This window comes from Lactiplantibacillus sp. B652 (assembly GCF_023806745.1).
Classification (GTDB): domain Bacteria; phylum Bacillota; class Bacilli; order Lactobacillales; family Lactobacillaceae; genus Lactiplantibacillus; species Lactiplantibacillus pentosus.
The window spans coordinates 1-57,219 of sequence record NZ_JAMSKY010000010.1; the positions used below are offsets into that span (position 1 = coordinate 1).

General features: G+C 46.6%; 59 protein-coding genes, 1 tRNA gene, 1 other RNA gene, 1 pseudogene and 1 other annotated feature (1 of these 63 only partly in view). Of the genes and pseudogenes, 40 read left to right on the forward strand and 22 right to left on the reverse strand.

Translation table 11 applies throughout. The features are described 5' to 3' along the window. Window positions 1–224: 224 nt before the first annotated feature. Entirely contained in the window at window positions 225–1,259 is a 1,035-nt protein-coding gene (locus MZO40_RS12060) for a DMT family transporter (protein WP_105922675.1), read from the forward strand. Window positions 1,260–1,463: 204 nt separating this feature from the next. Then, window positions 1,464–2,141, forward strand: a complete 678-nt coding sequence (locus MZO40_RS12065) for a 2,3-diphosphoglycerate-dependent phosphoglycerate mutase (RefSeq protein WP_101874018.1) — start codon at window positions 1,464–1,466, stop codon at window positions 2,139–2,141. A 301-nt stretch (window positions 2,142–2,442) separates the two neighbouring features. Here MZO40_RS12065 and MZO40_RS12070 read toward each other — a convergent pair whose 3' ends face one another. Then, complete coding sequence (locus tag MZO40_RS12070) at window positions 2,443–2,799, reverse strand: type II toxin-antitoxin system HicB family antitoxin (protein WP_225367215.1); 357 nt, start codon at window positions 2,797–2,799, stop codon at window positions 2,443–2,445. A 696-nt stretch (window positions 2,800–3,495) separates the two neighbouring features. On the opposite strand from MZO40_RS12070, the gene MZO40_RS12075 reads away from it, so the two are divergent. Next, entirely contained in the window at window positions 3,496–4,188 is a 693-nt protein-coding gene (locus MZO40_RS12075) for a matrixin family metalloprotease (protein WP_050339198.1), read from the forward strand. 1,309 nt (window positions 4,189–5,497) lie between these two features. Here MZO40_RS12075 and MZO40_RS12080 read toward each other — a convergent pair. The 3 genes from MZO40_RS12080 to MZO40_RS12090 form a co-directional block, all read right to left on the reverse strand. Continuing rightward, a complete protein-coding gene (locus MZO40_RS12080) occupies window positions 5,498–6,829 on the reverse strand; it encodes an aminopeptidase C (RefSeq protein ID WP_065674502.1) in 1,332 nt (443 codons plus the stop codon). Window positions 6,830–6,904: 75 nt separating this feature from the next. Continuing rightward, entirely contained in the window at window positions 6,905–7,588 is a 684-nt protein-coding gene (rpiA, locus tag MZO40_RS12085) for a ribose-5-phosphate isomerase RpiA (protein WP_088770021.1), read from the reverse strand. 9 nt (window positions 7,589–7,597) lie between these two features. Beyond that, on the reverse strand, window positions 7,598–7,894 hold the full coding sequence (locus tag MZO40_RS12090) for a GNAT family N-acetyltransferase (RefSeq protein WP_003637758.1): 297 nt from the start codon (window positions 7,892–7,894) through the stop codon (window positions 7,598–7,600). A gap of 597 nt (window positions 7,895–8,491) precedes the next feature. Between MZO40_RS12090 and MZO40_RS12095 the strand changes: the two genes are divergently transcribed. The 17 genes from MZO40_RS12095 to rplL all read left to right on the forward strand — a co-directional run bounded on the left by MZO40_RS12095 (window position 8,492) and on the right by rplL (window position 23,417). Next, window positions 8,492–9,028 (forward strand): dUTP diphosphatase, encoded by a 537-nt coding sequence (locus MZO40_RS12095; RefSeq protein ID WP_050339195.1) that lies wholly within the window; start codon window positions 8,492–8,494, stop codon window positions 9,026–9,028. Window positions 9,029–9,164: 136 nt separating this feature from the next. Next, window positions 9,165–10,544, forward strand: coding sequence for a DNA repair protein RadA (radA, locus tag MZO40_RS12100; RefSeq protein WP_050339194.1), 1,380 nt, complete (start codon window positions 9,165–9,167; stop codon window positions 10,542–10,544). Window positions 10,545–10,562: 18 nt separating this feature from the next. Next, complete coding sequence (locus tag MZO40_RS12105) at window positions 10,563–11,768, forward strand: PIN/TRAM domain-containing protein (RefSeq protein WP_050339193.1); 1,206 nt, start codon at window positions 10,563–10,565, stop codon at window positions 11,766–11,768. Window positions 11,769–12,230: 462 nt separating this feature from the next. Further along, window positions 12,231–13,721, forward strand: coding sequence for a glutamate--tRNA ligase (gene gltX, locus MZO40_RS12110; protein ID WP_088771263.1), 1,491 nt, complete (start codon window positions 12,231–12,233; stop codon window positions 13,719–13,721). A gap of 1,182 nt (window positions 13,722–14,903) precedes the next feature. After that, window positions 14,904–16,319 (forward strand): cysteine--tRNA ligase, encoded by a 1,416-nt coding sequence (gene cysS / locus MZO40_RS12115; RefSeq protein WP_105961354.1) that lies wholly within the window; start codon window positions 14,904–14,906, stop codon window positions 16,317–16,319. 1 nt (window position 16,320) lies between these two features. After that, the gene (locus MZO40_RS12120) at window positions 16,321–16,731 is read left to right on the forward strand and encodes a Mini-ribonuclease 3 (protein ID WP_003637764.1); all 411 of its coding nucleotides are present in this window, start codon (window positions 16,321–16,323) and stop codon (window positions 16,729–16,731) included. Further along, window positions 16,703–17,488 carry a 23S rRNA (guanosine(2251)-2'-O)-methyltransferase RlmB gene (gene rlmB, locus MZO40_RS12125; RefSeq protein WP_252133306.1) on the forward strand — a complete coding sequence of 262 codons (786 nt, stop codon included), beginning with the start codon at window positions 16,703–16,705 and terminating at the stop codon, window positions 17,486–17,488. The genes MZO40_RS12120 and rlmB overlap by 29 nt, the downstream gene beginning before the upstream one ends. Window position 17,489: 1 nt before the next feature. After that, window positions 17,490–18,035, forward strand: a complete 546-nt coding sequence (locus MZO40_RS12130) for an NYN domain-containing protein (RefSeq protein WP_050339190.1) — start codon at window positions 17,490–17,492, stop codon at window positions 18,033–18,035. A gap of 387 nt (window positions 18,036–18,422) precedes the next feature. Further along, entirely contained in the window at window positions 18,423–18,986 is a 564-nt protein-coding gene (locus MZO40_RS12135) for a sigma-70 family RNA polymerase sigma factor (protein ID WP_050339189.1), read from the forward strand. 61 nt (window positions 18,987–19,047) lie between these two features. Next, window positions 19,048–19,197: a 50S ribosomal protein L33 gene (gene rpmG, locus MZO40_RS12140; protein ID WP_003637768.1), complete on the forward strand. Its 150-nt coding sequence runs from the start codon at window positions 19,048–19,050 to the stop codon at window positions 19,195–19,197. An 11-nt stretch (window positions 19,198–19,208) separates the two neighbouring features. Next, window positions 19,209–19,394, forward strand: a complete 186-nt coding sequence (gene secE, locus MZO40_RS12145; protein ID WP_003637769.1) for a preprotein translocase subunit SecE — start codon at window positions 19,209–19,211, stop codon at window positions 19,392–19,394. A 105-nt stretch (window positions 19,395–19,499) separates the two neighbouring features. After that, window positions 19,500–20,048: a transcription termination/antitermination protein NusG gene (gene nusG, locus MZO40_RS12150; protein ID WP_003637770.1), complete on the forward strand. Its 549-nt coding sequence runs from the start codon at window positions 19,500–19,502 to the stop codon at window positions 20,046–20,048. Between the two features lie 34 nt (window positions 20,049–20,082). After that, the gene (locus tag MZO40_RS12155) at window positions 20,083–20,970 is read left to right on the forward strand and encodes an alpha/beta hydrolase (protein WP_105919728.1); all 888 of its coding nucleotides are present in this window, start codon (window positions 20,083–20,085) and stop codon (window positions 20,968–20,970) included. A gap of 101 nt (window positions 20,971–21,071) precedes the next feature. Next, entirely contained in the window at window positions 21,072–21,497 is a 426-nt protein-coding gene (gene rplK, locus MZO40_RS12160) for a 50S ribosomal protein L11 (protein WP_003637772.1), read from the forward strand. A 100-nt stretch (window positions 21,498–21,597) separates the two neighbouring features. After that, window positions 21,598–22,287, forward strand: a complete 690-nt coding sequence (gene rplA / locus MZO40_RS12165) for a 50S ribosomal protein L1 (RefSeq protein ID WP_050339187.1) — start codon at window positions 21,598–21,600, stop codon at window positions 22,285–22,287. Between the two features lie 55 nt (window positions 22,288–22,342). Next, window positions 22,343–22,456, forward strand: a sequence feature (ribosomal protein L10 leader region). A 29-nt stretch (window positions 22,457–22,485) separates the two neighbouring features. Continuing rightward, window positions 22,486–22,989, forward strand: coding sequence for a 50S ribosomal protein L10 (rplJ, locus tag MZO40_RS12170; RefSeq protein WP_003637774.1), 504 nt, complete (start codon window positions 22,486–22,488; stop codon window positions 22,987–22,989). Window positions 22,990–23,048: 59 nt separating this feature from the next. Continuing rightward, complete coding sequence (gene rplL / locus MZO40_RS12175; protein ID WP_003637775.1) at window positions 23,049–23,417, forward strand: 50S ribosomal protein L7/L12; 369 nt, start codon at window positions 23,049–23,051, stop codon at window positions 23,415–23,417. 166 nt (window positions 23,418–23,583) lie between these two features. On the opposite strand, the gene MZO40_RS12180 is transcribed toward rplL, so the two are convergent. The 7 genes and pseudogenes from MZO40_RS12180 to MZO40_RS12210 all read right to left on the reverse strand — a co-directional run bounded on the left by MZO40_RS12180 (window position 23,584) and on the right by MZO40_RS12210 (window position 27,597). Continuing rightward, on the reverse strand, window positions 23,584–24,348 hold the full coding sequence (locus MZO40_RS12180; RefSeq protein WP_088770018.1) for a DUF1828 domain-containing protein: 765 nt from the start codon (window positions 24,346–24,348) through the stop codon (window positions 23,584–23,586). A gap of 172 nt (window positions 24,349–24,520) precedes the next feature. Beyond that, window positions 24,521–24,685, reverse strand: coding sequence for a hypothetical protein (locus tag MZO40_RS12185; protein WP_165860574.1), 165 nt, complete (start codon window positions 24,683–24,685; stop codon window positions 24,521–24,523). Between the two features lie 134 nt (window positions 24,686–24,819). Beyond that, window positions 24,820–24,890: transfer RNA gene (locus MZO40_RS12190), tRNA-Glu, on the reverse strand. A gap of 64 nt (window positions 24,891–24,954) precedes the next feature. Beyond that, on the reverse strand, window positions 24,955–25,101 hold the full coding sequence (locus MZO40_RS12195) for an ATP-binding protein (RefSeq protein ID WP_105922679.1): 147 nt from the start codon (window positions 25,099–25,101) through the stop codon (window positions 24,955–24,957). Between the two features lie 390 nt (window positions 25,102–25,491). Further along, window positions 25,492–25,653: pseudogene (locus MZO40_RS12200) on the reverse strand (hydroxyacid dehydrogenase); the annotation flags it as partial. A 346-nt stretch (window positions 25,654–25,999) separates the two neighbouring features. Then, the gene (locus tag MZO40_RS12205) at window positions 26,000–26,974 is read right to left on the reverse strand and encodes a DNA/RNA non-specific endonuclease (protein WP_105920664.1); all 975 of its coding nucleotides are present in this window, start codon (window positions 26,972–26,974) and stop codon (window positions 26,000–26,002) included. 11 nt (window positions 26,975–26,985) lie between these two features. Beyond that, window positions 26,986–27,597 (reverse strand): cell surface protein, encoded by a 612-nt coding sequence (locus MZO40_RS12210; RefSeq protein WP_105961357.1) that lies wholly within the window; start codon window positions 27,595–27,597, stop codon window positions 26,986–26,988. 297 nt (window positions 27,598–27,894) lie between these two features. Here MZO40_RS12210 and mprF point away from each other — a divergent pair, with 297 nt between their 5' ends. Next, entirely contained in the window at window positions 27,895–30,498 is a 2,604-nt protein-coding gene (gene mprF, locus MZO40_RS12215) for a bifunctional lysylphosphatidylglycerol flippase/synthetase MprF (RefSeq protein WP_101874013.1), read from the forward strand. A gap of 264 nt (window positions 30,499–30,762) precedes the next feature. Continuing rightward, the gene (locus MZO40_RS12220; protein WP_088770013.1) at window positions 30,763–31,428 is read left to right on the forward strand and encodes a helix-turn-helix domain-containing protein; all 666 of its coding nucleotides are present in this window, start codon (window positions 30,763–30,765) and stop codon (window positions 31,426–31,428) included. A gap of 175 nt (window positions 31,429–31,603) precedes the next feature. On the opposite strand, the gene MZO40_RS12225 is transcribed toward MZO40_RS12220, so the two are convergent. The 4 genes from MZO40_RS12225 to MZO40_RS12240 form a co-directional block, all read right to left on the reverse strand. Next, window positions 31,604–32,179: a TIGR00730 family Rossman fold protein gene (locus tag MZO40_RS12225; protein ID WP_050339179.1), complete on the reverse strand. Its 576-nt coding sequence runs from the start codon at window positions 32,177–32,179 to the stop codon at window positions 31,604–31,606. Between the two features lie 114 nt (window positions 32,180–32,293). Next, complete coding sequence (gene nrdF, locus MZO40_RS12230) at window positions 32,294–33,304, reverse strand: class 1b ribonucleoside-diphosphate reductase subunit beta (RefSeq protein WP_021336638.1); 1,011 nt, start codon at window positions 33,302–33,304, stop codon at window positions 32,294–32,296. A gap of 27 nt (window positions 33,305–33,331) precedes the next feature. Further along, a complete protein-coding gene (nrdE, locus tag MZO40_RS12235; RefSeq protein ID WP_050339178.1) occupies window positions 33,332–35,497 on the reverse strand; it encodes a class 1b ribonucleoside-diphosphate reductase subunit alpha in 2,166 nt (721 codons plus the stop codon). Window positions 35,498–35,637: 140 nt separating this feature from the next. Then, the gene (locus MZO40_RS12240) at window positions 35,638–35,868 is read right to left on the reverse strand and encodes a redoxin NrdH (RefSeq protein WP_003637785.1); all 231 of its coding nucleotides are present in this window, start codon (window positions 35,866–35,868) and stop codon (window positions 35,638–35,640) included. Between the two features lie 222 nt (window positions 35,869–36,090). Between MZO40_RS12240 and MZO40_RS12245 the strand changes: the two genes are divergently transcribed. The 14 genes from MZO40_RS12245 (at window position 36,091) to galE (ending at window position 46,427) form a co-directional block, all read left to right on the forward strand. After that, complete coding sequence (locus MZO40_RS12245; RefSeq protein WP_050339177.1) at window positions 36,091–36,699, forward strand: class I SAM-dependent methyltransferase; 609 nt, start codon at window positions 36,091–36,093, stop codon at window positions 36,697–36,699. Window positions 36,700–36,701: 2 nt separating this feature from the next. After that, window positions 36,702–37,208 carry a tRNA adenosine(34) deaminase TadA gene (tadA, locus tag MZO40_RS12250; protein ID WP_003637787.1) on the forward strand — a complete coding sequence of 169 codons (507 nt, stop codon included), beginning with the start codon at window positions 36,702–36,704 and terminating at the stop codon, window positions 37,206–37,208. Between the two features lie 47 nt (window positions 37,209–37,255). Then, an RNA gene (gene ffs / locus MZO40_RS12255) (signal recognition particle sRNA small type) lies at window positions 37,256–37,353 on the forward strand. A 323-nt stretch (window positions 37,354–37,676) separates the two neighbouring features. After that, a complete protein-coding gene (dnaX, locus tag MZO40_RS12260; RefSeq protein ID WP_105961342.1) occupies window positions 37,677–39,380 on the forward strand; it encodes a DNA polymerase III subunit gamma/tau in 1,704 nt (567 codons plus the stop codon). Between the two features lie 21 nt (window positions 39,381–39,401). Continuing rightward, window positions 39,402–39,710, forward strand: a complete 309-nt coding sequence (locus MZO40_RS12265; protein ID WP_003637789.1) for a YbaB/EbfC family nucleoid-associated protein — start codon at window positions 39,402–39,404, stop codon at window positions 39,708–39,710. Between the two features lie 15 nt (window positions 39,711–39,725). Beyond that, window positions 39,726–40,325 (forward strand): recombination mediator RecR, encoded by a 600-nt coding sequence (gene recR / locus MZO40_RS12270; RefSeq protein WP_003637790.1) that lies wholly within the window; start codon window positions 39,726–39,728, stop codon window positions 40,323–40,325. Between the two features lie 15 nt (window positions 40,326–40,340). Continuing rightward, on the forward strand, window positions 40,341–40,592 hold the full coding sequence (locus MZO40_RS12275) for a YaaL family protein (RefSeq protein ID WP_003637791.1): 252 nt from the start codon (window positions 40,341–40,343) through the stop codon (window positions 40,590–40,592). A gap of 498 nt (window positions 40,593–41,090) precedes the next feature. Continuing rightward, entirely contained in the window at window positions 41,091–41,756 is a 666-nt protein-coding gene (gene tmk, locus MZO40_RS12280) for a dTMP kinase (RefSeq protein ID WP_101874008.1), read from the forward strand. Beyond that, the gene (locus tag MZO40_RS12285) at window positions 41,753–42,082 is read left to right on the forward strand and encodes a cyclic-di-AMP receptor (protein WP_050339173.1); all 330 of its coding nucleotides are present in this window, start codon (window positions 41,753–41,755) and stop codon (window positions 42,080–42,082) included. The genes tmk and MZO40_RS12285 overlap by 4 nt, the downstream gene beginning before the upstream one ends. A gap of 43 nt (window positions 42,083–42,125) precedes the next feature. Beyond that, a complete protein-coding gene (gene holB, locus MZO40_RS12290) occupies window positions 42,126–43,145 on the forward strand; it encodes a DNA polymerase III subunit delta' (RefSeq protein ID WP_105961341.1) in 1,020 nt (339 codons plus the stop codon). Window positions 43,146–43,169: 24 nt separating this feature from the next. Beyond that, window positions 43,170–43,517, forward strand: a complete 348-nt coding sequence (locus MZO40_RS12295) for a DNA replication initiation control protein YabA (RefSeq protein ID WP_003637796.1) — start codon at window positions 43,170–43,172, stop codon at window positions 43,515–43,517. A 96-nt stretch (window positions 43,518–43,613) separates the two neighbouring features. After that, on the forward strand, window positions 43,614–44,510 hold the full coding sequence (rsmI, locus tag MZO40_RS12300; RefSeq protein WP_105922685.1) for a 16S rRNA (cytidine(1402)-2'-O)-methyltransferase: 897 nt from the start codon (window positions 43,614–43,616) through the stop codon (window positions 44,508–44,510). A 3-nt stretch (window positions 44,511–44,513) separates the two neighbouring features. After that, window positions 44,514–45,299 (forward strand): acyl-[acyl-carrier-protein] thioesterase, encoded by a 786-nt coding sequence (locus MZO40_RS12305; RefSeq protein ID WP_088770002.1) that lies wholly within the window; start codon window positions 44,514–44,516, stop codon window positions 45,297–45,299. A gap of 132 nt (window positions 45,300–45,431) precedes the next feature. Further along, a complete protein-coding gene (gene galE, locus MZO40_RS12310; RefSeq protein ID WP_105961340.1) occupies window positions 45,432–46,427 on the forward strand; it encodes a UDP-glucose 4-epimerase GalE in 996 nt (331 codons plus the stop codon). Between the two features lie 644 nt (window positions 46,428–47,071). On the opposite strand, the gene phnW is transcribed toward galE, so the two are convergent. From phnW to MZO40_RS12340, 6 genes are read right to left on the reverse strand one after another with little or no spacing between them, the layout of a single operon-like run. Then, window positions 47,072–48,172 carry a 2-aminoethylphosphonate--pyruvate transaminase gene (gene phnW / locus MZO40_RS12315; protein ID WP_105961339.1) on the reverse strand — a complete coding sequence of 367 codons (1,101 nt, stop codon included), beginning with the start codon at window positions 48,170–48,172 and terminating at the stop codon, window positions 47,072–47,074. 21 nt (window positions 48,173–48,193) lie between these two features. Further along, a complete protein-coding gene (gene phnX / locus MZO40_RS12320; RefSeq protein ID WP_105961338.1) occupies window positions 48,194–48,991 on the reverse strand; it encodes a phosphonoacetaldehyde hydrolase in 798 nt (265 codons plus the stop codon). 23 nt (window positions 48,992–49,014) lie between these two features. Continuing rightward, window positions 49,015–49,869, reverse strand: a complete 855-nt coding sequence (locus MZO40_RS12325; RefSeq protein ID WP_105920653.1) for an ABC transporter permease — start codon at window positions 49,867–49,869, stop codon at window positions 49,015–49,017. After that, on the reverse strand, window positions 49,866–50,669 hold the full coding sequence (gene phnE / locus MZO40_RS12330; protein ID WP_021336649.1) for a phosphonate ABC transporter, permease protein PhnE: 804 nt from the start codon (window positions 50,667–50,669) through the stop codon (window positions 49,866–49,868). Before phnE ends, MZO40_RS12325 begins: the two co-directional genes overlap by 4 nt. Then, window positions 50,659–51,429: a phosphonate ABC transporter ATP-binding protein gene (phnC, locus tag MZO40_RS12335; RefSeq protein ID WP_021336650.1), complete on the reverse strand. Its 771-nt coding sequence runs from the start codon at window positions 51,427–51,429 to the stop codon at window positions 50,659–50,661. Before phnC ends, phnE begins: the two co-directional genes overlap by 11 nt. Window positions 51,430–51,466: 37 nt before the next feature. After that, the gene (locus MZO40_RS12340) at window positions 51,467–52,519 is read right to left on the reverse strand and encodes a phosphate/phosphite/phosphonate ABC transporter substrate-binding protein (RefSeq protein ID WP_252133307.1); all 1,053 of its coding nucleotides are present in this window, start codon (window positions 52,517–52,519) and stop codon (window positions 51,467–51,469) included. A gap of 277 nt (window positions 52,520–52,796) precedes the next feature. Here MZO40_RS12340 and tsaB point away from each other — a divergent pair, with 277 nt between their 5' ends. The 4 genes from tsaB to tsaD are packed head-to-tail and all read left to right on the forward strand — an operon-like array spanning window position 52,797 to window position 55,584. Next, window positions 52,797–53,522: a tRNA (adenosine(37)-N6)-threonylcarbamoyltransferase complex dimerization subunit type 1 TsaB gene (tsaB, locus tag MZO40_RS12345; protein ID WP_105961337.1), complete on the forward strand. Its 726-nt coding sequence runs from the start codon at window positions 52,797–52,799 to the stop codon at window positions 53,520–53,522. Then, entirely contained in the window at window positions 53,506–54,084 is a 579-nt protein-coding gene (gene rimI, locus MZO40_RS12350; protein ID WP_050339165.1) for a ribosomal protein S18-alanine N-acetyltransferase, read from the forward strand. Before tsaB ends, rimI (MZO40_RS12350) begins: the two co-directional genes overlap by 17 nt. Next, the gene (gene rimI / locus MZO40_RS12355) at window positions 54,077–54,532 is read left to right on the forward strand and encodes a ribosomal protein S18-alanine N-acetyltransferase (RefSeq protein ID WP_101874002.1); all 456 of its coding nucleotides are present in this window, start codon (window positions 54,077–54,079) and stop codon (window positions 54,530–54,532) included. The genes rimI (MZO40_RS12350) and rimI (MZO40_RS12355) overlap by 8 nt, the downstream gene beginning before the upstream one ends. 5 nt (window positions 54,533–54,537) lie before the next feature. Then, window positions 54,538–55,584, forward strand: coding sequence for a tRNA (adenosine(37)-N6)-threonylcarbamoyltransferase complex transferase subunit TsaD (gene tsaD, locus MZO40_RS12360; RefSeq protein WP_252133308.1), 1,047 nt, complete (start codon window positions 54,538–54,540; stop codon window positions 55,582–55,584). 221 nt (window positions 55,585–55,805) lie between these two features. Here the strand turns inward: tsaD and MZO40_RS12365 are convergent, their stop codons facing one another. Then, a protein-coding gene (locus tag MZO40_RS12365; protein WP_105961336.1) for an ABC-F family ATP-binding cassette domain-containing protein crosses the window boundary here: on the reverse strand, window positions 55,806–57,219 show its 3' portion. The gene runs 569 nt beyond the window's last position; 1,414 of the gene's 1,983 nt are visible here — the last part of the coding sequence; its start codon lies beyond the right edge, outside the window; it ends in the stop codon at window positions 55,806–55,808.

Sequence of the window (57,219 nt, forward strand, 5' to 3'; positions counted from 1 at the left end):
GATTCGGTCCCACTGAGCATCTTCCAGTTCGTATCGTTTAGGTGTTGTCATCGGAATGCCTCGATTCGTTTTTCCTCAGATTATACCTGAATTTTTAGTTTTCAGACAGTCCCTAGTCGCACCCGTCAGCTGCCCCATCGGCAGATTTGAAAACTAACTGAAAATGGTGCTATACTGGAAAACGTTGCGTATTAAATTTTGATTAAGAAAGAAGCGAACGTTTCGTGAAGAAAGCATATCTTTACATTGCAATTTCAACTTTGATGTTTAGTTCGATGGAAATTGCGCTAAAGATGGCCGGCAGTGCCTTTAATCCCATTCAGTTGAATTTGATTCGATTTTTCATTGGGGCTGTCGTATTATTACCATTTGCCTTGCGTGCCCTAAAACAGACTGGTCGGAAGCTTGTGAGTGCTGACTGGCGGTTATTTGCGCTGACGGGGCTAGTGTGTGTCATTGTTAGTATGTCCCTGTATCAATTGGCGATTACCGTCGACCAAGCTTCGACCGTCGCGGTATTATTCAGCTGTAATCCAGTGTTTGCGCTATTATTCTCCTATTTGATCCTGCGGGAACGGATGGGACGTGCCAATTTGATTTCAGTCATTATTTCAGTCATCGGGTTGCTGATTATCGTTAACCCAGCCCATTTAACGAACGGGTTAGGCCTGCTACTGGCAATCGGTTCAGCGGTGACTTTCGGCTTATATAGTATTATTTCACGTTACGGTTCAATCAAACGGGGGCTGAACGGGTTGACGATGACCTGCTTCACGTTCTTTGCCGGGGCTTTCGAATTATTGATTTTAGCTTGGATTACTAAGATTCCGGCGATTGCGGCTGGTTTGAAATCAGTTGGCTTAAGTCAATTTTCAGCCATTCCAATTTTAGTCAACGTCAATTTGAACTACTTCTGGTTGTTATTCTTCATCGGCGTCTGCGTCACGGGTGGGGGCTTCGCCTTCTACTTCTTGGCGATGGAACAGACCGATGTTTCGACCGCTTCGTTAGTCTTTTTCATCAAACCAGGCCTGGCCCCAATTTTGGCCGCACTGATTTTGCATGAACAGATTTTATGGACGACGATTGTTGGTATCGTGGTGATCTTAATCGGTTCCGTCGTCACGTTTGTTGGTAATCGATTCCGTGAACGTGGGAATACGATTGGTCAAACGGCGGCTGAATCAGTTAAAGCAGCGGAGGACGCTGACACTGAGGCCACTCATGCGGCACATGCCGTCTCAAATCAAGAAAACTAAGTTAACTGATAACGGCTGGATTGGCGGGTAAACCGCAGTCTGGTCGTTTTTTAGTGGTGGCTGCGACTGATAAAATTGCGAGCCGATTTTTGTCAACCGTCCTGGGTCACCGGTCTGTAAAAACTGGCGGAATGATTGTGACTTTGAAAAATCGGCCAAATCGATTATGATAGGTAGTATTGAAGATGGTAGGTGGGAAAGAGAATGACAGAACTTGTACTGGTTCGCCATGGTGAGAGCACGGCCAATCGGGATAATACTTATACGGGATGGAGCGATGTTCCGCTCACGGCAGCTGGCATTGCACAAGCCCACGATGCGGGACAGCGATTGCGCGCCACTGGTATTCAGTTTGGGGCGGTGCATACATCAGTCTTGCAACGTGCCATCGTGACGGCCAACATTATGTTAGATGAAATCGACCAATTATGGCTACCAGAGTATAAGACGTGGCGTTTAAATGAACGACATTACGGGGCGTTGCGTGGTCAAAATAAAGATGCGACCCGCCAAGAATATGGCAAGCAACAGGTTCAGCAATGGCGGCGGAGTTTTTATACCGTACCGCCGTTATTAGCACCGGATGAGCTCGACCATGACCGGCGTTATACGAAGTACGGTGCGGCGGTCGAACCGCGTGGTGAAAGCCTGAAGATGGCCTATGACCGAATCATGCCCTATTGGATCGATCAGATTGCACCACGACTGTTAGATGGCCATAATCAATTGGTCGTCGCACATGGCAGTACGTTGCGCGCGCTGATTAAATACTTGGAACAAATTAGCGATACGGGCATCGATGGCGTTGAAGTGGCGAACGGGGTGCCTATTTGTTACCACTTAGACCAGCAGCTGAACGTTATCGGTAAGGACGAGTATTAATGTCGTACCGGCAAGTAGGGTGATTGACGGCTGTTTTAGATGGTATTGACAAAATTATTTATTAAGCGATTGTTCAATTAAAAAAGCCTAGGATTTCTTATTGCACGTCATTGGCGGCGATAAGTAAATCCTAGGCTTTTTTGCGTGGCTCGGTTTAATAAAGCCAGCGACCGTCGAAATACTTTGGCTGACTTGCGTATCTACTGTATTGCGTCATTAGCATCGTGTGAATTTTTTTCGTTCGGGATTGTTTCGGTCGGGGTTGCAGACGAATTGGCTTGTACGCTGTCACCGTTCCAACCTACCTACTTCGAAATTGAGACTGTTTTTTTTGAACTTTGGTCTTCCCATTCAAATACGCCTCTAAATCTACCAAAACCATTGATTTAAAAGATTGTTCTGAATCGTAGTGTAAGTCATTTGGATAAGGATTATTTTGTTTTAACGAGATCGCTGCTAACGCTGAAGGGGCTGGAATCATATGGCCGTTTTCTAGATAATCAGCGCCGTTAATTCCTAGCCAATCCGTCGCCATTGCCATTGCATCCGTCACGTTTTTACCCTGAGTTGATGAATTTTTGAAATCCGGAAAAGTAATGAAAAATGGCACGCTTTCGGAACTGTCGTAGTAGAACAATGCTGGATAACTCACTAACATAGCTGATTCCTCCTGGCTAAATATTGGCAAAAGAGGCCGTCTAGTGCAGACCGGATTCTTTTATAGTTTCTGGCTTGGTTAATTGATTCGATCCAACGTAGAGATGGTAATGGGCTGGTGGTAGGACTGGCCGACTTTACACTTTACGTGCGACCTTTCCATGCATGTGTCATTCAAACAAGCGTTTTGAGTGATTCTAACATTTCTTTTTGCGGTATTAATGTGTGTACGGGACTACTAACCATCTCTATTATAGGTGCATTGTGCGCATAATTCGATTATTTGATGTGTATCACACGTATGACCAGCTTCCAGGTTAGCATTCAAATCCGATAGCACTAAAATCAGGCCTAAATCGTAATATCGGCAACTAAGGGGTCCGGCGCATGCTGGATTCCTTTTTACAGTTAAAGCATTTAATAAATGGTTCGCATAATTGGTTATAAGCATTGATAATAATGAGCAAGAAGCATCCAAAATTGCAGTTGTGAATAAGAATGCTGATATATCAACGATTAAACGAGTTTTAAAGACTAGTATAAATATCGTTAATGTAACCATACACCCTATTTTTCATAAATAAATATAATATATCTCTTGTAATCAAATGCTGAACGCTGTAACATATCAGATGAACGAAACGGCTTGGTAGCGCAGTTACCGGCCTAAAAACTGATAAGGGAGCCTAGGCTGACGATGAGAAAACATAAAAAAGTATTATTATTAATGATAATGAGCCTAGGCCTCTGTGGGGTGCTGTTGATGGTTGCACCCCAAATCAGTGCTTGGATTAATCCGACGTCTCAACAGGTCGAGGCGGATACGGCAACCGGCCACGATAAGGCGCATGACCAAGTTTATTACAATGACAAGGTCGATAACTACCAATATAATTATTTAGATAACGGCACCAAAGTGATGGCTTACAAGGCACGCTTTAAGAGTCGGGTCATCACGTATCACATCACTAGTGATAACAAGGTCTATCATGCCGTTTGGCTAACCGCGGTAAAACGTTGGAATGCCACCAATACGGTCAAACTTGTTGCGGCTAAGGACGCATCGAGTGCGCAGATCACGCTAGGTGAGAGTGAAGATGAGACCGGTACGACGGGCTCTGAAATCGGTCGGACTTGGCGGACCTATTACCAAAGCGGGTCGCAGGAGACGACTTGGATGGATAAAGCCAAGTGTGTGATTTACACGAATCGCTTCCCAGCTACCAATAACTCAGTGGAATACAAGCTATCGGTGGCCACACATGAACTCGGTCATGCACTTGGATTGGAACACGAAGATAATAAAAGCTCAGTGATGTATTATCAATCACACCGGGGTGCCCACATCTCAACCCGCGAAATCAGTACACTTAAACAGATGTATAAATAAATGTAATAGTAAATGCTATAAGTAAACGTAATACTGAAAAACAGACGCAAATCACCGCATTTTAGCGAGTGATTTGCGTCTGTTTTTTTATTTGATGGGACTATTGCGTTTCTCTTTCCCGGCTAATTTGATGTGAATCGTGATTAAAACGTGCCAATTCTTAAGTTCAAGAGCAGCCAGCTGAGGCCCGCTGGAAACAGTGCGGTTTTGCGTAAACTTGCAGTAATAGATTCGTCTTATTCCGGCTTCCAGGCATTCTGGGCAATGGCCGTGACGTGGTGGACACAGATTTAAGCCGAAAATCACGTCTTAAATACTGGTCTTCCACGTTGCCTGCGATATGGATGAAACGTGTTCGGGTCAGACTGGGACTTCCGGTTAGCTACGCCAGAACGCCAAGCGGAAATTCACCGCTTAACGCTCTAGCTAGGCTAATCCTCAGTCCCAAACCGTCTGAACCTCACACTCTGAAAGACACTTGGCCTTGCCCAGAATACCTTCCAGCCGGGATTGTATTCGAAGGGCAGACATTGCGAGTCCAACTTTAAATGGACGGATCATTGATTCTTAACAGACAGTTATCTTGAGATTCAACTGTAAGACTGGTTTCCGATCATCACCAATTTAGCAGACTATTATTGGCCAGACGTCCGCATTGCTGAACGTTATATGGATTTAGTCTAATCATCTGAAATCGCAAAGTGTAGATGCCAAAAGAAAGACAATGCTATCGACTAATTTCAAGAATAGTTACTATATAAAGTTAGTGAATAATCTGGCGAATAATTTTCCTAGTATTTGACTTTCATAAATTGATCGTCCATACAGACTCAATTTGCCTGGAGGTTCAGGGTTTAATATTCAGTGGCCAATTGTACCCAGATGGGTGGCTGTTCATCCGCCATTCGAGCGGCTTCCCGACTGGCCGGCCCGCCGGACAATGCTCAGTAGCCAAATTATTCTAAGCTGGAAGTGGGCTGCTTCCGGCTTAGAATAAGACTCGTATTTGAAATTGCGCAGCGGGTTTCTGCGTGAGTTCAAATCGACGTCGGCTACGTTCCAGCAATTGTCAGACGGCCCCGGAAGTCGGACTAAGGCGCGCATCGGCTGACGAACAATAAACTAACCAATTGGCACGTTTGAATCACGATTCATGACAACTTAACACGTGACTTAAAAGGGGAGTGTTGCGTTGCCTAATAAAAAAGCGTCGCCAGGATAATAATCCGTGGCGACGCATAAATTGCGATCAATCACTGTTGCGTGGTAATCAACGACGATGATTGGCAGTAGAGCTTTCTAGTTTCAATTAAGCCAAAGCACCCATTGGATCCCAAGGGGCTAAGACAGTTGGTTCTTCAGCTTGAGCTTGTTTCAAGTTGTCAGGCAAGAATTCTTTGTTGACGACGACTTGGTAGCAGTATTCGTCCATCCAAGCGTCACTCATGACGAAGAAGCCCTTGGACCCAACTTTATCGCCCCAGCTGTTTTCAACTTTCCATTTAGTTGGTTGGCCGTCAACCAAGTCGACACCGGTGATAACCATGGCGTGGGTCATCAGACTTTCGCCGTAATCGAGGCGTTCAGCCTTAGACATTGCTAAATCAACGTCGAATAATTCGTCCTTGTTGTAGACGTCCGTTGCCATGACACCTTTTTGCCGGTCAGAGGATTTACCCACATCACAACCGAACCAGACACTTTGTCCAGCTTGTAATTGCTTGATGGCGAGTTGCTTGAAGTCGGCCATGGAGACGTTCAAATGCTTAACTTCACGGCCGCCCAAGACGTTCCCTAACATTTCAATCGTGTAGGTGTGGTTATATGGCTTGTCATCAGTAGGTGCGTTGATGATTGAAACGTAGTCATCTAAGTTCCAACCAACGTATTTTTCGAAGAAACTTTGCGGTGTCAAGTTTTGGTCGATATGGTACTGTTTCTTGTCATCGCGGTATTCCCAGTCAAAATGTGAAACGGGTTCGCCGAAAGCGTAGGCTAACATCCGGTAAACTTCATTTAACATCTTTTCTTTACGTTCCTGAATGGCGTCATCGCTAGTACCAGCAGCGACTAATTCACGCAATTCAACGGCATCTTTACGTAACTTTAAGTTAAGTGTGCTGTTGATTTCAGCGGATTTTGAACTGTTGTAAGTTTCTGGCATGACACTCTTAGGCACGATCCCGTACTTCTGAATAAGGGCAACGAGCATATCCCATTGGCCACCGTCTTGTTGTGGCGTGGTCATCAACCAAGCCACTTTACGGCTGCTAGTTGGTTGGTCGGCGGTTGCCAAGACGTTTTCGTAGAAGTAGTTGGCCTTTTCGAATTTGTCCCAGAAGAAGGTATAGTTTTGGGATAATTCGAAGTGCTTTAAGTTGAATTTTTCAGCTAATGAATGCCGCATAGTGTTTAAAGCGGCAAACATCCAGCAACGACCACTTTGTTTTTGGTTAGCAACTTCACCGGTATCCAAATCGATTGAAAATACGGGGGTCGTTTGGCTCATCGCCTGAATATCTTGACTACTTGCTAAGATGCCGTTCTTCGTCACGCTACGTTCGATGACTTTGGCTTCTGGACGTTGGTCCAAGTCGGCTTGAAAGTTAGCAATTTGATCCATACTGATTGCTTTACTCAAAAGATCACTCTCCTTTAATCTAATTCTCATTGTATCGGTTTATGCCGGGTGGGGCAAGCTTTCCGTTGGGATTAACTAGGCCCGGGTCTCGATGACTTCTGGACCGTTGGCGTGGCCGACGATAACGGTGTTGACCATGTCTAAGAATAGGCCGTGTTCAACGACGCCAACCATGTGAATCAAATCTTCGGCTAAAGCGTGTGGGTCGGTGATTGGATCGATGTGCAAGTCGATAATAATATTGTTAGAATCGGTCCGCACGAGTTCATCGTTGACTTTCCGGAAAACGGGATTGTAGCCACGAGCCGCCATTTTTTCGAAGACGTGTTGACTCCCATAAGGAATGACTTCAACGGGGAGTCCAAAGGCGCCTAATTGGTGCACCATTTTGCTTTCATCAACGATCCACATGACTTTATCAGAATTGATGGCCACGATCTTTTCGAAGAGCAGGGCAGCCCCGCCGCCTTTGACACCTTGAAAATCGTCGGAGATTTCGTCGGCGCCATCAATGGTTAAATCTAGGTGGTCGACTTCATCAACGGACTTCATTGGAATCCCGAGCGCTTTGGCTTGAGCAGCCGTACGGTCAGAAGTGGAGACGCCGACAATATTCAAATGTTCGTTTTTGACCCGTTCACCGAGTGCATCGACCATGAATTTGACCGTTGAACCGGTTCCAAGGCCGACTTGCATGCCGTCTTTAATGTATTCAACGGCCTTTTGACCAACGAGTTGTTTTAACTGATCCTGATTCATAATTTGAGATTACTCCTTTGATTGAGAACTAGTGACTAAAACGTCGGCAGCTTCAGGGTGCCGATCAAAGTAAGCCTTGGCGTAAGTGCAGAGCGGCTGAATGTGTTTGCCTTCTGCTCGTGCGGCCTCGATGACTGCGCGGGTCAATTGCCCGGCGATGCCTTGGTGACCGTAATCGTCACGAACAAAAGTGTGTTCAATGACCCAAGTCTGGTCATCATTGATGGCCGGGAAGGTAATTTCACCAGCTAACTTGCCAGTTTCATCATTAAAATAAAAACGGTGTGCTTCACGCGTGAATTCCATTGATTTCACCACCTTGTAAAGGGTTTTATGCCTACCGTAATTAAACCGGTAAATGCCCGTTTTGTCAACGAAACTTCCGTGGATAATCGTGGAAGTTTAAAACGTGGATCTTACAGTCAGATTTTCCCTATCGCGAATTGGATAGTGAGATCGCATTTCGACTCGGAAACGTTGCCAATAAGTGAGTGATAGTGTACCAACCCAAGTGGTGAGCTTTGAGCACGAGTAAGATGTGTTGCAGTAGGGTCAGCATCTGATGGTCCAACCCAGGTAGTGCGTTTTGGACCCAAACAAGACGGATAATTGGCGACGACTAATTAGAGTAAACGCATCCATAACGAACGATATAAATGCCGCTTTTCAGTCGGATGGATTTTCGACCATCAAACCACGAGCTGGCGGCTTAAGTATGGTAAAATGTGAACACTAATGGTTGCCGGTTGAAAGCGGGTAAAGCTGGGAAAAAGCGGCTGATGCGTATCGGCCTGAACCGAATGTTGATCTGATTGCTGGCTAGACGGTGAGCAACGAATCTCAGGGTTGCTCAGCTGGTAGCCACCTAACTAATGAAATTAAACGATGAAAGTGGGAATTGAAATGGCACGGGGTTTTAAAATTGTGAGTCAGTATGCACAAGCAGGATTACATTTACCGTATCGCGCGACGAAGCAGGCAGCGGGGTATGATTTTGAGGCAGCGGAAGACTTCACGTTACCGTCGATTTGGAAGTTGAATTTTATCAAGGTGTTGTGGCAATTGCATCGAAGTGAAACGGCTTCGACGACGGACTTAGACGCCGCTGCTAAAGTGCTGAAACCCTGGTTGGTTCCAACTGGTATCAAAGCGTTTATGAATGACGGCGAATACTTACTATTAGCTAACCGTTCAAGTAATCCGCTCAAACGCAATCTGATTTTACCAAACGGTATCGGCGTCATTGATGCGGATTACTATGACAATCCGAAAAATGAAGGCGCGATTTTCGTCCAATTGATCAACATGGGGATTCGTGATGTGCACATCAAAAAGGGTGAACGCATTGCTCAAGGAATTTTCACCCCTTATTTGACGGTGACGGATGAAGAAAATGTGACAACCACGCGTTCTGGTGGCTTTGGCTCAACAAATAAGTAGCGAATTAATAAAAAATCAATTAAGCTAGTGTGATTTAACGGCTTTAATGATTAATAATGGTAAAATAAACTTATGGTCGATTGACAGAAAAGACGGGTTTGACCCGTATTTAACGAGAAAATGGAGGCGCGCTTGAGTGGCAAAAGCTAAAACTCAGTTTGTTTGTTCAAACTGCGGTTATTCGACACCGCGATATTTAGGCCGGTGTCCGAACTGTGGTGAATGGAATACGTTGACGGAAGAACATTTTGATACGAAGCCAGACCGCAAGTCCCGGGTGAGCTTTGCCGGTAAGTCGGCGAAACCACAACGGTTAAAAGAAGTTTCACTGACGAAGACGCCGCGCGTCAAAACCAAGTTGAAAGAGTTCAACCGCGTTCTAGGTGGTGGGGTCGTTCCTGGTTCCTTGGTGTTAATTGGTGGGGATCCCGGCATCGGGAAGTCGACGCTACTATTGCAAGTTTCTGGCCAGCTGGCTGAAACGGGGGGCTCTGTGCTATACGTCACGGGGGAAGAAAGTGCTGCGCAAGTTAAGATGCGGGCTGACCGTTTGGCCGTTAGTAGCGAAGATTTCTTCTTATATCCTGAAACGGACATGTCAAATATTCGCTCAACGATTGAAGAGACTCATCCGGACTTTGTCGTGATCGACTCGGTTCAAACGATGCAGGAGCCGGATATGGATTCAGCGATTGGCTCCGTTTCCCAGATTCGAGAAATTACGGCAGAATTATTGCAAATTTCCAAGACCAACGGCATTACGATTTTTATTGTCGGTCACGTGACTAAGGGCGGTGCGATCGCCGGTCCGAAGATTTTGGAACACATGGTGGACACGGTGCTGTACTTTGAAGGTGACCTGCACCACACTTATCGGATTCTACGTGCGGTTAAGAACCGGTTTGGCTCCACAAATGAACTCGGTATTTTTGAAATGCGGACGGGGGGGCTTTACGAAGTTGCCAATCCATCCGAAATCTTCTTGGAAGAGCGGCTCAAAGATGCGACTGGTTCAGCCATCGTCGTTTCAATGGAAGGCACCCGACCAATCTTGGTGGAAGTCCAGGCCCTGGTCACGCCAACGGTATTTGGTAACGCCAAGCGGACGGCGAGTGGTTTGGATCACAACCGGGTCTCGCTTATCATGGCGGTATTGGAAAAACGCGCGAGCTTGATGCTTCAAAATCAAGATGCCTATTTGAAGGCCGCTGGTGGGGTCAAATTAGATGAACCAGCGATTGACTTGGCGATTGCCGTCAGTGTGGCTTCCAGTTATCGCGACCAACAAACGCGTCCGAGTGACTGTTTTGTCGGTGAAGTCGGCTTGACTGGTGAAATTCGGCGGGTCAATCGGATCGAATCTCGGGTCGGTGAGGCCGCTAAGTTAGGCTTCAAACGTATTTTTATTCCGAAGAATAATCTGCAAGGCTGGGATATTCCAACGGGCATCGAAGTGATTGGGGTGGCGACCTTAAAGGAAGCGCTCCAGTTGGCATTACAACAACCAAATTACTAAAACAAAGGGGCTGACGCCATGAAGAAGTTAACGGTGCGACTAGTATTCATTGTCGTGGGGGGCACGTTAGGACTAACGTACTTACCTTATTTATGGACGATGCTGTTGTCGCAGCCAAATGTTTTGCTGAATAACGTTTTCACCAATTTCTTGTTGGGAGCGCTGATTTTATGGATTTTGTCGCTATTTTTAGCGAATGCCGCGGTGCGGTTAGTGGATCGAGTAGAAAAGAACTTGTCCAAACAAAATCCGATGACATTACTGTTTGGCAGTATTGGATTCATTATTGGGTTATTGATCGCGGTTCTGATATCGCAATTATTCAGTCGTAGTCCATTATTCTTATTGAACACGGTCGTCCCAATAATTTTGATGCTATTTTTTGGTTACATCGGTGCTCGCGTCGGTACGACTCGAATCGATGAATGGCGTAAAGTCTTTAATTTCCGGCGACGTGAAAAGGAAGCCAGCCCGGAAATCACGGATGCTCAGCCTGACCAAAATTATCACCATTACAAGATTTTGGATACAAACATCTTAATTGATGGTCGGATTTATGACATTGTCAAAACGGGTTTCCTCGAAGGAACGTTGTTAGTGCCCAACTTCGTGCTGTATGAATTGCAGTATATCGCTGACTCGGCGGATAGTATCAAACGTGTTCGTGGCCGCCGTGGATTAGATATTCTAAACAAGCTACAAAATGAGAATATCATCCCAGTTGAAATGTACGAGGGTGATTTTGAAGACATCCCAGAAGTCGATAGCAAGTTGATCCAGTTGGCCAAAAAGGTCAATGGCGTGATCGTCACGAACGACTACAACTTGAATAAAGTGATCGAATTCCAAAACGTCCAGGTCTTAAACATCAACCAATTGGCCAAATCACTGAAGCCACGGGTCATTCCGGGTGAAGAGATGAACGTCATGGTCGTTAAGAATGGTAGTGAGCGCCAACAAGGGGTCGGCTACTTAGACGATGGAACGATGGTCGTCGTCGAAGATGGAAAGTTCTACATCAACGAAAAGGTCGACGTGGTCGTCACAAGTGCCCTCCAGACGGATGCGGGCCGCATGATTTTTGCCCGGTTAGCCCATTCTAACCGCGGTATTCCGGACCATGCCGATAGTAATAGTAACAAACACAATAACAATAATAGTAATAATAATCGCAACAGTAACCACAGCAATGGTAACAACAATAACCGCAACAACCGGCGCTAACCTTACTGATAACAGCAGTCTTTCTTTTGGGGGCTGCTGTTTTTGTATTCTGTTTTTTCAAAAAACTGTTTTCTGTGCTGGAAGGTCAGTGTTTGAGACGCGGTTTTCGGCTCAAACCTGTACCCACCACGTCACGGCCATTGCCCAGAATGCCTGGAAGCCGGTACGTCACTGTCACTGCAGGTTTATGCCAATTCGCTTTTTCCAGCGGGGCTTGCTGGTGGTTTTTGACTTTGACCTAAGTTTTTGAATCTTGCCCTGAACTTTTTCGCCGAATCAACCATATCGGCGGTCCACCCCAAATGATTTTGAGGTTTTTACAACGGGTTCGGTCTGAAACCTTAATTTTTAGTGGTAAACATGGTAAACTGGAAAAGCAAGTGAAAGTCGCAGTATTCTGGTGTTAACTGGAGCGCGGCGTAACATTTAAGATGAAAAAATATGAAAGAGGCGTTAATCACATTGGCAAAGAGTAAGATTCGTGTGCGTTACGCACCAAGTCCAACTGGCCATTTACACATTGGTAATGCTCGGACTGCATTGTTTAACTATTTATTTGCCCGGCATAATAAGGGTAAGTTTATTCTTCGGATTGAAGACACCGACTTAAAACGGAACGTTAAAGACGGTGAAAAGAGTCAGATGGATAACTTGACCTGGTTAGGAATTGATTGGGATGAAGGTCCAGATAAGGGCGGCGACTTTGGCCCTTATCGTCAATCTGAACGTAAGTCAATCTATGATCCGTTGATTCAACAATTAATTGATGAAGGTAAAGCGTACGAATCTTACATGACGGAAGAAGAATTGCAGGCCCAACGTGAAGCCCAAAAGGCTCGCAAGGAAATGCCACACTACGTCTATGAATTTGCTGGTATGACGGAAGAAGAAAAGCAGGCCAAGATTGCGGCTGCTAAGGAAGCTGGTATCCAACCAGTGGTCCGTTTCCACGTCCCAGAAAACCAAACGTACGCTTGGGATGACATGGTCAAAGGCAACGTCTCGTTTGAATCCAAGACGGTCGGTGGCGACTTTGTCATTAAGAAGCGCGATGGTATGCCAACGTATAACTTCGCCGTGGTTGTGGATGACCACATGATGGAAATCAGTCACGTCTTCCGTGGTGATGACCACGTGGCTAACACGCCTAAGCAATTAATGATTTATGAAGCTTTCGGTTGGCAACCACCGAAGTTCGGTCATATGAGTTTGATCATCAATACCGAAACGGGTAAGAAATTGAGTAAGCGTGATGAAACGGTGCTTCAATTCATCGAACAATATCGTGAATTGGGCTACTTGCCAGAAGCCATGCTTAACTTCATTATTCTCTTAGGTTGGTCACCAGTTGGCGAAAGTGAATTGTTCACGAAGCGCGAATTCATTAAGATGTATGATGAAAAACGTTTAAGCAAGTCACCAGCTGCATTTGATGCGAAGAAGCTTGAATGGGTCAACAACCAATACATCAAGAAGGCGGATGACAATGAAGTCTTTGCGATGTCAATTCGTCAGTTGATCAAGGCTGGTCGGTTGCCACAACGCCCAGATATGAGTCAAATCGAATGGACGCGGACGTTAGTGTCCCTCTTCAAGAACCAAATGAGTTATACCGGACAAATCGTTGACTTAGCCGACCTGTTCTTCAATGGCCCCGCTGATATCAATGATGAAGCCAAGGCAGAACTTGATAATGACACGGCATTGCCAGTCTTGAAGGAATTCCGTCAACGAATTGAAAACATCGACGTTTTCGAAGCGACGGCCATTCAAAAGACGATCAAGAGTATTCAAAAGGATACGAAGATCAAGGGCCGTGCCTTATACATGCCAATTCGGATCGCCGTTTCGCATGAAATGCACGGGCCAGAATTACCTGAAACAATCGAATTACTTGGTCGCGAAACGACTAAGAAGCACCTTGATGCCATGATTGCGGAATTAGCGAAGTAGGTTCTACAATCGCAATCGGTATGTGAGTCGTCAGGCGGTGTACCGAGGTGTTTCAATTAAAAATTAGTGCGATTGTCACGATAATAACCGGATGGTCGGAAGCTCATCATGAGTGCAACGATAGTCGGTAAGACTCGCGTGGCAGCACGTGAAAGTGTCTTTTGTATGGCGGGATTGGATTCCGCAGTATGAGGGGCGCTTTTTCATTTGTCCTCCAAACATGGTAAACTATCATCAAAAGTAACACGTATTGTGGGAGTTAATTTAGCATGCATCATGATTAAAACGTGCCAGTTATTAAGTTCAAGTGCTGCCAGCTGAGACCCGCTGGAAACAGTGCGAGTTACCGTAAACATGCAGTGATAGGTGCGTCCTAGGCCGGCTTCCAGGCATTCTGGTCAATGGCCGGAACGTGGTGGACACAGATTTAAGCCGAAGTCCACGTCTTAAATACTGGTCTTTCACTAACCAAGCCAAAAACGCTTGCTAAGTGAAATTTCACCACTGGGCCTTGCCCAGAATACCTTCCAGCCGGGATGGTATTCGAATGGCAGACATGTTCGGTCCCAACTTTTGATGAACTGTTCGTAGGTTCTTAGTAAACAGTCATTTTGATAGTCAACTGTAAGACAGTTTTTTGTAGTCTTCTCTAGCTTGCCTGAAATGATAAAGTCTGAACTTCTAACAGATGGCAATTCTATCGACTAATCGTTCTAATCGCAAGACTAGTTGTTACTGGAATTTCAGATCATCTCATCAACATTTAAATATAACAAACAATCATTGACACTGATTAAAAGTTCGCATAAAGATCCAGTCTTTTAACATTCAGTGGTCAATTGTGCCAGGATAGGTGGCCGTTCATCTGCCATTCGAGCGGCTTCCCGACTGGAGGGGCTGGCGGACAATGCTCAGTAGCCAAATTATTCTTAGCTGGAAGTGCTTTTCTTCCGGCTTAGAATAAGACTCGTATTTGAAATTGCGCAGTGGTCTTCTGCGTGAGTTCAAATCGACGTCGGCTACGTTCCAGCGTTGTCAGCCAGCCCCGGAAGTCGGACTAGGAAGCGCATCGGCTGACGAACAGGACGCCAACTTAGCACGTTTTAATCATCTTTAATGCCAAATCATAACTAACACAACGCGTAAAGTAACACGTCTCAATTGAAAGGAGTTGTCGCCAATATGCTAAGCGTTTTTAATACGTTAACGCGCCAAAAAGAACCGTTTAAACCAATTACCCCCGGAGTTGTGAAGATGTATGTCTGTGGGCCGACTGTTTATAACTATATTCATATCGGGAATGCCCGCTCCGCAATCGCCTTTGATACGATTCGGCGGTATTTTGAATACCGGGGCTACCACGTCGACTATGTCTCTAACTTTACGGATGTTGATGATAAACTCATCAAGCGAGCCGCTGAGGACCATACCACGGTTCCCGCTGTGGCAGACCGGTTCATTCAAGCTTTCATGGAAGATACTGCGGCGGTCAATATTGAACCGGCGACGGCTCATCCCCGCGCATCTGAAAATATTCCAGAAATTATTGCGTTTGTCCAAGTCCTGATTGATAAGGGCTACGCATACGAATCAGCTGGTGATGTCTACTACCGGGCCCGTAAGTTCAAGAATTATGGGCAACTCTCAGATCAACGAATCGATGACTTGGAAGTTGGTGCGAGTCAACATACGGCGGATGAAGAGACTGATCGTAAAGAAGATCCAATCGACTTTGCCCTCTGGAAAGCGGCTAAACCCGGTGAAATCTCGTGGGATTCCCCATGGGGTGCTGGACGACCAGGCTGGCATATCGAATGCTCCGTGATGTCGACCAAGTATCTCGGCGATACGTTTGATATTCACGGTGGTGGGCAAGACTTAGAGTTCCCACATCACGAGAATGAAATCGCTCAAAGTGAAGCCAAGACTGGGCAGAAGTTTGCCAACTACTGGCTGCATAACGGCTTTGTGACAGTTGGTGACGACAACGAAAAGATGAGCAAGTCACTGGGCAACTTTGTGACGGTCCACGATATCATCAAGACGGTCGATCCCCAAGTGCTGCGCTTTTTCATGGCAACGACGCAGTATCGGCGGCCAATTCAATATACGCAGGGCAACCTGGACGAAGCTGCCAATAATTTAGATAAGTTGCGGAATGCTTATCGTAATTTAACGTTCCGTCTCAAGGACGCGACGACTGGGGCTGACGAAACGGTCAGTGCACAGCTGAAGACGTTGACTGACAATTTTGTGACTGCAATGGACGATGATTTTAATGTCCAGAACGGGGTCGCAGCAGTTTATGAATTAGCCAAATTGGCCAACGTGTATGCCGCTAAAACGACCGTTCAAAGTGACACCTTGACGGCATTAAGTGCGACCCTCGAGGCGTTAGCCGGTGTGTTTGGCGTGACCTTAGCAGCTCCCGCCAACGCGAGTTTGGCAGACGATGCGATTCAAGCGCTGATCGATGAACGCGAAGCAGCTCGGCAAGCCAAGGATTTTGCCAAGGCCGACCAGATTCGTGACGACTTGAAAGCGCAAGGGATCATTTTAGAAGATACGCCTCAGGGTGTGCGGTTTAGAAAGGAATAATATGCAAGTTGATTATCAGCAATTAAATGGGATCGCGCTCGCGTACCTCGGTGACGCGGTGTATGAACCATTTATTCGCCAACACTTGATTGAAAGTGGTTATACGAAGGCGACTAAGTTACACCATCATGCGACACATTACGTTTCAGCCAAGGCTCAAGCGGCGTTGATCGAACGGATGCAGGCTGAAGAAGTTCTGACACCGACCGAAGTCGACGTGTTCAAACGGGGCCGGAATGCCAAGAGTCATACGTCTGCCAAACACACGGACGTCCTGACTTATCGTATTTCGACGGGGTTTGAAGCGGTATTTGGGTATTTACAACTGACCCAACAGACGGACCGAATCGCAGAACTCGCGCAGTGGTGCATTAAACAAGTGGATGAAGGGAGGGTTTCCAGTGTCAAATAATGAACAGGACCAAACAGCAGCTGACTTTGTGATTGGTCGCCATCCAGCAATGGCTGCCATTAAGAGTGACCAACAAATCAACAAAGTCTTTATTCAAAGTGGGTTACAGGCGGATGTGCTGAATGATATTGCTAAAATTGCCAAAAAACGGAATTTGATCGTGCAATACGTCCCCAAACAAAAGTTAGACCGGTTGACCGATAATGCGAACCATCAGGGGGTCGCAGTCGGAGTCGCCGCGTTTGAATATGCGACGATCGATGACTTGTTTGCCGTGGCGAAGGCCAAGGATGAAGCCCCATTTTTCTTGATTTTAGATAACATCGAGGATCCCCACAACCTCGGTTCAATCATGCGGACAGCGGATGCCGCCGGGGTACATGGGATCATCATTCCAAAACGCCGGGCAGTCGGCTTGACCAGTACGGTGGCCAAAACGTCGACGGGTGCAATCGAACACGTCAAGGTGGCGCGGGTCACGAACTTGGTTCAGATGGTCAAGCAACTGCAAGAAGCCGGCCTCTGGATTTTTGGAACGGACATGAACGGAACGGATTACCGCCAGTGGGATGCATCTGGTGCAGTCGGCCTCATTATTGGGAACGAAGGCAAGGGGATTTCCCCATTGTTGAAGAAAAACGTCGATGAGATGCTGACGATTCCAATGATTGGTCATGTTCAGAGTTTGAATGCCAGCGTGGCAGCTAGCCTCTTGATTTATCAAGGTTATACGTCACGGCATCCACTGGGAAAATGATATGAAACAACAACTATTGATTGTTGATGCTTATAATATGATTGGTAATTGGCCCGAGCTCAATCATTTGAAGCAAACGGACCGCTTACCACAAGCCCGCGATGAGTTAATCAGCATGTTAACTGAATATAAGAAAATCACGGGTCTCAATATCAGCCTAGTATTTGATGCGATGTACGTCCCAGGTAACTCTAAGAGCTATCGCCAGGCGGATTTGGAAATCATCTGGACGAGTAAGGACCAGACGGCGGACAGTTATATTGAAAAGTATGCGGCTGAAAAACAGTCGCGGGTGCTTCAAGTCACGGTCGCCACGAGTGACCAAGCCGAACAGTGGGTGATTTTTTCTGAAGGTGCCCTACGTGTGCCGGCCTTAGAATTACGCAAACGGGTCCATACAGCACTGAAGGAAGTCCGTCATACAGCTGTTCGGACGCAAGACTTAGGGTCGGTGCGCAAATCACCTTGGAACGAAGCCCAGTTGACAGCGCTCGATCAGTTTCGTCAGCAGTTGGAACGCAATCACGTCAAACATCACCATAAGTAGGCGCTGAACAGGTCACTAGTTTGGGATTAGTGGATGCCTGGTGTTAGGTGATGAGGAAGATGTGCGCACGGACAATTGTCGGATGCTTAGTGTCGCTGCGCATGACGCAAAGTAACAAAGTGAGACGTTTTAAAATGGTTACGTCACGCGGATAATCTCGACACTGAGCTGCGATGGCAATCAGGACCGCAATATCGTGATATCCACCGCTCTTGTGTTAACGTCCCGGTTATTTTGATAAGTCGACATTGCCAATTTAATACCCGTCAAATCAGCTCAAAATAAGAACCTTCGTTCGCTTGTGGTGCCGCGGATAACCCCGTATATTGAGTGTTACAGATGCTCAGGGGTGCGGTTTCTGAAACTAAGTGGAAGTAGGAACGTCATATGGATGAGCAACAATTAATTGCGTTAGCAGCAACTGGAGATAGTCTCAGTATCCAAATTTTGGCTGTACAATATCAACCGGTGGTTTGGCGGTTGCGACAGCACTACTACGTTCCAAATTTTGAGACGGATGATTGGTGCCAAGAAGGACGGATTGCCGTTCATCGGGCCGCTCAGAGGTATCAGCGAGCTCAGGATTGTCCCTTTGGCGCGTATTTCCGGGCATTGTTGACTCATCAGATTATTGATTGTATTCGGCGGGCGCAAGCTCAGAAACGTCGTCCGGACGGTGAGCGAGTCCCGCTGGATGTCAATGACGAACAAGCCGTTGGTGAGTTACAAGCACCGACAATGTCGACACTGGATATCGTGCATGTCCGCGAGCAGATTCGGGTGTTTGGCCTAATCTGTTCGACATTTGAAGGCGCCGTTTTCGCCGATTTGTTGGCAGGATGTTCGCCTGAAAGCATCGCGGCACACTACCATGTTGAAGTACCACAGGTGATCAACGCAATTGACCGCTGTCGCAAAAAGTTGCGAGCGCTCTTACGCTCAGCATCCTGAAATTGACATTCGAAAAGTTCCATGCTAATGTTATACCTGATTTATCATGGAGGTTTTGTCGATGGCACAGAAAAAAGTTGCATTAGCATGTACCGTTTGTGGTTCTCGGAACTACACGATCGATGCTAACCCAAATCGAACTGACCGCTTAGAAGTTAAAAAATTTTGTAAATATTGTGGCAAACATACACTTCATCGTGAAACGCGGTAGGGGGATTAGAAATGCGCTTATTTAAATTTTTTGGTCAAGTTGGACGTGAAATGAAGAAAGTCACCTGGCCAACTTGGCGCGAGAATCGTCGCGACTCATGGACAGTGGTTTCAACATCCTTGTTCTTCGTGGCATTCTTCGCACTGTTTGATTGGATTATTCAATTATTATTACAGATGTTAACAAGCTGGCATTAATGGCTTTTTGAATCATAATTTGTTATAATAATGGCAATGAAAGAAAACTTCGTGTAAACGAGGTTTTTTTATTTTGCCTCAAGACATTTTTAAAGGAGAATCGTAATGGTCGAGTCTGTTGAAAAAAGATGGTATGTCCTACATACCTACGCTGGTTATGAAAATAAGGTTAGTTCTAACTTGGAATCCCGGATTCAATCCATGGGAATGGAAGACAACATCTTTCGGGTCGTTGTCCCTGAAGAAGAAGCCCATGAAGTGAAGAATGGGAAAGACAAAGTTGAAATGAAGAAAATTTTCCCAGGCTACGTGTTGGTTGAAATGGTTATGACGGACCAAGCTTGGTACATTGTTCGTAACACGCCTGGTGTCACTGGGTTCTTAGGCTCTCATGGGCAAGGTAGTAAGCCAACCCCATTGTTGCCAGAAGAAGCTGAACAGATCCTTCATCAATTAGGAATGAGCGCACGTCATACGGAATTGAACGTTGAAGTTGGCGAACAAGTTACCATTATCGACGGTGCCTTCTCAGGTCTTTCAGGTGAAATCACTGAAATTGATAATGAAAAGATGAAGCTCAAGGTCAACATCAACATGTTTGGTCGTGAGACGAGTACGGAATTGGACTTTGATCAGGTTGATCAGATTCAATAATTAATCTTAAGGATAAGTAAGCTGGTGGACCATCTTGGCAGAAGTGATTTTAGTCATCATCGGCGTCATTGTGCTCGGCGTCATCAGTCGAATTTCGTTTAAATTTTGGCAATACGGCCGGCCTCAGCATTTGAAAGCAGCCAAGCCCGCGCAGACGGCGGATGATAGTGCGGTGACCTTGTTTATCCCCGGATATGCGGGTAATCGCTTCTCATTCGGTGGCATGCTTCAACGCTTCACGGCCGGTGAGATTGCCAACAAATCGTTGGTGGTCATGATTGATCGTCATAATCACCCGCACGTGACTGGCGAATTAGATGACTATCGACCAATGGTGCAGCTAATCTTTGCGACCCCGCGCGTGGCAGTCCGGCAACAAGCCGCGGGCGTCTTGGCGGTCGTACAATATTTAATTGCTCATGAGCATGTCCAGACCATTAATTTGGTCGCACATTCCATGGGTGGCGTGGTGCTCTTTCAATATCTGACGACGGCAGCTAAGCTTGTGAATTTGCCGGAGGTCCGCAAAGTCGTTACAATTGGGGCGCCATTCAATGATAGTGAAGTTGGTCAAAATACGTATCCAATCGAGAACCACCCCTTAACTGCGACTGGCCCGACCAAGACGACGCCAGTTTATAATTACTTTTTGCGGACGCTGCAACGGTTGCCCAATACGATCTCGTATTTGAATATCGCGGGCAACATCGGTGATGCGGCGCAAAGTGATGGGGCGGTGGCACTCAACAGTGCGTTATCGCTACGATTTTTATTGCGGCCGACACGTGATCAGTATCAAGAATTTGTCGTTCATGGTAAGAATGCGCGTCATTCACGGTTGCATGAGAATTATGAAGTGGACCGACAAATTGTTCAGTTTTTATATCCGGATACCACAAAAAAGGTTGATGGTGAAAAATAGATATGCTACAATGATGTTTGTGCGTCACGTATGCACGTTTACGTGGGAGGAGCAAAAACTCAGCTCCATTTACCACATCACGGACTAAGGAGGAATGTCTCGTGGCTAAAAAAGTAGCTAACGTTGTTAAATTACAAATTCCTGCGGGCAAAGCAACACCTGCTCCGCCAGTTGGACCAGCTTTAGGTCAAGCAGGTATCAATATCATGGGCTTCACAAAGGATTTCAATGCTCGTACCGCTGATCAAGCAGGTATGATTATTCCCGTTGTGATCACAGTGTACGAAGATCGTTCATTCGACTTCATCACTAAGACCCCACCTGCTGCCGTTCTATTAAAGAAAGCTGCCGGTGTTGAACATGGTTCCGGTGAACCTAACACGAAGAAGGTTGCAACTGTAACCAAGGATCAAGTTAAGCAAATCGCCGAAACTAAAATGCAAGATCTAAACGCAGCTGATGTTGAAGCAGCAATGCGCATGATCGAAGGTACTGCTCGGAGTATGGGATTCACCGTCGAAGGCTAATTCAGTACTGTTGAGTATGTCGGACACTTCATCAAAATGAATGTGTCAAGTGGGAGGAAATCTCCGTTTGAACCACATTTGCAAGGAGGAAAACACTTAGATGGCAAAGAAAAGTAAACAATACCAAGAAGCCGCTAAGCTAGTTGATCGTGACAAAGCTTACGATGTAACTGAAGCGGTAGACTTGGTTAAAAAAATGGATTTCGCAAAGTTTGATGCAACTGTTGAAGTTGCCTTCAAATTAAACGTTGATACAAAGCAAGCCGACCAACAACTTCGTGGCGCGGTTGTCCTTCCTAACGGTACCGGTAAAGATCAAACCGTTGTCGTTTTCGCTAAGGGTGACAAGGCTAAAGAAGCTGAAGAAGCCGGTGCTGACTTTGTTGGCGAAGCTGACCTTGTTGAAAAAATTCAAGACGGTTGGTTAGACTTCGACGTCGCAATCGCTACCCCTGACATGATGGCCCAAGTTGGTCGTTTAGGTCGGGTTCTTGGACCTAAAGGCTTAATGCCTAACCCTAAGACTGGTACGGTTACGATGGACGTTGCTAAGGCCGTTAACGATTCAAAAGCTGGTAAGGTGACTTACCGGACTGACCGTGACGGTAACGTTCACGTTCCTGTTGGCAAGGTATCATTCGATACTGACAAGCTTGTTGGCAACTTCAAGACGATTGAAGACACCATCGTTAAAGCTCGTCCAGCCTCAGTACGTGGGACTTACATCCAAAACTTAGTTGTGACATCAACCTTTACCCCAGCGGTACGTGTTGACTTAGCATCATTTTAAGGATTAATTTCTGAAAACAATTGACCCCGTGGGTGATCTGTGATAGATTACTAGAGGTTAAGTAATATCTCTACCTAAGACTCAGGCGGCTTAACGGCCTTAATCTACCTGCCGAGGACATTGTTTTTTCTCTATGTCTTGGTGGACATAGGGATTTTTTTATAAATCCCTGAACCAAAATTCTGGGAGGTGAATCTGTTGAGTAAAGAAACAATTGCTGTTAAAGCACAAGAAGTCGAAGAAGTTGCAGAACAATTAAAGAACTCAGTATCAGCCATCGTTGTTGATTACCGTGGTTTGACGGTTGCAGAAGTAACTGATTTACGTAAGCAATTACGTGATGCCGGTGTTCAAATGCGCGTTATCAAGAACAAGATCATGGTGCGTGCCGCTGATAAGGCCGGATTTGAAGACTTAAAACCTGTATTTGCTGGTCCTACTGCCGTTGCCTTCTCTGAAGAAGACCCAGTTGCTCCTGCAAAGATCTTGGCTAACTTCGCGAAGACTGCGGACGCTCTTCAATTAAAGGGTGGCGTTATCGAAGGTAAAGTTGCAGATCTTGAAACTGTTCAAGAATACGCTACGATGCCATCACGTGAAGAATTATTGGCTACGATTGCCAACTTGTTACAAGCACCTGTTCGTAACGTTGCATACGCTGTTAAGGCGGTTGCTGAAAAAGGCGACGAAGACGCAGCTTAATCAGCTGTCAGTGTGTTAAAAAATAAAAAATAAGTTCATATAAAATGGAGGAACAAAAAATGGCTTTTGATAAAGATGCTATTATCGACTCATTAAAAGAAGCTTCAATCTCAGATTTAAACGACTTAGTTAAGGCTATCGAAGAAGAATTCGATGTCTCAGCTTCAGCTCCTGTTGCTGTTGCCGGTGCTGCTGGTGGCGACGCTGCCGCTGCTAAGGATTCATACGATGTTGAATTAACTGAATCCGGTGACCAAAAGGTTAAGGCTATCAAGGCCGTTCGTGATATCACTGGTCTTGGCTTGAAAGACGCTAAGGGTCTTGTTGACAACGTACCTTCAATCATCAAGGAAGGCGTTTCAGAAGACGAAGCCAACGATATGAAAGCTAAGCTTGAAGAAGTTGGTGGTGTCGTTACCCTTAAGTAATTTTTACTTAACGGAACGTCATCGAACCGGATACACTGCTGTTATGGTAGTGTGTCCGGTTTTTTTGTACGATAATTTTCACAAGCTTTGGTTTGTTTGTGTTTAACGGGGATGAAAGAAGAGTATGTCACACTTCTCAAAAAACGGGAAGCGTAACATACTCTTCTTATTTGAGCTCAAGAATATGACTTTTATCTGACCAAGAAAGTAAGCTTATATGGGCGTCACGAGCAATTTGTTCGGCACGTTTTGTCACTGAACCTTCTGAATTATTGTAAATAATGGCATAGCTAATATCGCTAGCGATTTTATGACTTCTGGTTGCAATATCTCTATATTGATAGGCATTGACAACCACTTGATTGAAACTAATTCGATTTTGAAAATTGATTAATCTCATTGGCCTCTTTTCCTTGGGTGGAATTGTATAATCGATAATGTAATCGACGCCACTTTTACCAGAAATTTGATATTGAGGCAAGCCGCCAAAGTCTTGATCTTGCATGAAGGTAAAAACTTCGTCAAAGAATAGCCGTTCAATATTTGTTTTTTTGGGAATTGATAAATCGTTTATCGTGACCATTGCTGCCAGAAGATTTTGTTTCATTAACGGGAAATTGGCAGATGTACCCGTAACAGATAAAACATTGTCAAACAAGTCTACATTATAACGGTGCGTTGTTTCTTTCATGATTTGTTTCCGCATCGGAGAATTTAGATTAATACCATATAACAATAGGTTTTCAAGTGTCGTGCCGTCATCGCTTAAACGCAGCTTGCTATCAGAGAGTCGCTCGACATAGAGTCGCATGTTGTCACCAATCATATTCAAGAACGGGGTTGTCACCTCGTCTGCTTGGTCGATTTTTTTAATTGTATATTGGTCTCTTAACCAACTCATATAATCGTTAAGTAATTGATTAGTGTCCATATCAGTATCCACCTCCTGACGGATTAAAGTTTAAACAGTTGGTTCTGAAATCTCCAGTAACTCAACTTGAAAGTTATTATACCTGCAGGGAACTTTTAAATCCGGCTTCTAATTAAGCTTTTTTGGTGACTTACGATCTTTTAAAGCTCGCAGTTGTCTCATGCTGGCTCTGTTACTCAATAGTATTTTCATTTGATCTTTTGCCATACCTTTTAGACATATGAGTCCGCTCAAACTCTGAAATGTTATTTTTTATGAGTTCCGTATTTAAGTCATTGTTCCTAAATGCTTCAACTTGCGTTCCATTTGCATTAATAATTTCTTTATCAAGTGCCATTATATTAACTTCCATTTTTAAACCCGTCGAAATCGACGGGTATAGAACATGAACAATATCTTCCTGATGAACTAAAAAGCTTATGTATTTGTGAGTGTTCCGTTTTGAAATCTGATAAAGGACGTCTGGTTCAAAGCGAGTAACGGGAATCGAACCCGCAACTACAACTTGAAAAGCCGTAGTTTTGCCATTAAACTACACTCGCGTTATCATTTGCTGCAGGGGGACATATGATAGTCTCAGTATTTGATTCTTCTCAGCATGAAAGTCTACTTATTAGTCTCAGTAACTCCAAGTATTATTATGCCACCATCTGTACTAGCAAAAGCACTTACAGTTCCCCAACGATCACTTGATACAGAATTAGAGGCTTTCTTATATTCAAGGTGAGCGTTTTCTATATGTAATTTTTCCATGTTGAACTTCCTACATATACCAGGTAAAACGTAGATAAAATAAAAAGAGCAAGATGAAGCATAAACGCCGTACTATGGGTGTTTAGGATGATTATGTTGTGCATTATAGTGTACAAATCGTAGATAAATCGTAGATATCATTGCCCAAATTCTCAAATCATCGGCTACTTCGTAATCATTTTCAGCATAACACTTTACCTAACTATGAACGCGTCATTTGCTGCTTAACCTCACATTGAAGTTTAGCAACAGTTCTTTTGCTACTACCGTATTAAGCTGAGAGCAGGCATGTTAGTAACATTTTTCATTATGCGGCTACCTTGTAGACAACTATACTACACTTGTTGGGTATTTTGATATATGAGCGACTATGGATTCCGAATGTACATGTCAGCGACTAACTGAGCTAGTCCCATCATTATAATTCAGCGTCATTCCGGGTTGAACATTGAAGATATAAACGTTAAAACTAACGGCATTGTTGCCAACAGATTGGCCCCGCATTTGAACACCACGGGCTAACAATTTGCTGCCCTTGAAACCGGGATAAACCGACTGTTCGATTTTGTCAAAGAAAAAAGGCATCCTCTCCTAATAGAAGAAAATGCCTTTTGTTCTAGTCGGCTTATCATCGCTGATTACCAACCATCTCATTTTCCCTATTTTATTGTATTAAGATGTTCAAGTCAATTTTCTGATCAAAATAGACACTATTCTTTTCGCGTGGTTGAGCCAGTGACTGTAGGTGATGACCCCGTATTAGCCGTCTTAATGCTGAATTTGTTATTTTCGGCCTCTTCAATGATAGTATCAAACACCCGTCATTAACTAAATACGTAAAAAAACTGGAAGTGCGCGTCACTTCCAGTTTTATTTAAGGCAATAGCAATCAACTCAATCAGCGACTCACCGAACTAGTCCCATCATTATAATTCAGCGTCATCCCAGGCTGAACATTGAAGATATAAACGTTAAAACTAACGGCGTTGCTGCCAACAGATTGACCACGCATTTGAACACCACGGGCTAACAATTCGTTGCCCCTGAAAATTGGGGTTACTTGGTAGCGGACGTAGTTATTGGGACTGGCTTTCAAATAGTCCGCAACTTGGTCTTCGTAAGTCGTCATTTCGGGGTCATTCAAGGTGCGAGTTCCGGTCATCAGATTTTTGATGTTATTATTTTGACCAGTCAACTGGTAACCAATCAAGTGACTGCGATTATAGAGCCAGCCGCTGCTGATTCGTTTATTATGCCAGCCAGTTGGTTGGACGTTGAGCGCCTCACGTTCGGCCTTAGGCATCAGTGATTGGTTGAGTAGGGCGTTGGCAGCCGTAACCCGGTTCAGTTGGTCTAAGTCGCCGTATTTTTGCCAGGCGCCGCGGCTGGTACTGAGGTCGTCACGACTAAACGCCGGCTGATTTTGATTGACGGTGATCGTCTGTTGACCCGCGTAGGCTTTGTTGGCCAACGCTGCGTTACTTGGATTACTTCCGGTAGTGGTGGTTGCGGCCGTTTTGGACGTTGCACCAGCTTGTTGGTTCTTTTTCTTCTGATTATCGACTTGTGTTTTGTCTTTTGATAATTGCTTGGCAGCTTGCTTTAAACTACTGGCAGAGGCCGAGTTCGCTTCTTGAAGCGCCGTCAATTTTTGATCATTGGTTGCGGTAACTAGGTGTGTTTTGGTGACGGTCTTCGTTTTGACTGTCGGTTGTGCCTGCTTCCCCGGTAGACTAAAGAGTCCAATACTGACGAGCAATAAGAGTAGCGCGGGCCAACCGTGCCGCCACCATTGCCGTCCGGGATAATGGCGATAGCTCCGCCAACCCCAGTAGATTGCGGCCAATAAAATAAGTGTTCCGATGATTCCCAATGTGCTTCCCCCTAACGTAGTGACTTGCGGTAGCCAGCAGCTTGTGCTTCGGCTTCTGTACTAAAATAAATCGCATTTTTACCCGCCATCCGGTAGTTTTGCCCCGTTTCAACGTGGTAAATCTTTGAATTGCGGTTACCGACGATGCGGCCCGTTTGCGCAGTGTTGGTATCGCCCGAGGTCCGGTTGGCATGGCTGGTCTGAGTGGAAGCAGTCTGGCTTTGGGCCGTTTGTTTAGATTCGCTCGCAGCTTCGGATGCAGCCTTGGACTGTGACTTTGATGCGGCTACGGCAACGCTGGCAGCGGATTTGGACGCCGCACGTGAAGAAGCTTTGACGGCAGCGGTGGAACTTGCGAGTTGGTCAGATTGTGAATCAGCCTGACTAGCGGCCAGTGAGAGTTGTTTTTCGCTTGAGCTGAGCGCCTTAGCTGATGCGGCGTTTGCTCGACTAGCTGCGCGTGCTTTGGCCCAAGCAGTCTTGTTGGCCTTAGTCCGTTTCGTGACGCGAACCACCTGCGTTTTGGTGCTGGTCTGCTTGGCAGAATCTTGCGCAGTCGTGGTGCAGCCCGTTAAAATGAATAAACTCGCAAAGATAATTGCAAGCTGTTTAGCATGGTGCATGTGTGTCTCCCCCTTGGTAAGTATATGAATATTATTATACAGAAACGGTAACCGCGGGTAAAGGCTACTTGGCTGTCAGAATACTAGTGGACTGCGGTTTGGAGAATCGGGTGGTTTGCTTGCGGATGGATGATTGGTTGCAAATTGCTGGTAAAGTCCGGCGGTTCAGCTTAAAGTTAGTAATGTGAAATTATTAGTTCAATCGGGCACTCGGACGCCGTAAAACGCCGATAACGGTTGTATAAACAGGCTAAGATTGCGATAATAGGAACAAACAGACCAGATGGGGGAATTTTTTTGAAGGCAAGGTTACAGAAAATCGGGGCGGCAATCAATAAACGCATGGGGATCATTAAGGCGCTGTTTGTGTTCTCCGTCCTGTTATTTGTGATTTCAGAAGTCGGCAAAATCGCGAAGGAGGTCAGCGGTGCGCAGTTGGCGACCGCACTGGCTTCGCAAAGTTGGTGGCATCTATTGAGCATGGTCGTGATTGGGATTGTTGCCGTCACGCCAATGCTGACATACGATGTGATGATTACGAAGTTTTTGCCCAATCACTATTCATTGGGCTATATTCTAAAAGCGGGGTGGATCACCAATACCTTTACGAATATTGGTGGCTTTGGTGGCGTGCTGGGTGCGTCCTTGCGCGCTAACTTTTATAACCGTGAAGCGACTAAAAAACAAATCGTATTTGCAATTTCTAAAATCGCGTTATTTTTGGTCTCGGGCCTATCACTGTACTGTATGATTTCGCTGGTCCTAGTTTATGGCTTCGGCATTGGTCAAATGTATGGGACTTACTGGATTTGGCTCGTCGGTGGGGCCTTGTATTTTCCAGCCATTTTTATTTTTACCCGGGTCAATGATTCGGAATTTTTTGATGGCTTGACACTAGGTAATGTCGTGCGCTTATTGAGTGGCTCATTTGGTGAATGGACCGGCTGCGTACTGTTCTTCCTGTTGATTGGGAACTTTATGGGACTGCCAATCGATTTTGCGGCAGTCGTCCCGTTATTCGTGATTGCCTCGGTCGTTGGTGAGGTTTCAATGGTGCCCGGCGGAATCGGCTCGTTTGACGTCTTCATGATTTTTGGCCTGGCAGCGGTCGGCGTTTCGCGCCCAGATGCCGTCGCCTGGCTGTTGTTCTATCGATTATTCTACTATATTATTCCGTTTGCCATTGGGCTAGTGCTATTCGTCCATGATACGGGACATCGGCTCAACGTTCGATTGGCAGGGATTCCTAAGCAAGCCTTGCAACGGGGCGCTCAGATGGTCTTGACGGTCTTTCTGTACGTCTCTGGCTTCTTGATGCTGCTCATGTCGACGGTCCCCAACTTCGCGTACAATAATAAACTGTTCTTGCAGTTCTACCCGTACACGTTCTTTTTCATTAACCAAGCAAGTAGTATCATCATGGCGTTTCTACTAATTGGGGTCGCGTTGGGAACGGCCGGACGGGTCAAAAAGGCGTTTTGGCCGACCGTGATCGTTCTGCTGGTCGCAATTTTGAATACGATTCGCTGGTTAGTCGTCTATGATGCAATTTCCATGAAATTTATTATTTTCCTAGTCATTATTCTGGCGTTGGTAGCACTGTCACGGCACGCCTATTATCGCGACCGGATGGCCTTTTCGTGGGGGCAAACGTTGTGGGTTGGTTGTGTCTACGTCGTGACCTTCGTGTTGTACACGATCGTGGGGGTCTACAACGCGCCGCAGATCCATCACCGGCACGCGGTTCCCGAAGCACTATTCTTCCCGTCACAGAAGCTCTGGTTATTTGGGGTGCTGGGACTCGTCCTGGCTGCCATGATTTTAGTTTTGATGTATCGATATTTTGCCAGCGGTCACAACCAGCGTTTACAGCAAACCGTGGATGCCGCGCGGGTCAAGCAGGTCATCGACAACTATGGTGGTAATGAAATTTCACATTTAGCTTACTTGAATGATAAGTTAGCTTACTATTACCAAGTTGATGGCCAAGACCAACTCATCTTCTTGTATCAGCTCAAGGCGGATAAATTAATTATCATGGGTGAGCCGTTTGGCAATCAGGCGGTGCTCCAGGCGGCGCTTGAACAATTGCTAGACGATGCCGATAGTGATGGCTGTTCGCTGGTATTTTATGAAATCAACGAGACGCTGACGATGCGGCTGCATGAGATGGGCTTTGACTTCATCAAAACGGGTGAGGAAGGTCATGTTAAACTAGCTGATTTTAGTCTGGCTGGTAAACGGCTCCGCGGTGAACGCGCGTTAATGAATAAATTTGCGCGTGATCAGTATGAGTTTGCGGTCTTGCAACCACCGTTTAGCGCAGAAGTCATGGCCGAGCTGCGGGCCGTTTCAGACAGTTGGCTAGCCGGTGAGACGGAAAAAGGCTTCTCGTTGGGCTTCTTTGATGAGTCCTACTTGAATCAGGCGCCCATCGCCGTCGTGTATGATCCTGAGCACCGGATCGTTGCTTTCGCCAACATCATGCCGCAAGGGAATCACCAAACGACCTCGATTGACTTAATGCGTTCAAGTAAGGCCGCACCATCCGGCATCATGGATACGGTGTTCGTGCATTTATTTGAGCAAGCACGCGATGACGGCTATGCCTATTTCAATATGGGAATGGCGCCATTATCCGGCGTCGGCGTCTCCCGGTATAGTTTTATTCAAGAAAAGATTGCACACTTGATTTATGAGTACGGGTATCAGCTATACGGGTTCCAAGGGTTGCGTTCCTATAAGGAAAAATATGTGACGGATTGGGCGCCGAAGTACATCGCCTACCGTAAACGCAATTCGCTGATTTTCACCATCCTCCAGTTGCTGCAGGTGGTAAATACGCGGGTGCATAAATCTGGTCAACGCCGACCAGTGTGGTTATTCAAACGGTTGAAATAATTGAATGGGATGCGTCGTTGCTAGCAGTGACGGCGTGTCTTTTTTTAGGACGGCCGCTGTTCACTCGGATACGTCGGTGCCGCAATCTGTCAATACCAGGGGTGGTCATGGGGACGTTCGTAAATGAGGATCCTAAGTAAAAATTGATGGCAAAAATAATGATTGCACCAAAGCCCGATGTAACAGGTTGTAACACGATAGTTGCTCGACTTTTAGCGAGGCTTGCCGGTATGCTGAACTTGATAACAGAAAGGATTTGATGAATTGGAATTAGGGCCAGCGTTAAAACAGCAACGAGAGTCGTTAGGGTTAACCCAACAAGTATTGGCAGACCAATTACACGTGACCCGACAGACGGTTTCACGTTGGGAAAATGGCAGTACGTATCCCAACTTAGATACCTTGGTCGAATTGAGTGACCGTTTGAACATCTCATTAGATAAGCTACTTAAATCTGAGGAAGTCCCCGTAGTGCCGGTGGTTCATCAGATTAGTCGGGATGTACAGCTGAAACGGCGCTATTTACGTAGTTTGATTGTCATCATCAGTATGCTAGTTTTATTAGCCAGTCTATTCGGCTTACTGAGTTGGGGGCATCGGAATCAAATTGAGATGATCGACCGCGTGAATCCGTTTTTAAGCACGAAACTTGGCTATGGTATTTTGCCAACTAAAGTGACGGGGATGGCCGATACGTACGTGTCAGATGATTCCTTTGGCAACGGAGAGTGGTTGAAGTTCTACTCGGGGCAACCGACTAAGTCTGCCCGGTGGGTGCTAGTTAAACACAAGGGCTCGTACGTCAGTGGCGTTCGGGTGATTCGCCGCAATCAGATTCCACTCGTCATGCGGGAACAGGCCGGGACGATCTATCTCAAGTATCATCAGAAAACGGATGGCCCACGCGCTAGTTGGAAATTTTGGGATTGACTATGAATTGGTGGCGGTATTTCCGCTTGATGACACGCGCCCAGATTCAGCCCCATTAACACGACTTCGCACACAACAAAAGACCCGACGCACCGTCTTTCAATTAGACGTGTACGTCGGGTCTTTTGGTTGTCATGCATCGTAGCGCCACGCGAATAACGGTGTGGCGAGCGACTTAATTCGTATATTTAGGCGGTAGGACGTGTTTAAAGTGCTGGAAGCCGTCGAAGATTTCGTCCAAATCATGACCATTAATAAACAGGTCAAGGTTTGCTTCCGGTGCAAAGCCCAAATCGGCGGTCTTTTGCAGCATGTTGACCAGGTCATCGTAGAAGCCGTCAATGTTGTACAGGGCGATTGGTTTTTGATGGATGTCCATCTGACTCCATGAGAGCATCTGCAGGAATTCTTCAAACGTTCCGAAGCCACCGGGTAAGACAATGAATGCGTCGGCGAGATGCAACATCTTTTCTTTCCGTTCCGTCATCGTACGCGTTTCGATGAACGTCGTCACTTCTTTGAAAGCGAGTTCGCGTTCGACGAGAAAGTGGGGAATGATACCAATCACGCGCCCACCAGCCGTCATGGTTGCTTTGGCGACTTTCCCCATCAGGCCATGGTCACCCCCACCATAGACCAGTTGATAATCATTGGCAGCGAGGTATTTGCCTAACGCGACCGTCTTATCACTAAAAGCTTGGTCCAAACCAGAATTGGACCCACAAAAGACACAAATATTATGAATTGCCATTTGAAACGACCCCCAAAATAAATTTTCCTAGCAAAAATGCGACCCGCTGCCGAGCCGCATTTTAATTAATAACACCGTGATACCAACTAACAACGTTCGTACTGACGAGACGTTTTAGTCGTCTGGTTCACCAATATCGTAGTCGGTATCTTGCATGGCTTCAACTTGACCTAACCGATAGCCATTCCCAACTTGTGAGAAGAAGTCATGGTTAGAAGTCCCCGTTGAAATCCCGTTCATGACCACTGGGTTAACGTCTTCGGCCGTGTCTGGGAAGAGGGCGTCTTGACCCAAGTTCATCAAGGCTTTATTGGCGTTGTAACGACTGAAGGTCAAAACTTCATCTGACCAGCCAATTTGATCGTAAACGAGGTGCACGTAGTTTTCTTCGTTTTCGTAAAGCTTGTAGAGGAAGTCGAACATCCAGTCTTTGAATTCGGCTTGTTGCTTTTCGGAACGGTTCTTGAAGCCTAATTGGAACTTGTAACCAATGTAAGTGCCATGAACACTTTCGTCCCGTAAAATCAATTTGATGATTTCGGCGACGTTTGGTAATTGGTTATGACCCAAGTAATATAGCGGTGTGTAGAAACCGGAATAGAACAGGAACGTTTCCAAGAAGACGTTCGCTACTTTTTGCTTCAATGGGTCTTCATCGATATTATCGTAAAGCTTGTAGATCCATTGTGCCTTAGTTTGCAAGAATTCTTCACTGTCACTCCAGTCGAAGATTTCGTTGATTTCGTCAGGCGTATTCAACGTTTCAAAAATCGTTGAGTAACTCTTTGCGTGGACCGATTCCATGAATTGGATGTTATTCAAAACGGCCGTTTCGTGAGACGTTAAGACATTTCGCCGAAGTGCTTGCAAGCCATCTTGTGATTGTAAGGTGTCAAGCAGTGTTAACCCGCCGAACACGTGTCCAACCACCCAACGATGGTCGTCATCTAATTCACGCCAGTCTGCCATATCGTTGGAGACCGGAATCCGGGTATCTAACCAGAATTGTTCCGTTAGTTTTTCCCAGGTACTTTTATCAATTGCATCTGAAACTTGATCCCAGTTAATTGCCTTATAGTTGCCATTACTGAGCAGTTTTTGGTAGTAAGCCAAGTCTGTTGCCATTTGTTATCCTCCTAGAGATCTAAGATACTAGATTACACAGCTTTCACATTCATTTACGCCAACTTCACCATCATCGTCGGTAAAGGTCCGGATGTAGTAAATGGACTTGATCCCTTTATGATAGGCGTAGTTCCGTAAAATGTTCAAGTCCCGCGTGGTCATCTTATCAGTGCGACCATCTTTCCATTCGTATAAGCCAGCTGGAATCGTTGAACGCATGAAGAGTGTCAAACTCATCCCTTGATCAACGTGTTGCTGAGCAGCCGCGTAAACGTCGATGACTTTGCGCATATCTGTATCATACGCTGACTTATAATAACCAATTGTATCATTAGATAGGTAAGGAGCGGGATAATAAATCTTACCAATTTTCTTTTCTTGCCGTTCTTCGACCCGATTGATGATTGGGTGCAAGCTAGCGGTCGTATCATTAATGTAAGAAATCGAGCCGTTTGGAGCGACTGCCATCCGGTTTTGGTGGTAAAGGCCATCGCGCATAACAGCTTCCTTGAGGGCTTCCCAATCTGCTTTGGTTGGAATGAAGATGCCATCAAAGAGGGCGGCCGTCTTGTCATATTTCGGTTGCCAATCTTGAGTCGTGTACTTGTCGAAGTAAGTCCCATCCGCGTACTTCGACTTTTCAAAGTTAACGAAAGTTTCGTGGCGTTCACGAGCGATTTCGTTAGAAGCTTTCAGTGTCCAGTAGTTTAAGAGTAGGAAGTAGATGTTCGTGAAGTCGACAGCTTCCTTGCTCCCATATTCCATATGGTTCTTGGCGAAGTAGGCGTGCAGCCCCATCGCACCCAAACCAATCGTATGAGCCTGATGGTTTCCTTTTTGAATCGAAGGCACAACGTCGACGTTGGAGTGGTCAGTGACAAACGTCAAGGCCCGCACCATTGCTTCAACGGAGTGACCAAAATCAGGGGAAGCCATTAAGTTAACGATATTCGTTGAACCCAGGTTACAGCTGATATCGGTACCGAGTTTTTCATATTGTTGTTGATCGTTGATCAGTGATGGTGTTTGGACCTGCATCACTTCAGAACATAAGTTACTCATGACGATTTTGCCATCGATTGGATTGTCGCGATTAGCGGTGTCCACGTTGACGACGTATGGGTAACCAGATTCTTGTTGTAACTTACTGATTTCATTTTCAAGGTCACGCGCCTTGATCTTAGTCTTACGGATGTTCGGGTTTTGGACCATGTTGTCGTATTCCTTAGTGATATCGACGTATGAGAACGGGACCCCATATTCACGTTCGACCCCGTAAGGACTAAATAGGTACATGTCAGCGTCCGCCTTGATTAGTTCATAGAACTTATCAGGAACGGTCACACCGAGTGACAACGTCTTTAACCGAATCTTTTCATCGGCATTTTCCTTCTTAGCAGAGAGGAAGGAAATGATGTCTGGATGGAAGACACTGAGGTAAACGACCCCGGCACCTTGGCGTTGTCCCAATTGATTGGAGTATGAGAAACTATCTTCCAATAACTTCATGACTGGAACGACACCACTAGCAGCGCCATCGATATGCTTGATGGGATCGCCGGCACCCCGTAAGTTACTGAGGTTGATACCGACCCCACCACCGATTCGTGATAATTGGAGTGCGGAGTTGATGGTCCGGCCAATTGAGTTCATGTCATCCGTCGACTGAATCAAGAAGCAAGAAATCAATTCGCCCCGCCGCGCGCGACCAGCGTTTAAGAAGCTCGGTGTTGCCGGTTGGTAACGTTGATGAATGATTTCGTCAGCCAAATCCATGGCAAGACCTTCGTCACCGTCCGCAAAGTAGAGGGCGTTCATTGCGACCCGGTCGATGAAGTTTTCCAAGTAGTAGTCGCCATCGTCAGTCTTTAACGCGTATTGGGCGTAAAACTTGTAGGCGGCCATAAATGTCTTGAAATGGAAATCTTGGGACCGCAAGTAATCGTAAAGCTTTTCAATGAAGCTAAAATCATATTTGTCGATGGCAGGGGTTTCCAAATAGTCGTGTTCACGTAAGTAGTCAAACCGGGCTTTGAGACTATCAAAGGTCATCGTGTTGGGCTTAACGTTTTGTTCAAGGAAGGCCGCGAGTGCATCTTGGTCTTTATTGAGTGGAATCTGATTATTAACGGGAATATTGATCTCATTATTCAAGTCATAATACGTGACGTCTTTTAAATCTTTTAAGGTCATAAGGAATCCTCTTTCTACAATATAATAATAGTGACTGGCAAAATCGACGACCCACAATCATCGTCCAACTGATTGTGGGTCGTTCATGATATTTTGTAAGACAAACCAGCTATGTAACCACGCAAAAAAGCGCGGGTAAACTAGACAGCTAATTGTTTTAAAGCATCGGGACGGAAGCCAGAAATACTGTCTTCGCCATTGATCTCAACAACGGGAACTGCTTGGAAGCCTTGATCTTTCAAGTAATCCACGTATTCAGGATTCGTGTTGATATTCTTTTCTTCAAAGGCGATATTGTGCGCAGTGAGGAACTTCTTAGTCATCTTGCATTGCATGCAGTTGTTTTTAGTAAATACGGTAACTTTTTTCATCTTTCATCATCCTAACTCGTTTTTCTGATAAATTTAGTATACAACATGTGGTGAAAAAAACAATCAAAAAACACAACATCTAGGGTGTGGTAAAAATCACAAACCCCAGATGTTGTGTCAGTGTCAGCCTTTAACCGACGAAAAGTTTTTTTAAATTATTTGTGGTTCACTCGTTGAATCAGTTATCATAGATATAGACCAGAAATTCAGAGGAAAATAAATATGACCAACTATTATTATACACACAATCCGGATATTGTGCATGATGAAAAGCAGTGGAATTTTGAAATTTTTAATCACCAATTTAAATTTACAACGGACAACGGCGTCTTCTCTAAGCGGACCGTCGATTACGGCTCGCGGACGCTACTAGCGGCCTTTGACGCTACCGATTTACCGAATGGGCCGATTCTTGATTTGGGGACCGGCTACGGGCCAATCGGGATGGCGTTAGCGTATCAGTCGCCAGAACGGACTGTCGATATGGTCGACGTCAACGAATTAGCATTGAGTCTGGCGCGAAAAAATGTCGCCTTAAATGGCATCACCAACGTTAATATTTTTACGTCGGATGTTTACGAGCAGGTCACGGCGACCAACTATGCGGCCATTGTGACGAACCCGCCAGTACGCGCGGGTAAGGCCGTCGTTGATGCAATGTTGACCGGGGCTAGTTCAAGACTCGCTGTGGGCGGAACCCTGACCGTTGTCTTACAGAAGAAGCAGGGGGCGCCCTCTGCGAAGAAGTTGATGCAGGCCACTTTTGGTAATTGTCAGATTATTAAAAAGGATAAAGGCTACTATATATTGCAGAGTGTAAAGGAGGGATAGTCGTGGCAGAACCAACAGCGGAAGACTGGATGCAAGAAGCGTTGCATGAAGCGCGGATGGCTTACCTGATTGGTGAAGTCCCAATTGGTGCCGTGATCGTGCACCAGGGTGAAATCATTGGCCGCGGCCATAACTTGCGCGAGCATGGTCAAGATGCCACGATGCATGCCGAAATCATTGCGATTCAAGAAGCCTGCGAGTATTTGCATAGTTGGCGACTAGAAGATTGCCAACTCTATGTGACTTTGGAGCCTTGCTTGATGTGCAGTGGCGCGATCATCAATGCCCGAGTACCAGAACTTTACTTCGGTGCGCGGGATCCGAAAGCCGGCGCCGTCCGTAGTTTGTATCAAGTGATGGACGATACGCGCTTGAATCATCAGGTGACGGTCCATGAGCGCATTCTAGCACGGCCAGCGGGTGAGATGCTGGAAAACTTCTTCCGTGACATTCGGAAACGCAAGAAAGCGGCGAAGAAAGCCCGCCGAGCAGCTGCCGAAAAAAATTAGGCGGATGGCTGGTAATTATCAGAAAAATCATGTATTATAGTATTTGCCGCAAGGCCAAAAGGCAAGGGTGGATTTACGAATCGTGTCAGGTCCGGAAGGAAGCAGCACTAAGTTTGCTTCATCTTGTGCCTTTTGTTTTTATGAAATGTAACAGCTCTTAGCCATTCGGTTGAGAGCTTTTTATTTAACCTAACTGGCTTTTACGGCCAATGCTTGGATGACGACTTGTCGTGCACACTGAGTTGAGGTCGCATTCACATACGGATGGTATTAATATAGTAATGTAACATTCGTTGTGTCGGTGATTGTTCAGCATTAACGCTGATTAAAACGTGCCAGTTGGTGGATTCTTGTTCGTCAGCCGGTATGCGCCTTAGTCCGACTTCTTGAGCCGACTGACGAACCACAAGCCAATGATTTTTTAATAACAAAACAAAAATATGACTGATGTAAGAAAGGAAGAATCGCATGTATCGGGCACTATATCGGGTTTGGCGTCCCCAACGCTTTGATGAAATCGTCGGGCAACAAATGATTACCCAGACGTTAAAAAATGCCATTATGACCCACCAGACGAGCCATGCGTATCTGTTTACTGGTCCCCGGGGAACTGGGAAGACGTCGGCAGCGAAGATTTTTGCGAAGGCCATCAACTGTCATCATCTGGTTGACGGGGAGCCGTGCAATGAATGTGAGACGTGTACGGCGATCACCAAGGGGCAGTTGAACGATGTCATCGAAATCGATGCTGCTTCCAATAACGGGGTCGAAGAAATTCGTGATATCCGTGATAAGGCCAAGTACGCACCAACCCAGGCGGATTATAAAGTCTATATTATTGATGAAGTCCACATGTTGTCGACCGGGGCGTTCAACGCACTGTTGAAGACGTTGGAAGAACCGCCGGCAAACGTCATCTTCATTTTAGCCACTACCGAACCACATAAGATTCCGTTAACGATTATTTCGCGGACCCAGCGTTTTGACTTTCGGCGGATTACGGCCAAGGATAGTTATGATCGAATGGTCTACATCCTGAATGAAAAAGACGTGACCTACGATGAAAAAGCGCTGCGTGTGATTGCGGCGGCCGCTGAAGGTGGGATGCGGGATGCATTGAGTATCTTAGACCAAGTGATTTCCTTCGGGGATAATACGGTCACCTTAGATGATGCGTTGATGGTCACTGGGAGTGTCACCAAGCAGTTACTTGCCAATTATGTGACGCAGGTGACGCACCACGAGACCAAGCCGGCCTTGGAGACGATGCGCGAAATCTTACAAGAAGGTAAAGATGCGAACCGCTTCATCGAAGATTTGATTAGTTATACGCGAGACGTGTTACTCTATCAACAGGCCCCTGAAATGGTCGACAGTGTGGCCATGGGTGAAGATGATCAACAGTTTGAGGCTTTTGCCAAGGAAATCGACGCCGAAGTCTTGTATCAGATGGTCAAAACACTGAATGATATTCAGCAGCAGATGCGGTTCACGACGCATCCCGACGTTTACTTGGAAGTTTTGACGGTCAAACTCGCGCAGTTGGATGGTCAAACGGCAACTGCTCAGCCAGCGACAACTACCGCGGCCGTCAATCCAGAAGATCCAACAGTGCACAAGCTCGCACAACAAGTTGAACAACTACAAAATGAAGTTAAAACGTTGCGGACGCAAGGTAGTGGGAACACTAAACCCGCGCCAGCGAAACCGCGTACGAGCAGTGGCCCAGTTGTTAAAAAGGTCAACGTTAGCCAAATCTATCCGATTTTGGGTGCGGCGACCAAGAATGACTTGTTGAAGGTCCGAGACGTTTGGACCGATTTGATGAATATCTTGAGTGTGACCCAACGCGCGCTGATGCACGTTGCTCAGCCGGTTGCCGCGAGTGCGGATGGCGTTGTAGTTGCCTTTGATTACGCGTTCGTTTATCAAAAGGCGATCGATGACCAGACACTGATTGATGCACTCGGTAATGGATTGGACCGCTTGATGGGTCAAGCACCTAAGATCGTGTGTGTACCTAAGGAGCAATGGCCGCAGATTCGTAAGGATTACTTGGCGACTCATCAGCCAGGGGGTGCCACTCCTGAGAAGCAGGCACCGGCCAAAGCACCCGTTGTTGAAGAAGCGAAGAACATGTTTGGTGACCTAGTCGAGGTCCAGCCAGACTAACCATGAAAGGAACTGATAATTATGATGCGTGGAATGGGAAATATGCAAAGTATGATGAAACAAATGAAAAAGATGCAGGCACAAATGACGGCCGAACAAGCTGCTCTAAATGAACAGACGTTTACCGGGTCAGCGCCTGACGACATGGTCAAAGTGACCTTCACTGGCGACAAGAAGATGCAAGATATTACGATTAACCCAGACGCCGTTGATCCAGACGATGTCGACATGTTACAAGATTTGGTCTTAGCGGCAGTCAACGACGCGTTGACTAAGGTCGATGACCAGACACAAAGCACGATGGGCAAGTATACTAAGGGATTACAGTAAAAACGAGGTAAGCACATGCAGTATCCAGAACCAATTGCGAAGTTGATCGATAGTTACATGAAGTTGCCCGGCATTGGGGGCAAGACGGCGACACGGCTGGCGTTCTATACGATTGATATGAACGGTGATGATGTCACCGAGTTCGCTAAGTCGCTGATTGCGGCCAAACGGGACCTGCATTTTTGTAGTATTTGTGGCAATATCACTGAAGACGATCCGTGTGTGATTTGTAAGGACAAGTCGCGCGACCAGAGCACTGTGCTGGTGGTGGAAGAAGCCAAGGACGTCATGGCAATGGAAAAAATCAAGGAATATAACGGGTTGTATCACGTGCTGCATGGCGTGCTTTCGCCAATCGACGGTAAGGGCCCGGAAGATATCAACATTGCCAGTTTACTGAAACGGCTCCAGCAAAATGAAGCCATCAAAGAAGTGATCATCGCGACCAACGCCACGCCTGAGGGTGAAGCCACTGCGATGTATATTTCACGACTAGTTAAGCCCGCCGGCATCAAAGTAACGCGGCTAGCTCACGGGTTATCGGTCGGCAGTGATATTCAGTATGCGGATGAAATGACCCTGTTTAAGGCGGTTGAAGGTCGCCAAGAGATGTAATTCGGAGGTGTTAGTATGTTTAAACGTAAACAGAAGATCAAGCACCCCAAAGCAACGTATGATGAACAATTATTGACGACGTTGAATGCGGCCAAGGTCGACTGGGACCGCGCCAAGCAGAACCAAGAGGCGGTCTACGATAACAATACGAGTGAACTCGTCACTCAGACTGCGTTAGCACGTGCCAAGTACTTGTATCTCTACCGTGAAGCGCGGTTGCGGCAAGTCCATGGACAGACGATTCAGCGTTCGGTGATTGATAAGTAGTCGACTTAAAAAGTCGTGCCAACATAAAAACGCATTTCGCTGATATCCGTCAGTGGAATGCGTTTTTTATTAGCTGATAGTATGTCATTGTCAGGACGGCAAGTTTGAATGGATTTGATTTGAAGCGTGAACTCATATAAATTGCTGAGTTAGCGGTGATCTGATTTTTGAGTCATGGCTATCACGTTGCCCGCGATATTGCCGAAACGTGTTCGGGGCAGATTGGGACTTCAGGTTTGTTACGCCAGAGCGCCAAGCGGAAATACACTACTTAACGCTCTAGCTAGGCTAATTCTCAGTCCCAACCCGCCTGAGCCTCACACTCTGAGCATTACTAACTATCAGTAATTAACTTAATAAATCGTCAAAACCACAATTGGTAGTAGCTATCGCCCCAAAAATCGGTCAAAAAATACCCTCACTAGTGGTAACCGGATTAGACAGGCCTTCCAAAATCAAGTACAATTGCTACATATAAGAAAATAGATGGGATTGGGAATGTTGACAGGAAAATTAGTTACTTTTGAAGGGCCAGATGGTGCCGGTAAAACGTCAGCTTTAAACGCGATTGTGGCACAGTTACAGCCGCAATTAGGGGATCGCTTAGTCGTGACGCGTGAACCGGGCGGTAATCAAATCTCAGAAGCGATTCGGAACATTATTTTGGATCGTAACAATACGGCAATGGATGATCGCACGGAGGCTTTATTATATGCGGCCGCGCGCCGGCAACACATTGTTCAAACAATTCAACCAGCATTAGACCGCGGCCAATTAGTCTTATGTGACCGCTATCTCGACAGTTCCGTGGCCTATCAAGGTGCTGGCCGCGAGATCGGTGAACAGGCCGTTTATGACATGAACCAGTTTGCGACCAAGGGACTAACGGCGGACTTAACGTTGTACTTTGACGTTGACGCCGCGGTCGGATTGAACCGGATTCAACAACATCGACAAAATGAAATCAATCGTTTGGACGTGGAAGCCCTCAGCTTTCATCATCGTGTCCAAGCAGCATACTTACAATTACTGGCTGATCATCCGGAGCGCATTAAGCGCATCGATGCCAGTCAACCATTAGAAGAAGTCGTCACGCAAGCCATTCAAATCATGACGACGAAGTTACCAACTTACATGGCTACCGAGGGAGGGGAACGCGAATGAAATTAATTATTGCAATCGTCCAAGATAAGGACAGTAACCGGTTAAGCAGCCAATTTATCGAAGCCAACGTCCGCGCAACAAAGCTTTCAACGACTGGTGGTTTCTTGCGTTCAGGAAACACCACCTTTATGATTGGGATTGAAGACGAACGCGTCGATGAAGTTTTGGCGATGATTAAAGAGACTAGTCATGCACGTGAGCAATTCATGACACCACCCGTTAACTTAGACGTGACGATGGACGGCGCGTCCGCCTATCCAGTCGAAGTCCAGGTCGGTGGGGCCACGGTCTTTGTCTTACCAATCGAACAATTTCATCAATTTTAATGGGTCGATTTTAACGTTTAACTTTAATGAAGGATGATGATTAATGGCAACCGATTCATTTGCGCAAACGTTAACTGCCAAACAACCCCGTTTGTTAGCGGCATTTAAACACATTATCGCCCAGAACCATCTCGCACACGCGTACTTGTTTGCGGGCATGGAGGGCGCTGGGCAACCAGAATTGGCCCACTGGATCGCGCAACGGTTGTTCTGCCTGCACGTGACTGACGATGGCGAACCGGATGGCACCTGTGAGGAATGCGTCCGCATCGCCAATGGGTCGCACCCAGACATCGTAACGGTCGCGCCTGAAGGGCAACGGATTCATGTGGACCAAGTGCGGTACTTAAAAGCCGAATTCTCTAAGAGTGCCGTTGAGGGTAATCGCAAGTTATTTATTATCAGTGATGCCGAAAAGATGACTGCCAGCGCTGCCAACAGTCTATTGAAGTTTATCGAGGAACCGAGCGGCAACGTGACGGCGCTACTCCTAACGACCAATAAACAGTTGATGCTGCCGACGATCATTTCCCGGACGCAGGTCATTGAATTTCCGCCACTCAACGCCCAAGCGTTGCAACAGACGTTTGAGCAGGCCGGAATCGCCCCCAATCAAGCCCAGATGGCCCGCTCGTTGACGAGTAGCGTCACTCAGGCACAGGCGCTCCTTGAGGACAACTGGTTGCCACAAGCATCACAGGCCTTGTGGCGGTGGTTTGAACAGGCGGTTAAGGGTGATTCGCGCAGCTTTGTGGCAGTGCAAGTCAACCTAGTCGGATTAGCGAAGGATGCCGACCATCAGCTGGTGATGCTAGATTTGATCGCCGCGCTGTTTCAGGATTTATTACAACTACATTTTCAAGTGGCAACGACCGCATTGACGTTTGGTCAGTACCAGCAGGAATTGACGGCATTAACGACTCGGTTGAGTGATGACCAGTTGATTGCCGCGACTGAGCTAGCCCTAACTGCAAAGCGACAGTTAGCTAGCAATATTAGTTTTCAGAATGTCTTAGAGGGCCTAACCTTAAAGTTATGGCCGATTTTTCAAACAAACGCTTAATTAAAGGAAAACGAGGGTGAGCGCGTGGATAAGCGTGATTTATACGATAGTTTCGGTGATATGGAACAACAGATGCAACAAATGCTAGACAAAATGGCCAAATTACGCGCAGATATGACGACAGTGTTAGAAAAGAATGCGGAATTGGTCATTGAAAATGAACATTTACGTGAACACATGGTCGAGATTGAAAACGAATTGCCGAAAAAAACAACCAGCACGACCACGCTCTCAAAGTCACGCCAGAACCTAGAAAAGTTGTACGATGAAGGGTTTCATGTCTGCAACCAATTCTATGGCAAACGACGTGATGATGACGAATCCTGTGTTTTCTGCCTAGAAGTCATTTATGGTGAACGCGAACGTGCATAGTCATTAGAGTCTGGGGCAATCCCAGGCTTTTTGTGCTTCTGGCGACCGAAATTAAGTCAGTAGACAGGCAATGACGAGTAGAGTTAGGAGGATACTTTGCAAACACAACAAAGCTTTGCGGCACACGCCGGCGTCGGGACGTTATATTTAGTTCCTACGCCCATCGGTAATTTACAAGACATGACCTATCGCGCAGTCGAAACGCTCAAAACGGTCGATTTAATTGCCGCAGAAGATACGCGCAATACGCAAAAATTATTGAATCATTTTGAAATTACGACGAAACAAATTAGTTTCCATGAACACAACACGCAGGAACGGATTCCCCAACTGGTGGAAAAGTTACAAGCGGGCGTAAATCTGGCACAAGTCAGTGATGCTGGGATGCCGTCGATCAGTGATCCGGGCAAGGAGCTAGTGGCGGCTTGTATTCAAGCCAATATTCCAGTCGTCCCGTTGCCCGGAGCGAATGCGGGTTTGACCGCGTTGATTGCCTCTGGACTCGTTCCCCAGCCGTTTTATTTCTACGGCTTCTTACCACGCAAAAAGAATGAGCAAAAAGCTGACCTGGCGCAATTAGCACAACGTCATGAGACAGTCGTGTTATACGAATCTCCATTTCGGGTGGCGAAGACCTTGGCCTTACTGGCAACTGTTTGTGAGGGCAGTCGGCCAATCGTCGCCTGTCGTGAGCTGACGAAACGCTACGAGGAATTCGCGCGGGGCACCTTAACGGAGATGGTCGCCTGGGCACAGGACCACCAGCTAAAGGGGGAATTTGTCCTCCTGATTGGCGGTAATCCGAATACGGACGAACCGGCCGCTACGGATGAGTTAGCACAACTGCCAATCAAGGCCCAAGTCGAGGCGCTGATTGCAGCTGGTGACAAGCCCAACGCCGCTATCAAAACGATTGCCAAACGCCGCAATTTAGCTCGGCAGACGGTCTATAATCAATTTCACGAACTAAAACCTAACGATGAGGAGTCTTAATTAATGGCAACTTTAGGCGCAACTGCGAGTCTTTACAGTGAACAGCACCGGATTACTTACTATGAATGTGACCGAACGGGTCGTGCGACGCTGACGACCTTGATTGACATCGCCGTCCTAGCTTCCGAAGATCAGAGTGACGCGCTGGGGCTGACCACGGATTTTGTGCAGGGTCATGGAGTCGGCTGGGTCGTCACCCAGTATGCCATGGACATTACCCGGATGCCTCGCCAAGATGAGGTGGTAACCATCGCGGTGCGGGGCAGTGCTTACAATCCCTACTTTGCTTACCGCGAATTTTGGATTCGGGATGCGGATGGCCAACAGTTGGCATACATCACGAGTATTTGGGTATTGATGAGTCAGAAGACCCGGCGAATTGTCAAAATTTTGCCGGAACTGGTTGCACCTTATCAGTCCGAGGCGGTCAAACGGATTCCACGCTTGCCACGTCCGATTAGCTTTGAAAAGACGGCGGATACCATTACTAAGCCCTACCACGTGCGTTTCTTTGACATTGACCCGAATCGGCACGTGAATAACGCGCATTACTTTGATTGGCTGGTCGATACGTTACCTGCAGATTTCTTGTTGCAACACGACTTAGTGCATATTGATGTGCGTTACGAAAATGAAGTGAAGTACGGCCAGACGGTGATGGCGCACGCCAACATTTTATCCAGCGAACAAGCAGACCAAGTGACGACCAGTCATTTAATTGAAGTCGGGGACGAAAAATGTTGTGAAGTGACGATTCAGTGGCGGACGTTACCCGCACCAATCGACTAATTGTCGCGTCTTGTGATTGGCCTCAGTTCAATTGCAGGCTGATTGTTCGGTCAATTAGAAAGCACGTTTTTCGTGCAGTTATTAACGTGACAGTATGCTATGATTAAAACATCCATACAGGGGAGGTTCATTATGTCAATTTTAGTTTTAGGGGGAGCCGGTTATATTGGTTCTCATATGGTCGACCGGTTAGTTGAACACGGTACCGACGTGGTCGTTGTCGATAACCTGGTGACTGGACACCGAGCAGCGGTCAATTCAGCTGCCAAGTTTTATCAAGGTGATTTACGGGATGCAGACTTTTTAAACCACGTTTTTGATACCGAATCGATTACGGCGGTCGTACACTTCGCGGCCTTCTCAATCGTACCTGAATCAATGTCAAAACCATTGAAGTATTTTGACAACAATACGGGTGGAATGATTACGTTGCTAGAAGCGATGCAAGCACATGATGTGAAGCAGATCGTCTTCTCATCTACGGCAGCCACTTATGGCACACCGGAACAGATTCCAATCAAGGAAACTGACCCGCAATTGCCAATCAACCCATACGGTGCAAGTAAGTTAATGATGGAACAAATTATGCACTGGGCGGATGTTGCTTATGGTATCAAATTCGTTGCTTTACGTTACTTTAACGTTGCGGGTGCTAAGCCCGATGGCAGTATTGGTGAAGACCATGGCCCAGAAACACACTTGGTGCCAATTATTTTACAAGTGGCTCAAGGTAAACGCGATGAGCTGAAAATCTTCGGTGATGACTATAACACGCCAGATGGGACCAATGTCCGCGACTATGTCCACGTCATCGACTTGGCGGATGCCCACATCTTGGCCTTGAAGTACTTGGCTGCGGGTAACGAAAGTAACGCCTTCAACCTCGGTTCTTCAACTGGTTTCTCAAACAAGCAAATGTTAGCTGCAGCCCGGGAAGTGACCGGCCAACCAATTCCCGCAGCTTTAGCCCCACGTCGTCCTGGTGATCCCGACTCACTCGTGGCAGCCAGCGACAAGGCGCGCGAAGTACTCGGCTGGAAGCCAAACTATGATAACGTCAATGACATCATCAAAACGGCTTGGGCTTGGACCCAAAAGCATCCAAACGGCTACGACGACCGTCAATAAACTGACCGTCTGACGCCACTTGCCGGGTAATTAATGAAAAACACAATCAGCCATAAACTCACGAAGCTTGATGAGTTTAGGGCTGATTTTTGGGTTCTATGTGTATTGTGCTCGCTGAATTGGCACGAATTATGATTAAATCATGCTAGTTGCTGGATTCCTGTTCGTCGGCCGATGCACGCCTTATTCCGACTTTCAGGGCTGGCTGACAACGCTGGAACAGGGCGGACATCGATTTGAACTCACGCAGAACCCCACTGCGCAATTTCAAATACGAGTCTTCTTCTAGCCCGGGAAATTCACCCGGACAAGAAGAACTTCGCCCTTGAGCATTGTCCGGCGGTCCGGACAGTCGGGAAGCCGCTCGAATGGCAGATGAACGGCCACCTATCTGAGTGCAATTGACCAATGGATATTTAATTGCAGTAACTTCAAGCAAACTTTGAATCAGCATTACACTGACTTGTCGCATTTAAATGTTGCTAAAATGCCATGAAATTCGTCGATAGTCCTGCCTTTCACTTTTAGCATAAAGGCTTTACCATCTCAAGCGAGTAGACAAACTAATAAAACCCGAACTGTAGGAATGGTGATGGGGTGCCTACAATTCGGGTTTTACTAGTGATTTTGGAGTTGTTTAATAACTATTGATGCAGTTGTTGGTAATCACCAATAATTGTCAGTAACCGTTGGATATCTGAAGGTTCTACATCACCAATTGTTCCAATACGGAAGCTAGGGATGTTGGAGACTTTACCAGGGTAGATGACAAAGCCCCGTTGCTTAATGAACTGATAAAAATCGGCAAAATCGAAATCAGTGTTTGGATATTTAAACGAAGTAATGATTGGGCCTTGAATTGCTGGATCAATCACCAAATCAAATCCGAGTGCTTGCATACCGTCACTCAATAATTGTTGGTTAGCATGATAGCGTTCGTAACGTGGTGCGACGCCGCCTTCAGCTTGCAATTCAATTAACGCTTGTGCAAAGGCGTGGACCACGTGGGTTGGGGAAGTGAAGCGCCACTTACCCGGTTGCTTAGTCATCGCTTGCCATTGGTCGTACAAGTCTAAGCAGAGTGAACGTGCATTGTCGACGGTTTGTGCCAAGGTCGCTTGCTTGGCAATAATGAAGGCAAAGCCCGGAACCCCTTGAACACACTTGTTCGCGCTACTGATGAGGTAATCACAGTCGAGTTCATCCACATTGATGGGAACGCCGCCTAAGCTAGACATCGCATCGATAATCGTTACGATGCCGTGTGCATGCATAATTGGCATCAATGCTTCGATTGGATTTAGAATCCCAGTCGTCGTTTCGCTGTGGACCGTGGCAAAATGCGTGATTTCCGGATGCGCAGTCAAGGTCGCTTCGATGCGCGCTGGGTCAACGGCTTCATCTTCATTGAAGACGACGTCAACGTGCGGAATACCGTAATATTCAGCAATTTGGCTGATTCGTTGCCCATACGCCCCGTTGATGGCAATCATCAAAGTGGCTTTGGTGCGTGGTACGGCAGTTCCAATCGTTGCTTCGACGCCAAAACTACCACTCCCTTGTAGGAGCACCGTCGTGTACGTCTCAGCATCGGCTTGAGCCATGGCCAGAATCTGCTGGCGAATCGTTTCAGTGACCTGGCGATAATCACTATCCCACGTGCAGTAGTCGATTTGCATGGCATCCTTAACACTCGCCGTAGTACTGAGTGGGCCAGGTGTTAAGAGTAAATAAGGTTGTTTCATTATGATTGTGCTCCTTGCTTGCTAATGATCAGTGGCAACGGGTTGATTGATTTGCGCGATTAACGCTGGTAGTTCCGCCATCGATTGCAGAATGTAGTCCGCACCCGCACGTTGGTATTCAGCGGTCACTTGGGCCCGGCGTTCAGCTTGTTCGGCAGAACTGAGGGCGTTAAAGGCAATTTCAGAGAGCCCCATAATATTGCTGCCATCAATGATACCGACACTCACCGCATTGGCGTTGTTACCTTCCAGAATGTCATTGACCGAATCGCCAACTTTCATGACCGTCGTTGGGTCAGTAATGTTGAGTTGTTCAGCAGCCAAGGCCAACATATCTGGGACGGGCCGACCGACCCCGTTGGTTTGTTCAGAAGTAATGTTGACCGCTGGTTGGTAGCCTTGACGGGCGGCAATTGGCAAGACCAGTGCCAGCATTTCAGCATCGTAACCAGTCGTCGTCCCATAGCTAATATGGTGCGTGTTCAAATACTCAATCACATCAGACATACCTGGCTTCAATTGGCCAAATTCAGTCAATGAGCTCAGTAAGATGGCCTTGAAGTCACTGAAAATTTGATTGCAGTCATCTTCAGTAGGTAAGACTTGGAAGCGCGCTTGCCAGTCATTTTGAACGGCAGGCAAGTCCATGATCTTATGGATATGCGTGTACTTGTCGAGACCCATATCTTGACGAATCTCGGCTTCAGAGATTTGAATACCAACATTTTCAAAAGCCTTTTGAAAGGCGACGATTGGTGCGCGGCTACCATAATCAATCGTGGTACCAGCCCAATCAAAAATTACTGCGTTAATTGTCATTCGAGATAACTCCTTTGAGTAACTTAATTTTGCTTCAGATAGTGTCCGCGTAACCGCATAGAAACCAATTCGAGTACGATTGCGACACCTAAGAGTAGGTAGACAATCAAACCAACCTCATGGAAGTCGAAGTAGAAACTGCCCGCCATGAAGAGGAAGTAGCCGATATCATCAGCTCCAGCCGCAGCACCAACTGCGACGGCATTTGCAAAGTTGATTTCAAACCGGATAAACGTCCAGCTGAGCAGTGCCGGAATAATCGAAGGCAAGATTGCCTGAAAAACGATTGGCCAGAAGCCAACCCCGCTGGCCTTGAGGGCTTCGATGGTATCTGCTGAAGTTTCCTCAATACTTTCAGAGTAAGCCTTGACCAGGTAAGCGACACTATGGAACGTGAGCCCAACCACCGCAGCGCTGGCGCCAAGACCCATCACGACTGAATAAATCAGGACCCACAAAATCGTGGGAATCGCGCGGATGAAGGCCATGACTGCTTTGATACTGGTTGCAAGCCAGCTCGGGGCTAAGTTACGTGCAGCTCCGAGTGCGATGAAAAAGGCAATCAGTGCACCTAGTAAGGTGGTTAACATTGCGAGTGAAACACTGGTTAGTAGGGCCCGTAAGAGCTGCGACCAAGTATCTTGACCAATGCTTGGATGCAAGAACATGGCGTTCAGATTAAGGCCTAAACTGTGTAACGCATCGCTAATCGCTAAGTTAGCCGTGTTGAGCGTGATTAGTGAATAGATGGTGATCAGTGCCAAACTCAGCATGACGCCGCGCAGAATTTTACGGGGCTTCGTCACTAGCGAAATTCGATTAGTGGGTGGCGCTGATGGGTGGAGCACTTGTGGTTTTGGTTGACTATTTTCAATCATGCAATCGCCCTCCGAATTCGATTAGAAGTTAATTCTAAGACAATGACTAAGATCGCAATTAACAAAACAATCAGGCCGGCCGCATCGTAACGAAAGGCCTTGAAATAGTAGTCAAACAGGAACCCGACTCCCGTTCCAGTCAGTAAGCCAACTAAAGTCGCATCTCGCAAATTGTTTTCAATCATGTAGAGCACCCAGCTGGTCAAGGTACTAGCAGCTTCGGGCAACACGCCGCAAAAAACGCATTGAAAATAATTGGCGCCAACGGCTTGGAGTGCTTGCAGCTTTTCAGCGTCTAGGTCTTCAATCGTTTCCGTAAAGGCCCGGGTCAAGTAACCCAATGTCATGAAGAAGAGGGCTAAAAAGCCGGTGAAGTCACTCTGCTTGAACGAAAATAAGAGGATCATCGCCCAAGCGACCACTGGGATATTCCGCAATAGGGAAGCGCCGAAGCGAATGCCCCAGCGAAGTGCTGGCGTCGGGGTCGTTGTCTTCGCACCCAAAATGGCAAATACCAGGGCGAATAGACTGGCGACCATTGTTGATGAAATTGCCACAAGCAAGGTTCGCCACAGCTGATAGAGAATCGGTCCTAAATAAGAAATCGAGCGACTCGTCGGAATAAAGTTCGTAAACAACCACATTAACCCGGCTGGAATTTTACTGATCGATGCCCAGGCCTGAAAATTGACCAATGCCATCGAGATGACATAAATCCCAATCAAGATGAGTAGGACGACGGATAGGCGAAGACGCCGTTGCCGGAAAAACCGTTCCGGAGTCATTGGATTAGTTTTCATTGGCAGTCACCGTCGCTGGTTGCTCCGACTGGCGATAAATCGCTTGTAAGACGGCGTCGTCAACATCCTTCGTAGCGCCTTCAAAGACGATGGCGCCGCTGTTGATGCCAACAATGTGATCCGTGTAAGCCATCGCAATATCAACTTGATGTAAATTAATGAGAATAATGAGTTGTTTTTCCTTCGCTAAGCGCCGCAAAATATCCATCACGATGGTCGTGGACTTCGGATCAAGTGACGCGATCGGTTCGTCACACAGAATCATTTTCGGATGCTGCATGAGTGCACGCGCAATCCCGACCCGTTGTTGTTGACCACCACTTAATTGGTCGCAACGTTGATAAGCGTATTCTTTCAAACCAACTTCATCGAGTAGTTGTAAGGCTTCCTGCTTTTCGGCAGGACTGTACAAGCCGAGCATGCCAGCAACCGTTGATTTAGCGCCCAAACGACCATGTAAGACGTTTTCTAAGGCCGTTAATGGACTGATCAAATTGTAGTTTTGGAAAATCATGCCAATGTGGTGACGAATCTTCCGCAACTCGGACTTGTTAGCCTGGCGAATGTCTGTATCATCGAGCAAAATCTGACCACTGTCATCGCGAATTAATTGATTGATACTCCGTAAAATCGTCGTCTTACCAGCACCGGATGGCCCAATGATGGCAGTCACTTCACCGGGTTTAGCCGTGAAGTTGACGGCTTTGAGCGAGTGCTTATTGGAACCGTAAGTTTTATCTAGCTGAATAACCTTGAGCATGGGCAAATCCTTTCATTGTGAACTAATGGTACGTGGTTTAGTAACCCACTAACTTGTGTGTTGGCGCGTACCATTTGTCGGTAACTTTAACTAATTTAGACTTGTCAGACTTCTTAGGGAACATCATTGGTGTCTTGGCGTTTGGTTCTGAGAAGATCTGCTTGTTTTGTGCAAATGATTTTGATGTAAATTCAGTAGCGATCTTCTTTTGGTCGTCCTTGCTGAGCGCCTTGGTGTTGTAAACCCATGGGCCTTGTTGAACTGGCATCATCGCGATGTTGACAACGGACTTGCCAGTTAAACTCGTGAATGGCGCGTCGGCATTGTCTTTGACCGTGAACGTTGAACCAACTTTGTCCCATGACCCCTTAGTGACTTTCAAATATGGCATCAAGTCAGCGTCATCAAAGGTGGCAACGTCTGCGTCACCCTTGATCAAGTTAACGGCTGAGCCTTGGTGTGAACCACCGTAAAGTACTTTACTGAAGAATTGGCCGCTTTGCGTCAACTTATCTTGGTCGGATGTTTTAATGTTAAATTCACGGGAGATTTCAGCCGTTGGCACTAAGAAACCAGAAGTGGAACTGTTTGAAACGTAGGACATTTTCTTGCCCTTAACATTCTTAATACTGTACTTACCGTTTTCTTCATACTTTTTGGCGTCTTTTTGTTGTACCATTAAGTATGAGTTATAGGTTGCGTCTTTCAACGTCCCCTTAGCATCAGATTGTGCGGCGAATGGCACAACGTCCTTGCTCTTGTGATGTGCTTGGATATAACCGTTGGCCCCCATGTAAGCGACTTGGGCTTTACCTGAAGCAATCGCTTGAATCGCAACGTTGTAATCCGTGGTCGTTTGTAGCTTGACCGTCTTGCCCGTGGCTTTTTCAACAGCTTTCTTGATTGCTGTCCGTGAGCCGGCAAAACTCTTGGCCGATTCGTTTGGATAGAAGACGACCGTAATCGTTTTGCTCTTATCCGAACTGTCGCTACCGGATTGTGCGCTGGTTCCGCTGGCACAACCTGCAAGACCCAAACCTAAAACTGAAATGAACGAAAGACCTAATAAAGACTTACTTACTTTTGACATAGTTTCCAATTACCTCCAAGTAATTTTAGTTACTTGTGTAGCATAACAAGGTATTGTAAATGTGTTGACAAGGATACGTGAAGTATATGTATAAGTTATGTAAATGATATTTACATTGTGCTTACAATTTAACAATTGGTAAGGATGACAGGAAACTATCGAGGTGAGTCATCAATTGTTTGAAAATTGAATTGGTTGGTTGCACCCGTAAAGCTTTAAAAGTAAGCAAATTATGATAAGATATGTGAAGTAATTCAAAATGAGGAGTTTTAATATTATGAAGTTGTTGGCGATTGATACTTCAAATCGGCCCTTAAGTGTCGCCGTACTAGACGATACCCAGATTTTGGCCACAACGACCACGAACGTTGGCCGAAATCATAGTAGTACATTATTACCAATCATCGAACAGGCGATGGCCCAAGCTAAGGTAAAGCCAGAAGAACTCGAGCGGGTCGTCGTGGCGGCCGGACCGGGGTCCTACACGGGATTGCGAATTGGCGTTACGACTGCAAAGACGCTGGCCTTTACATTAAACAAGGCGTTAGTCGGCGTTTCAAGTCTCGCTGTGTTGGCTGGCAATGTCGTTACGGAAGGACAACTCGTTGCGCCACTATTTGATGCGCGGCGTGACAACGTCTTTGCCGGACTCTATCGCATTGAAAACCAGCGCCCAGTGAACATCATCGCCGACCAACATGTGAGTGTTGCAGCCTGGGGGGAACAATTAGCGGCTTATAATGAACCGATTATCTTTATTGGTAGTGACGTGGATAAATACGCTGCGCCATTACAGCAACAGTTAACGACCCAGTTTGTCCGGGCTCAACCGCAATTTGATCTGCCACAAGCAGCCGTTTTGGGCTTGATGGGCCGGACGATGACCCCTGTCAGTGAAATTCATAATTTTGTGCCGAACTACTTGCGGTTAACGCAAGCCGAACGTGATTGGCAAGCCAAGCACCCAGAAAAGGAACATGCGCCCTATGTTGAAAAAATTTAAGGAGTACTTTCAGAAAATCAGAACTGGTGGCAATCAACGACGTCAACGCGTCCTCGCCATCCAAAATCATATCGTCCAAGTTGGTGCGACGAACTACTATGTGTCACGCGCGTTAATTACGGATGTGCCTGAAATGTTGGCGATTGAACGAGCGGTGTATGCCGGGCAAACGCCGTGGGACGAGAATGCGTTTAAGACCGAGTTACGACGGCAAAGTGGTCGTTTTTATATTGTGATGCGCCATGAAGACCGACTCGTTGCATTTTGTGGCTGTGTCTTCGATGACCGGCGGCAAGATGCCCATATCACTAATATTGCCGTTCATCCGGACGTACAAGGTCGCGGCCTTGGGCATTTTATGATGCAAGTGATGATGAAACGTGCTCGGAAACTAAATTATCAAACCGTCACGTTAGAAGTTCGTTACAGTAATACGACGGCGCAGCAACTCTATCAGGACCTCGGTTTTGAAAAGACTGGCATTAAAAAGCGCTACTATTTTGGCGACCACGAAGATGCCATCGATATGACGTATCGAATTCCGGTTGCGGCCAATGACTGAACGGCAGTTGGTGACGGCGTCTGACTTGCCGGCTGAACAGGTTGCTCAGATTTGTTACCAACTAGCGACCAAGGCGTACGCCCAGGGTTCGCCGTGGCGACAGGCGACTTTTGCCAGTGATGTGGCGCTATCAACTGCCCATTACGCGTTATTGCGATGGCAGGGGGCGTTCGTTGGCTTCATCAGCCGTTCGACGGTGCTCGATGAGACGGAGATTACGAATATTGCGATCGACCCGGCGTATCAGCGTCAAGGGCACGCCCGGTGGTTGTTAACGCAATGCTTAGCGCAATTGTCAGCCGGCACGGTATTTTTAGAAGTGCGCGCACATAATATTGCTGCGCAGCGCTTGTATCAACAAGTGGGCTTTGAACAGCTCGCCACGCGCAAGGCCTACTATCAGGATCCCGATGAAGATGCGTGGATCATGCGAAAAATTATCGATTAAAAAGGATGGGAACCGTGGAAAAACAAAACTTGATATTAGCGTTTGAATCTAGTTGTGATGAGACGAGTGTGGCGGTCATCAAGGACGGCCACGAGATCTTATCAAACGTGATTGCAACGCAGATTAATAGTCATAAGCGGTTTGGCGGCGTCGTTCCCGAAGTTGCCAGCCGTCATCATATTGAACAAATTACGATTTGTATTGAAGCAGCTTTGGAAGAAGCACACGTGGGCTACGACGATTTGGATGCCGTTGCTGTAACCTATGGCCCAGGACTTGTCGGGGCCTTATTAGTAGGCGTTAATGCAGCCAAGACAGTCGCTTACGCTCACCATTTACCATTGATTCCAGTTAACCATATGGCCGGCCATATCTACGCGGCCCGGTTTGTGGAACCGTTCGAATTCCCGTTAATGGCACTGCTCGTGTCTGGCGGCCATACCGAACTGGTTTACATGCAGGCGGATGGTCAATTTGAAATCATTGGTGAGACGCGAGACGATGCGGCTGGAGAAGCTTACGATAAAATAGGTCGTGTGCTGGGTGTTCCTTATCCAGCGGGGAAAGTTATTGATGAGATGGCCCATCAAGGTCACGATACCTTCAACTTCCCCCGGGCAATGATTGATGAAGATAACTACGATTTCAGCTTTAGCGGGCTGAAGAGTGCCTTCATCAATACAGTTCATCATACTGACCAGATTGGTGAAACGCTTGATAAAAACGATTTGGCTGCTAGTTTTCAAGCCAGTGTTGTCGACGTTTTGATGAGCAAGACGTTGCGGGTCTTGAAGCAATACCCAGTCAAACAACTCGTCTTGGCGGGGGGCGTTGCGGCCAATCGCGGCTTACGTGAACGTCTCCAACGCGATTTGCCAGCGGCGTTTCCAGACACCAAACTCATTTTGGCGCCATTGAAACTCTGTGGTGACAACGGTGCAATGATTGGTGCAGCCGGCTATGTGCAATATCAACACCACCAATTCGGTGATGCGACCCTCAATGCTGACCCCAGTCTGGAGTTTGACTGGATGCCAGGAATGTTGAAATAAATCAAAAATTGGCAGTCAGTCCAAATTAAGGACGACTGCCAATTTTTTAGTTGGTTCTGTTGAAACAGGATAGCCGTAAACGAAAACTGATCACTGTTACAATGCTGCTGATTTGTGCCAAACTAAAATAGTCGCCGCAAGCTTCCACAATGGAAAGACTTGTGGCGACTATTTTGACTTCTGGGATAACCGAATTTTAGTGAGAAAGCTATAAAACCGGCCTAATCAAAGGCTTCCAGAGCCTCAGCTTGTTCAGTCCATTCAGTTTCAACTTGCTCTTGTTGCGCGCTGATTTTATCCAGCTCTTTTTGTAGATCTGTTAAGCGGCCAACATCCGCTGAAACTTCAGGCTGGGCCATTTCAGTTTGGATTTTAGTGGCTTGCTCATCGAGCGTGGTCATTTGTTCTTCCAGCGCTGCCACGGTTCGTTCCAATTTACGCTTTTCACGTTGCTGTTGCTTGCTAGCTTGATAATCTTGCTGGCCCTTTGAGCGGGGTGCAGCGTTTTCAGCAGAACTTGGCTCTGCTGCATTAGCGCTAGCTGCTGATTCAGCGGCCTGACTAGCTGCGGCGGCTGCCATTTCAGCTTGTTCCTGTTTTTTATCAATATAATAATCGTAATCGCCAAGGAAGAGCTCGGTTCCTTCCGGTGAGACTTCCACGACGCTGGTTGCCACTTGGTTGATGAAGTAGCGGTCATGAGAAACGAAGAGGAGGGTACCATCAAAATCATTGAGGGCCACTTCTAACACTTCGCGACTATCAATATCCAAGTGATTGGTCGGTTCGTCCAAAATCAAAAAGTTATCGTTTTGCATCGCGAGTTTCGTCAGCAATAGCCGCGCCCGTTCACCACCAGATAGGGCGTGAACCGGTTTGTCGACATCGGCACCCGTGAAGAGGAAACTTCCCAAAATCGTCCGAATATCCTTTTCAGGCGTGGTGGGATGTTCGTCCCAGAGTTCACTTAAGACGGTCTTTTTGTCATTTAAGTTGCGTTGCTCTTGGTCATAGTAGCCCGTGACAACGCCGGTACCGAAGACGGCCTGGCCTTTGATGAACGGAATCTGGCCGAGGATACTCTTGAGAAAAGTCGACTTACCGATTCCGTTTGGACCCACGATGGCAATGGCTTCGTGCTTCTTAACGTTTAAGTTATCCGGTTCCGACAGAATATGCCCGTCGTAACCGACTGCGGCATCCTTGACGGTCAAAACGATGTTGCCGCTTTGCTTCGCAGCGTGAAAACCGAAGTGGGCCGTTTTTTCATCACTATCAGGACGGTCGATCCGGTCCATCTTGGCCAACTGTTTCCGCCGCGCTTGAGCTCGTTTGGTCGTCGATGCCCGCACGATATTCCGGTTGACAAAGTCTTCAAGCTTGCTAATCTCGGCTTGTTGCTTTTCGTAATGTTTCCACTGAGCTTGAATCCGAGCGGCCTTTTCTTGCACAAACTGGTCGTAGTTCCCGGTATAGTGTACCATTTCGTGATGTGACAGGTCGTACACTTCATTGACGACGCGGTCTAGGAAGTAGCGGTCATGGCTGACAATCAGTAGGGCACCAGCATAGGATTGTAAGTAACTTTCCAGCCACGTCAACGTTTCAACGTCCAAGTGGTTGGTCGGTTCGTCC

What these genes read in the sequence shown, in the direction of transcription:
- rimI (WP_050339165.1), top strand. Translation starts at nt 53,506, where the DNA reads ATGTTGAAAAAATTTAAGGAGTACTTTCAGAAAATCAGAACTGGTGGC.
- nrdF (WP_021336638.1), bottom strand. Translation starts at nt 33,304, where the DNA reads ATGGCAACAGACTTGGCTTACTACCAAAAACTGCTCAGTAATGGCAAC.
- MZO40_RS12130 (WP_050339190.1), top strand. Translation starts at nt 17,490, where the DNA reads ATGAAACAACAACTATTGATTGTTGATGCTTATAATATGATTGGTAAT.
- MZO40_RS12305 (WP_088770002.1), top strand. Translation starts at nt 44,514, where the DNA reads ATGGCAACTTTAGGCGCAACTGCGAGTCTTTACAGTGAACAGCACCGG.
- phnX (WP_105961338.1), bottom strand. Translation starts at nt 48,991, where the DNA reads ATGACAATTAACGCAGTAATTTTTGATTGGGCTGGTACCACGATTGAT.
- MZO40_RS12265 (WP_003637789.1), top strand. Translation starts at nt 39,402, where the DNA reads ATGATGCGTGGAATGGGAAATATGCAAAGTATGATGAAACAAATGAAA.
- MZO40_RS12095 (WP_050339195.1), top strand. Translation starts at nt 8,492, where the DNA reads ATGGCACGGGGTTTTAAAATTGTGAGTCAGTATGCACAAGCAGGATTA.
- rpiA (WP_088770021.1), bottom strand. Translation starts at nt 7,588, where the DNA reads ATGAATCAGGATCAGTTAAAACAACTCGTTGGTCAAAAGGCCGTTGAA.
- dnaX (WP_105961342.1), top strand. Translation starts at nt 37,677, where the DNA reads ATGTATCGGGCACTATATCGGGTTTGGCGTCCCCAACGCTTTGATGAA.
- rimI (WP_101874002.1), top strand. Translation starts at nt 54,077, where the DNA reads ATGACTGAACGGCAGTTGGTGACGGCGTCTGACTTGCCGGCTGAACAG.
- holB (WP_105961341.1), top strand. Translation starts at nt 42,126, where the DNA reads ATGGCAACCGATTCATTTGCGCAAACGTTAACTGCCAAACAACCCCGT.
- rlmB (WP_252133306.1), top strand. Translation starts at nt 16,703, where the DNA reads ATGAAGGGAGGGTTTCCAGTGTCAAATAATGAACAGGACCAAACAGCA.
- MZO40_RS12195 (WP_105922679.1), bottom strand. Translation starts at nt 25,101, where the DNA reads ATGGAAAAATTACATATAGAAAACGCTCACCTTGAATATAAGAAAGCC.
- MZO40_RS12240 (WP_003637785.1), bottom strand. Translation starts at nt 35,868, where the DNA reads ATGAAAAAAGTTACCGTATTTACTAAAAACAACTGCATGCAATGCAAG.
- MZO40_RS12340 (WP_252133307.1), bottom strand. Translation starts at nt 52,519, where the DNA reads ATGTCAAAAGTAAGTAAGTCTTTATTAGGTCTTTCGTTCATTTCAGTT.
- MZO40_RS12105 (WP_050339193.1), top strand. Translation starts at nt 10,563, where the DNA reads ATGAAGAAGTTAACGGTGCGACTAGTATTCATTGTCGTGGGGGGCACG.
- phnW (WP_105961339.1), bottom strand. Translation starts at nt 48,172, where the DNA reads ATGAAACAACCTTATTTACTCTTAACACCTGGCCCACTCAGTACTACG.
- MZO40_RS12065 (WP_101874018.1), top strand. Translation starts at nt 1,464, where the DNA reads ATGACAGAACTTGTACTGGTTCGCCATGGTGAGAGCACGGCCAATCGG.
- MZO40_RS12325 (WP_105920653.1), bottom strand. Translation starts at nt 49,869, where the DNA reads ATGATTGAAAATAGTCAACCAAAACCACAAGTGCTCCACCCATCAGCG.
- MZO40_RS12285 (WP_050339173.1), top strand. Translation starts at nt 41,753, where the DNA reads ATGAAATTAATTATTGCAATCGTCCAAGATAAGGACAGTAACCGGTTA.
- MZO40_RS12070 (WP_225367215.1), bottom strand. Translation starts at nt 2,799, where the DNA reads ATGTTAGTGAGTTATCCAGCATTGTTCTACTACGACAGTTCCGAAAGC.
- MZO40_RS12120 (WP_003637764.1), top strand. Translation starts at nt 16,321, where the DNA reads ATGCAAGTTGATTATCAGCAATTAAATGGGATCGCGCTCGCGTACCTC.
- tsaB (WP_105961337.1), top strand. Translation starts at nt 52,797, where the DNA reads ATGAAGTTGTTGGCGATTGATACTTCAAATCGGCCCTTAAGTGTCGCC.
- MZO40_RS12225 (WP_050339179.1), bottom strand. Translation starts at nt 32,179, where the DNA reads ATGGCAATTCATAATATTTGTGTCTTTTGTGGGTCCAATTCTGGTTTG.
- tsaD (WP_252133308.1), top strand. Translation starts at nt 54,538, where the DNA reads ATGGGAACCGTGGAAAAACAAAACTTGATATTAGCGTTTGAATCTAGT.
- recR (WP_003637790.1), top strand. Translation starts at nt 39,726, where the DNA reads ATGCAGTATCCAGAACCAATTGCGAAGTTGATCGATAGTTACATGAAG.
- nusG (WP_003637770.1), top strand. Translation starts at nt 19,500, where the DNA reads ATGGTCGAGTCTGTTGAAAAAAGATGGTATGTCCTACATACCTACGCT.
- phnE (WP_021336649.1), bottom strand. Translation starts at nt 50,669, where the DNA reads ATGAAAACTAATCCAATGACTCCGGAACGGTTTTTCCGGCAACGGCGT.
- secE (WP_003637769.1), top strand. Translation starts at nt 19,209, where the DNA reads ATGCGCTTATTTAAATTTTTTGGTCAAGTTGGACGTGAAATGAAGAAA.
- MZO40_RS12210 (WP_105961357.1), bottom strand. Translation starts at nt 27,597, where the DNA reads ATGCACCATGCTAAACAGCTTGCAATTATCTTTGCGAGTTTATTCATT.
- MZO40_RS12245 (WP_050339177.1), top strand. Translation starts at nt 36,091, where the DNA reads ATGACCAACTATTATTATACACACAATCCGGATATTGTGCATGATGAA.
- MZO40_RS12275 (WP_003637791.1), top strand. Translation starts at nt 40,341, where the DNA reads ATGTTTAAACGTAAACAGAAGATCAAGCACCCCAAAGCAACGTATGAT.
- nrdE (WP_050339178.1), bottom strand. Translation starts at nt 35,497, where the DNA reads ATGACCTTAAAAGATTTAAAAGACGTCACGTATTATGACTTGAATAAT.
- rplL (WP_003637775.1), top strand. Translation starts at nt 23,049, where the DNA reads ATGGCTTTTGATAAAGATGCTATTATCGACTCATTAAAAGAAGCTTCA.
- cysS (WP_105961354.1), top strand. Translation starts at nt 14,904, where the DNA reads ATGCTAAGCGTTTTTAATACGTTAACGCGCCAAAAAGAACCGTTTAAA.
- MZO40_RS12075 (WP_050339198.1), top strand. Translation starts at nt 3,496, where the DNA reads ATGAGAAAACATAAAAAAGTATTATTATTAATGATAATGAGCCTAGGC.
- MZO40_RS12135 (WP_050339189.1), top strand. Translation starts at nt 18,423, where the DNA reads ATGGATGAGCAACAATTAATTGCGTTAGCAGCAACTGGAGATAGTCTC.
- rplA (WP_050339187.1), top strand. Translation starts at nt 21,598, where the DNA reads ATGGCAAAGAAAAGTAAACAATACCAAGAAGCCGCTAAGCTAGTTGAT.
- galE (WP_105961340.1), top strand. Translation starts at nt 45,432, where the DNA reads ATGTCAATTTTAGTTTTAGGGGGAGCCGGTTATATTGGTTCTCATATG.
- rpmG (WP_003637768.1), top strand. Translation starts at nt 19,048, where the DNA reads ATGGCACAGAAAAAAGTTGCATTAGCATGTACCGTTTGTGGTTCTCGG.
- tmk (WP_101874008.1), top strand. Translation starts at nt 41,091, where the DNA reads ATGTTGACAGGAAAATTAGTTACTTTTGAAGGGCCAGATGGTGCCGGT.
- MZO40_RS12180 (WP_088770018.1), bottom strand. Translation starts at nt 24,348, where the DNA reads ATGGACACTAATCAATTACTTAACGATTATATGAGTTGGTTAAGAGAC.
- phnC (WP_021336650.1), bottom strand. Translation starts at nt 51,429, where the DNA reads ATGCTCAAGGTTATTCAGCTAGATAAAACTTACGGTTCCAATAAGCAC.
- MZO40_RS12185 (WP_165860574.1), bottom strand. Translation starts at nt 24,685, where the DNA reads ATGGCACTTGATAAAGAAATTATTAATGCAAATGGAACGCAAGTTGAA.
- MZO40_RS12090 (WP_003637758.1), bottom strand. Translation starts at nt 7,894, where the DNA reads ATGGAATTCACGCGTGAAGCACACCGTTTTTATTTTAATGATGAAACT.